The sequence below is a fragment of the Microcoleus sp. C2D2 genome (genome assembly GCF_036702495.1).
Lineage (GTDB): Bacteria > Cyanobacteriota > Cyanobacteriia > Cyanobacteriales > Microcoleaceae > Microcoleus.
Map to the genome: position 1 here is coordinate 50,261 of NZ_JAUBTO010000003.1, position 45,216 is coordinate 95,476.

The window sequence follows — 45,216 nt, forward strand, 5'->3', positions numbered from 1 at the left end:
TTCCACAACAAATTTATTCTTTTATGAACGGGCAAGATGCCCGTTCCACAACAAATTTATTCTTTTATGAACGGGCAAGATGCCCGTTCCACAACAAATTTATTCTTTTATGAACGGGCATCTTGCCCGTTCTTGAAAATGGTACAACATCTCAGTTAACATAAACAAAATACTCCTCGTACTATGCGAATAATTCATACTGCTGACTGGCATTTAGGGCGACGTTTTCGAGGGATCGATCGCACTTTGGAAATTGCGATCGCCCTCGAACAGATTTTGAAGCAAGCAAAAGCCTTGGATGTCGATGCTGTGCTCGTCGCCGGCGACATTTTTGACGTGCCCAACCCCACCGCTTACGCCGAACGCATTGCTTATAACTTTTTCTGCGAACTCCAAGCGGCAGGAATTCCCGCAATTGCGATCGCCGGTAATCACGATTCGGCATCCCGCATCGACAGCATCGCGCAATTGCTTTCCCTCGCCGGTGTGCGCGCTTTAGGCAAACCCAGGCGATCGGCAGACGGCGGCACGATTACTCTTAATACAAAAAGCGGTAAACTTTGTGTGGGAGCGATGCCTTTTGCTTCCGAACAAAGACTGTTAGATGCTAATTCTCTCTGGCAGTCTGGCGATGCCGAACGTCGAAAAGATTATCGCGAAATTGTAGCATATTTACTCGAAGATTTAACCAGGGATTTTAGAGACAATACTGTCAATTTTCTCATGGGACACATGAGCATTGACGGCGCTCGATTGGCAAAATCCGAAGTCGCTTATTACACGCGAGAAAAATACCTGCTGTCCTCGCAAACCCTGCCGCCGGAAGCTCAGTATGTTGCCCTCGGACACATCCACATTCATCAGCGGATTTCTGAGACTTCTCCCGCTTATTATTCGGGTTCTTTGATTCAGTTAGATTTTGGAGAAGCGGAACAGGAAAAAGGATTTTGCTTGATAGAAGTTGAGCCGGGAAGTCAGGCAAAGGTGGAATTTAAGCCTGTGACTTGCCACAAGCCGTTAAAAGTGCTTAAATGTCATCATGACAATCTTGATGAAACTTTACAAGCTCATCAGTATCATCCTGGTTTTTTGAAAGTAATTGTCGAAATGGACAGTCCGCAAATCGGACTTGCCGATCGAGTGCGCCAAATCTGTTCTCAAGCCCTGTTAATTGAACCGCGCTATCCAGATGCAGCGCTAGAACTAACAGAAATAACTAATATCGATCCCAATAATTTCGATCCGGCAGCAGAGTTTTGCAACTATTATCAAAACCGATTGGGAACGACACCGAAACCGGCAGTATTGGAGGAATTTAAAAATTTGTACAAGAAGTTTAAGGAAACAGTTAACAATTAAATCCGTAAAAAGATACACTAACTTCCAGGCTCCGTCTGGAAATATCCAGAGGCTCTGCCTCGCGCTTAAATAGGAAAATTGGAGGCAGAGCCTCCGGGTATGCGTTACCAGGCAAATAGGAAAATTGGAGGCAGAGCCTCCCGATATGCATTACCAGGCTCCGCCTGGTAAAGAGTAATACAATCTAAAACCCCAAATCCTAAAACTAAAATCAGTATGCGTCCACTAGAACTTATTCTCGAAGGATTTACCAGCTTCCGCCAGGAACAGCGTTTAGATTTTTCTCAACTCGATTTGTTTGCAATTACTGGTGCTACAGGTGCGGGCAAATCTTCACTGCTAGATGCGATGACTTACGCTCTTTTTGGCACGACAACTCGCAGCGGAAAACAAGTAGGTGATTTGGTAAGTCAAGGTAGCGAAAATTTAAAAGTGCAGTTGCGTTTTTCTGTGGGTTCGGCACAGTATCGGGTGACGCGAAGGTGGCGTTTTCGTCCGAAAACTCCCGAAAATAAGGTGATTTTGGACAACTGGCAAAATGGCGGATGGGAGACTTTGGGGACGAGTATTGTTGCTGTTCAAAATACGATTGAACAGATTTTAGGAATGGATTTTGATACTTTTACGCGAGCAATTGTTCTGCCTCAAGGCAAGTTTGATGAGTTTATTAAAGGGGATACTTCAAAACGCCGGGAAATTTTGCGGCAGCTAGCGGGATTTGAGATTTTTGAGCAGATGCGGAAGGAAACAAATGAGCTGGCAAAGTTGCTGAAACAGGAACGGGAAATGGTGGAAAGGCAGCTAGCTGAGTTGGGTGCGCCGACGGCGGATGAGGTGGCTCAAGGACGATCGCAACTTTTGATTTTAGAGCAGCAGTTGCCTGAGTTCGATCGCGCTGTTATGAAAGCTCAGAAGGCTCTAGATGAAGAAGAACAGCTATTTTCGCAAATCGCTCGCTGGCAAGAGCTGCAACAAAAACTGGCTCAATTAAATGCTAATTCCGATGAAATGAAAATTTTAGCACAGCGTTTAGAAAAGGCGCAAGCTGCCAATCATTTACAGGGAGATTGGGCTTTAGTGCGATCGGCTCGCAGTCAGTATGAAACTGCCGAAAGTGCCTCGGTGGCAGCGCGAAAGCAGTTAGTTAAAGCTCGCTGTGAGCTGGCAGCACAGCAGCAGCAACTTGACGCGGCCAAAGCCAAAGAAGAGATTCTAGCGCCACAAATTAAGGCTCGCGAAGATGCTCTGGCTGCTGCTAAAGTATATGAAGAACAGCGCGTTCAATTAGAAAAAGAAGTGGCGCTTGCCCAAAAAAATCAACAGGAAAAACTTACCTTTTTTCAAGCAGCAGATAAAGAAGTGGAAGCTGCCAACACTAAAATTAAAGGTGCGGGTTTTCGAGTTACTCAAATAGCGACCCAGCTCGCACAGTCTTCGCCTGGAGGAAAGCGTTTAGAGCAATTGCAGCAAATTGCACCCTTATTGATGGAATTTCAGCTAATTGCCAACCAGGGAAAAACTCAGCAGCAACAGTTGGAGAAATCTCTCGCAGAGAAGGAAAGCGCTCAACAGAGTTATGTGGAGCTGGCGACTAATTTAGAAGCAGCAGAAATCAGGCTAAAAGAGTGCGAGCGCGAGTTAGAAGCGGCCCAAACCGCTAATGCGGAAGCGGCACGTTTAGAGAGTGTTGCTGCTATCAGAATGTCGCTGAATTCTGGCGATACTTGCCCGGTGTGCGGAGGGGTGCATCCTGAGAGCGAGCTCCTCCCTCCTTTGCCGGATTCTAATATTGTCGATGTCGCTGGTTTGCAGCGGAAATTGGCGGCTGCAAATCGGGTTTTTCAAGCTGCTCAAAGCTTGGCGGCTGAGGGAAAAAGTGCAGTTTCAGCCTGCCTGCAAAAAGAGTCGGAAATTGCTCAAATGCTGGAATTAACCGCGAATAGACTTGCTGAATTGCAGCAGCATATCACTCAAGTTCTGGAAGATCCTCAGTGGGAAGTGTTGCAGTTGCAGCAGGATCTGGCAATACTTAAAGAGAGCGACCGCCAATACCGCGAAACCGAGCAGCAGTTCCAACTAGCATCATTGGAGTATGAAAAATTTCAGGAAAGAGTTAATTTTGCTTTGGCGACTCAAGCAGCTAAACAGCAAGAATATCAAGATGCGAGCGCCGAATTAGACCGCAGGCTGCAGCAGTTGCAAAATTGTGTAAATGCGCTTTATGAAATTACCGAATATCAACCTTATCCTAATTTAGTAAAAGCCTTAGAAGAAGACAAGCAAGGCTTGGCAAATCTGCTGAAGGTGGCCGAAAAATCATATCAAACTGCTCAAAATACGGTTATTCAAGCAGCAGAGAGAGAGCAACAAGCTGGAGAGTTTTTTGGAGAAGCCCAGGCCCACAAACACCAGCTAAACCTGGATTGGTTAGCAAAATTAACAGCGGCTGATTTCACAGAAGAGACATTTTTAGCAGCGCTTGCGACATTTAAGCAACAATCGGAATGGGAAAATGCTATTCGCTCTCACCGCGAATCAAAAATTCAGTTAGAGACGCGGGCGAAAGATTTGACCGAGGCGATCGCAGGCAGAACTACCGATGAGAATAATTTAGCACAAGTGCGATCGGCAAAACATACCGCCCAAGAAAACCTCAAACAAGCCAACAACAACCGCGCCGAACTTTTAGCTTGGATTCAAGTAGCAGCGCAAAATCTCGAACAAGCCGAAAGACTGTCACAGCAAATCACAAATTTCACAGAACAAGAGCAAACTTATCACACCTTAGCCCAGAATCTCAAATCCAACGAATTTCAATCCTACATTTTAGAACATTTAGAAGCAGAATTAGTCGGCAGCGCCACATTAATTTTGCAAGAATTAACCGAAAATCGGTACAAACTAAGAAACCAAGACGGCGAATACTGGGTAGCAGATAATTGGAACGGCGGCGAAGCTAGACGAGTGCGCACTCTTTCCGGCGGCGAAACCTTTGCCACTTCCTTATCAATGGCTTTAGCTTTGTCAGAGAAACTGTCTCAAGGAGCTCACTTGGGCAGCTTGTTTCTCGATGAAGGATTTGGTACTTTAGATACCGACACTCTCGAAAGCGTTACTCAAATTTTAGAATCTTTGCGGCAGCGAGAAAGGCTGATTGGAGTGATTACCCACGTTCGAGAATTGGGCGAAAGATTGCCCGCACAAGTTAAAGTGTTTAAGTCGCCGCAAGGTTCTAAAATAGAAGTTGAAAGAGTTTAATTATAATATAATAAGACTTAGGTAAAAAGTAGTGTGACTCGCTTTGTAGCGCTATCGCTGCACAGTCCGCATCCTAACAAATATATGTATGGTGTGCACGGCGCAGTTAACTAAGTTGTTTTTGGATCTAGTAAAACCGTTTTTAAAATCATGTCAGCCAAAGATATCTTTCACAACACAGTACGTTCGGCTTTGGAGAAAGATGGATGGACAATTACTCACGATCCTCTGTTTCTCAAAGTAACTTCTCAAGTAAAAATTAAGATAGATTTGGGAGCAGAAAAATTACTTGCTGCCGAAAAGGGGATTCACAAAATAGCAGTAGAAGTAAAAAGTTTTTTGGGGTTGTCGGCGCTGTCAGAATTCCATACGGCTGTTGGTCAATTTCTTAATTATCGAGTAGCCTTAGAAAATATGGAATCAGAACGAGTGCTGTATTTGGCAGTGCCTACAGATATTTATCAAGATTTTTTTACAGACTCGTTTGTTCAAAATGTGTTAGAACGATATCAAATAAAGCTGCTGGTTTTTCATGTGAAGGGACAGGAGATAACATTATGGAAAGATTAGATTATCGCCAGTTAGTTCAGAAAATCATACATCAACACGCGACAGAGCAGTCTGAGCAAGATGTAGAAACCACTGAAATTGTTTTCGATACGGAACGCGATCGCTATTTATTGTTGTATGTGGGATGGCGGGATGAAGAACGAATTCATGGATGTCCGATTCATGTTGATATCAAAGATGGAAAAATTTGGATTCAGCGCGATTTTACGGAAGCAGGAATCGCCAATCAGTTTCTTGAATTTGGCGTCCCTCAAACAGATATTGTTTTGGGATTTCGAGCGCCTTCTGTGCGGCAATTTACTGGATTTGCGATAGCGTAAATCCTTAAATAATCTCCCAAACAACAAAATACCCAGAACCCTGAATCCTCCAAATCGGGGTTCTAATAGGTAAGTTTTGTCAATCTACTTCATGCCCCACGAAACAAATATTATATGAAAAATCACCCGACTCGAATGCAATCGGTACAGTCGCCAATAATTCCATTAGTTGGCGAACTGATCCTCCAAAATCCGGGAACGATATCCTTAGGACAAGGTGTAGTTTACTACAATCCGCCCCAAGAATCCTTTGAAAAAATCCCCGAATTCTTGGCAACTCCCGACAATCACAAATACAAAGCCGTCGAAGGAATTCCACAATTACATGAGGCTATCGCAGCCAAACTCAAAACAGATAACAACATAGAAATTAACAGCAAAAACTGCATTGTTGTTACCGCCGGCAGCAACATGGGATTTACCAATGCCCTTCTCGCTATTACCTCGGCGGGAGACGAAGTTATTCTCCAAGCACCTTATTACTTCAACCACGAAATGGCGGCAGTTATGGCAAATTGCCGACCAGTGATAGTAGAAACCGAAGCCAACTATCAACTTAATATCGATGCTATAAAAAAAGCAATTAGCGACAAAACGCGAGCCATCGTCACCGTTTCACCCCACAACCCAACAGGCGTGGTTTATCCTTCCGAAGCACTCCGGGAGGTTAACGAAATATGCCGCCAGCACAATATCTATCACATCAGCGATGAAGCATACGAGTATTTTACTTATGACGGCGTCAAACACTGTTCGCCCGCCGCTTTTCCCAACAGCAGCGAACATACAATTTCCCTGTTTACCCTCTCCAAAGCCTACGGTTTTGCGAGTTGGCGGATCGGGTATATGGTAATACCAGAACACTTGCTCGTTTCCGTGAGAAAGATTCAAGATACAATCTTAATTTGTCCGCCGGTAATTTCTCAGTATGCAGCCCTGGGAGCCTTGCAAGTTGGTAGAGGTTACTGCGATAATTATGTAAGGGCGATCGCATCTGTGCGGCAACTCGTATTAGACGAACTCAATACCATCCAAAACTTGTGTACAATTTCCCCGGCCGCCGGAGCATTCTACTTTTTCTTGAAAGTTGATACTGAACTCGATACAATGGAATTAGTGGAACAATTAATTCGCGAATATCACGTAGCAGTCCTTCCCGGTACAACCTTCGGTATGGATAGCGGCTGCTATTTGCGGGTTGGTTACGGTGCTTTGGAGAAAGCAACCGCCACCGCAGGTATTAGGAGATTAGTTAAAGGTTTGAAGACAATTTTAAACAAGTAAAATAGGAAAATTAAAAATGGTTGCCACTAACTTGAAAGCAAATACAAATATTCAAGATACCTCCGCTGCAAAACTGGCAGACTTGCGCGATTTGATGGGAGATTACGACTTAGATTGCTATTTCATCCCAGCGGTTGACGAACACTTAAATTTATCAGTTCCATCAGCCAAGCAACGGCGAGCTTGGATTTGCGGTTTTACGGGTTCCGCCGGCGATTTGTTGGTTGGCAAAAATTCCGCTTGGTTGTTTGTGGATTCCCGCTACTACGAACAAGCAGAATTGCAAGTAGATTCTGGACTCATCGAAATATCGAAACTCGGCTTAGAAGGAAATTTAACTTCGATTGAAACTTTAGCAAAACTGGCTGTAGAAGCGGCACAAAAATCAACTAAAATTCGCCTGGGTTTTGACCCGTTTACCCTAGGGACAGAGCAATATCAAAATTGGGTAAAAAAATTTGCAACGGCGGAGATTGAGCTCATACCAATCCCGGAGAATTTGACAGACAAAGTTCGATCGCAAAATCCTTGGAAAACAGCAGAGACTTTACCCGCGATTGATGCAGAGCCTATATTTAGCTTACCTGTATCCCTGACAGGAGAAACCGCCGCCGAAAAATTAGCCAGAGTCAGGGAAGCGATGCAACTCGCCAATATCGACGTGCTTCCGATTACCAACCTGAATCAAATAGCGTGGCTGTTCAATCTCCGAGGCTCGGATATTCCCTACATTCCCATTTTCATATCCTATGCCATTGTCACCACAGATTCAGCGTTTTTGTTTACAAATACCGAACGAATTCCACTAGAAATCAAGCAAGAATTGCGGGCGGATGTAACTTTGCTTCCCTACGCAGACTATCCGCATACATTAGAAACTTGCGTAAATTTGCCAAATAAAGTTCGGGTACTTTTAGACCCGAAACACAGCACAGCAGGCACGTACCAGTTACTATTAAACCAGCAAGAAGCGCAGTTCTACAACATCGAAATAGTTTTTGATACTCATCCGGTAGAAGGGATGAAAGCTCGCAAAAATCCTGTAGAAATCGAGCAGATGAAATCAGCTAATTTCAAAGCAAGTCGAGCGAAAACTTTGACTTTAAAGTGGTTGACAGAACAGCTAGAAAATGGTAAGGTAGTGACAGAGTTCGATGTCAAAGAAACCATCGAAAAATTTTACCAGCAAGAAACAGATTTTCAGACTTTAACTTTTAGCACGATCGCCGGTGCGGGAGCTAATAGCTCGATCGTACATTACGGAACCCCCAGCCCAGAAATAACGTTAAAACCGGGGGAACTGCTGTTATTGGACTCAGGAGCGCAATATTTAGCAGGTACAACCGACGATACGAGAACAGTAAGTATCGGAGAACCGACGGCGCTACAAATAGAACACTACACAACAGTGTTAATCGCGCACATCAACTGTGCAATTCAGCAATTCCCCAAAGGAACAACGGGAGCGCAATTAGATGCGATCGCCCGTGCGGTATTATGGCAAGAACAGCTAGACTACGGACATGGCACCGGGCACGGAGTGGGCGCGTTTTTAGCCGGTCACGAAGGGCCAAATGGCATCAGCAAATCTGTGCAGTATCCCCTGGAAGCCGGAATGGTAACTAGCATTGAACCGGGATATTACGAACCGGGATGGGGCGGAATTCGCATCGAAAATCTCTATGTTGTCAGGGAAATGCCATCAAAAAACGGTTTGGTTTGGTACGGATTTGAACCGCTGACGTATATTCCGTTTGAGCGCAAATTGATAAATGTCGATCGGCTGTCAAAGACTCAATTAGAATGGTTGAACAACTATCACGCTTCGGTAGTCGAGAAACTGGAACCGGTACTTGATGCACCAACAATTGAATGGTTGACACAAGCCTGCGCTGCGTTAGGTAAAGCCTTGTAATTTGTCGCACATTTAACTTGTGCACCTATTTTTCGGGAAACTATTGTGGGGTGGGCACGCGACCCCGCCCCAAAGGTACAAAATAGCACATATCAGATAGGGACACGGCAGTGCCGTGTCCCTACTGTATTTAATCCGATTGAAAACTGCTATAAAGCTGGTGACAGGATTTGAACCTGCGACAGGCTGATTACAAATCAGCTACTCTACCAACTGAGTTACACCAGCAGTGAAACTTAATATAGCAAACTTATAGTCATTAGCGCAACCCCCCAGCCAATTTTTTTTTCAAATTCGCCCAAAACCCCTCGCGGCAAGGGGAAAACCGGAATTCTCCTCGTCTAGCTAAATCCCGCAGCCCTCTTTTAGAGGAGTTTGGCAGGACTTAGGCACCCCGCTCTGAGAAACCCGGTTTCTTCCTATATTTGTGATTACTAAACCCAAATTTTCGTAGAAACCGGGAATAAGCGCCTCCATCCGTAAGTTTTGTTTAGTTTATCGCTGTGGGGTTGAAACCAGCCAGACTCGCGGCCAAAGCAGATTATCTGATATCTAGTCGCTCGGTGGGGGCGGGTTTATGTAGATTGTTAGTGGGAATTATAGATTGTTGGTAAAACCCGCCCCTACAAGTATTGTGGTTAATTTACCCAACACGATAAGACTACTGACTACTGACTATTGACTGCGGACTAATGACTAATGACTAATGACTAATGACTAATGACTAACTAATCGCAGCGCCAAATCTTAATCGTCTCATCCGCACTACCACTGACAAGTATATTGCCCAAAGGTGCGATCGCCACCGAGTACACCGTACCCGAATGTCCCTTAAGACTCCTCAACAGATCCCCAGTCTGCATATTCCAAATATTAATCGTATTATCATCGCACCCGCTAGCCAAAGTCAAACCGTCCCCACTGATAGCAACCGACTCGCCCCGACTCACATAATTTTTCAAAATATGCAGCGCCTCATTCGTTCCTAAATTCGCTACACCCTTTCCCCTTCCCGAATTAGTATTTAAAATCCGCAACAAACGGCCCGTATGCAAATTCCGCAGCTTAATCGTATAATCATTGCTGACGCTAGCAAGAATCTGACCGTCCGGCGCGATCGCCACAGAATTCACCCCAACATTTAACCCCGAGAGAGTCCGCAGCAACTTGCCGCTTTCCACATCCCAAACCTTGCTCGTCGCATCCGAACTGCCACTCGCCAATATTTTACCGTCCGGGCTAAAAACCACTGAATTCACATTGTCAGAATGACCCTTCAAAGTCCGCAGCAAATCACCAGTCCGCAAATTCCACAGCTTAATCGTATTATCAGCCCCGCCGCAGCTAGCTATTATCTGGTGCTTCGGGTTAATCGCCACCGAATTCACCTCCATAGAATGTCCCGGAAAAGTACACAGCAAATCACCGTTGTGCAAATTCCAAAACTTAATGGTTTCGTCCGAACTGCCGCTGACCAACATTTTTCCGTCATAGCTAATAGCAACCGAATTTACGCGATCGGAATGTCCCGTCAGAGTGCCAAGTAATTCCGTTGTTTCTAAATTCCAAATCTTAATAGTTTTATCCCAACTGCCGCTAGCCAGAATTTTGCCGTCAGGACTAATCGCCAGAGAATTCACAAACGATGAATGTCCCGGCAGCGTAAATACACACCGCCATTTCAGATGTGTTAATTTGTTAGCTAATTCCTTCGCCCGCTTAGATGCCGCCTTAACTTCCTCTCTGCGTTTGAGTTCAGCCTCCTCCAAACGCTGGCGTTCCGCCCTAGCTTTCGCCTCTCGAAGCGCCAGCCGCCGCATCTCTCCCTTATAGACTATTCGCTGCTGCTCCTGAATTTCTTTAAGAGTTTCAATATACGGTAGGGCCCAATCTTTAGAAAACCATTCCTGAGCAAATTCTGCCTCTAAATTAAATAGCTGAGGTTCGTGACCAAAATCGATATTTAAATAATACAAATCAGCTAAAAAAGCCGCCAATAACTTGTGAATTGTCACAATTATTTGCCGAATAATCCGCAGGCTCACCTTTTGATCTTTCCCCTCCGCCTCCAACTGGTGATAAACCTCTTCCCAATTCCAAGGCTGCATCGCCACTAGAGAAACGCTCTGATTTATGACTCCCCAAAAACCGACATGAAAATTAACTTCATAATCGCTGATATCGCTGTACAGTATAGCTGTAGGTACGGGAGACAAAACACTCTGCAACCGCTCCACATCAATATCAGAAATCGCCTTTTTGAAATAGTCTCCGTAAAACTGAACCGGACACAACTCTCCGTGCTGGGGGTAGTACTGGTTCAAAAAAGCTCTCAACTTAGCCGGCAGCTCGATATTCAGATTGTGGCGAAACGAAGACGGGCAATCTTGGCTAATTTTTGCGGGAGCAACTAACAGCAGCAATCGGTGCTGCTGCTGCTGCAAAATCTGTTCAGTTTCCTGCCTGCTCAAATTAGAAAACCAGTTGTCCCTGTCCCAAATAGCTTGAATTTCGGTCAGCTTAACTCGAATTGCTTCTGATTGACACTCCCGCATTAAGTCGCGGCAAAGCCGGCTAATTGCCCGCTTATCTCTCAATTCTTGTGCCTTAATTCGATTAGCGCGTTCTTCCTTTACCCTTTCTTCTGCGTCGGCGATCGCGATTAATTCTTGTTCTCTGGCCTGCTGCCGCTGCAAATATCTCACTTGTGCTTTAATCCAGCGGGGGTCTTTTTTGATTTGCTGGTTCAAAGCACAAGAACCAGACGGCTCAATTTCTGCATAGCGTTCGTTGACAGCGCTTGCTCCCAATCTTTCTCCCAATTCGCAGGCTACAGGCTTCAACAGTTCAATTAGGGTGTCTGAGACGGGGCGGGGTAAGGACATACCAGTTAAAACTTTTTCTTACTTAAGGGCGATCGCGCGAGTCAGGCATAGGCCCTGAGGCTGGCACTCTTGGCAGGTCTATTACATTTGGGCGATCTGCCGATGGTAGTCGTGCAGGCGTATCGTGCAGCCGCGGCAGCTTAGCACCTTAACTCAATAATAGTATGTATATAGATAGTTCACATTTTACCGCCAATCTGACTCGAAAGCACCGAGGGAAAAGACTTTAGGATATTCGATCGCCCCTGAGTTCCCCCCATTCGTTTTTTTTGTTGCCATTTGACTCGCTCTTGTCTATAATCGTACTTCACCACCATAATTACGGTATTCCGACCTAATAACCGTACTTACTCGCTTAGGAACAAATATAATGAGCCCGTGGCAACGCCTAACTCAACACCTTCACTGGCCGCAACAGCCACCAGTCGCTACAAATAAATCATTGACGGCGCTGAAAAGATTTGTGTCGCTATTTTTAGTGGGAATAACTTTAAGTGTAGCCGTTGCATCCTGCGGCCAGGCAACCAGCAACAACAATCCCGCAGCCACTCCAAGCGGTGCTAGTCCAGCAGCCAACACAGGCAACGTAGAATTAACCCTCGTTTCCTTCGCCGTCACCAAAGCCGCCCACGAAGCGATAATTCCCAAATTCGTAGAACAGTGGCAAAAAGAAAAGGGTCAAACCATCACCTTCAACCAAAGCTACGGCGGTTCAGGTTCGCAAACTCGGGCCGTAATTGACGGTTTAGAAGCAGACATCGTACACCTAGCCCTCGCCCTCGACACGACCAAAATCGAAAAAGCCGGACTCATTGAACCCGGGTGGGAAAAAGAAGTCCCCAACGAAGGCATAGTCAGCAAATCCGTAGCAGCAATAGTCACCCGCGAAGGCAATCCCAAAGGCATCACAACCTGGGAAGATTTAAGCAAAGACGGAGTGAAATTGATCACCGCGGATCCTAAAACCTCAGGCGTTGCACGCTGGAATTTCCTCGCACTCTGGGGCTCGGTTGTTAAAACCGGAGGAGACGAAACCAAAGCATTAGACTTGACTACTAAAGTCTACAAAAACGTCCCCATCCTGACTAAAGATGCCCGCGAAGCCACCGATGTATTTTTCAAACAAGGGCAAGGCGACGCCTTAATTAACTACGAAAACGAGATTATTTTGGCTGGTGAGAAAGGCGAAAAACCGACTTATACTATTCCCGAAGTCAATGTTTCGATCGACAATCCAATTGCCGTTGTCGATAAAAACGTTGACAAACACGGTACTCGCGAAGTCGCCGAAGCATTTGTCAAATATCTGTACACCCCAGAAGCTCAGCGAGAATTTGCCAAAGCAGGCTTCCGCCCAGTAGATGCGACAGTAGCCGCGGAACCAGAATTTGTCAAAAAATATGCCCCCGTCAAAACCCTATTTACAGCTCAAGACTTAGGAGGTTGGGCAGATATTCAGCAGAAATTCTTCGATGACGGAGCTGTTTTTGACAAAATCCAAGCTTCAATTAGATAGTAGTGGCCGGGGCGGGTTTACGAGATGATTGGTTTTAGTCGAATACGATCGCTAAAACCCGTATCTGGTAGGGTGCGTCGCTGCTAGATATTCGATCGCGCCTTGCAGTTTGTAGGATGGCGGCGCACCCTACATCTATCTAATAAGCCGGGGCGGGTTTACCAGATAATTGGTTTTAGGCAATTATTTTTGGTAAAACCCGCCCCTACCGCAATTATTCTTTCCAACTCAAAACTATTGACTTATGGCTGGATCATCTGCAATCAGTAATCCTCAATCTCCGGTCGAAAATATCAAAAAGGCGATCGGCAAAATAACATTACCTTGGGGAATCACCCTAGGCTACCTCAGCTTAATGCTATTTCTCCCAGTTACAGCAATGCTGCTGAAAGCCAGCACAGCAAACCCGGTCGAATTTTGGAAAATTGCCACCAGTCCGATCGCCCTTTCCGCCTACGATGTCACCTTCTTTACGGCATTAATTGCGGCATTAATTAACGGAGTCTTCGGCACATTAATTGCCTGGGTATTAGTCCGCTACGACTTTCCCTTTAAACGGATTGTAGATGCAATCGTCGATTTGCCTTTTGCACTGCCCACCTCTGTCGCCGGTTTAACTCTCGCCACAGTTTACAGCGATAACGGCTGGATTGGTTCGCTTTTTGCACCTTTGGGAATCAAGATCTCGTTTACTCGACTGGGCGTAGGTATAGCGATGATATTTATTTCCTTGCCATTTATCGTTAGAACCGTACAGCCAGTTTTAAACGAGATGGAAAGAGATATCGAAGAAGCAGCTTGGTGCTTAGGTGCTTCTCAATTTGAAACCTTCTGGCGAGTAGTTTTGCCACCGCTGTTTCCGTCTATTTTAACCGGAGTAGCACTCGGATTTTCGCGAGCGGTTGGCGAGTACGGCTCTACTGTAATTGTGGCTTCTAACATACCGTTCAAAGATTTAATCGCCCCGGTTTTAATTTTCCAACGGTTGGAACAGTACGACTATGCAGGAGCAACAGTTATCGGCACTTTCATGTTAGCTATTTCCCTGGCGATGCTGTTCGCAATTAATCTCTTACAAGCATGGAGAAGACGCTATGACGGCTAATATCAATTCACCCGCTGGTTACAAATTTCCGCCCGCAGGTTCTAGTCGGAGTCAGGAAAAAGCTTGGGTAAAACCAACTTTAATCGGAATTGCGATCGGCTATCTTGGTCTTGTCTTATTTATCCCCACGCTCAACGTTTTTTACCAAGCTTTCAGAAAGGGATTTGAGCCATTTTTTTCTAACTTAACCTCGCCAGATTTTCAGCACGCAGCGCAACTAACCCTGATAATTTCTCTGATAGTTGTGCCTGTAAATACAGTATTCGGTTTGTGTGCTGCCTGGGTAATTGGTCGCAACAAATTTCGGGGCCGCACGCTATTAATCAGCATTTTAGACGTGCCTTTTGCCATATCTCCCGTAGTTGCAGGTTTAATGATTGTACTGCTTTACGGTCGGCTGGGATGGTTCGGCTCGTGGCTGGAGGGGGCCAATATTAAGGTTATTTTTGCCTTCCCTGGAATGGTGCTGGCTACTGCTTTTGTTACCTTGCCTTTTGTGGCCCGCGAAGTAATTCCTGTGTTGGAAGAAGTGGGAACAGATCAAGAAGAGGCGGCGAAAACTTTGGGAGCAAATGATTGGCAAATTTTCTGGAATGTCACGCTTCCCAGTATTCGCTGGGGATTGCTGTACGGAGTAATTTTGACCAATGCTAGAGCAATGGGAGAATTTGGAGCCGTCTCTGTGGTGTCGGGAAATATTGCTAAAAAAACGCAAACTTTGCCTTTGTTTGTAGAGGATGCTTACAAGCAGTACGCGACGCAAGCCGCATTTTCAGCGGCGGTGATTCTAGGTCTTTTAGCAGTTGTTACCCTCGTGCTAAAGGAGATTTTGGAACGAAAAACTAGCATTAAGGAGGTTGAAGAATAATCATCAGTCATTAGTCATTAGTCATTAGTCATTAGTCATTAGTCATTAGTCATGGGTCATTAGTCAACAGAACTTACGCCCTAATACCAAAAAAACCTAATTTTTAAATGTGGTAAATGACTAAAACAGTGAAACTGAGATATTGCACCATTCTCAAACAACTGTAGGGGCGGGTTAACCAATAGCTTTAAAGGATACTTAAAGAGTAAAAAACCCGCCCCCACACCGCGATAGTCCTGAAGATTGATATTGGTGCAAAATGTAAACTGAAACAAACATTAGGAGGCCCAAATGTTAGCTCACAACACTAACGAATCTGAATTTGAGGCGATCGACGATTTTCACAAAACCCAAGAATCAGATCTTCCCAAATCTGAAATTGGCGACAGCAGACGAACTCAAACCCGCATTCGCATTCGTGTTCCTAAAGAATACCATCAGGAACCTGTCATCTCTAACCTGATTTCTGAATACGGTTTAACGGTTAATTTTAATGCTGCTTTGTTGGGTGTCAAAACTTTAGATGACGGTTGGTTTGATTTGGAACTTAACGGTACAAGTCAACAGATTGAAAGTGCTCTGATTTATCTCAATGATTTAGATGTAGAAGTCTGGAGCAATTCCAATAAGCCCGATGAAGAAACTTGGTAATTAGTCACTCCTGGAGGCAGAAACCGGGAAGAGGAGTTAAGATTCTGAACCCAAACGCAGAATTTTTTTTCCTATTCGCGGTTTATTGAGTCTAATAGTCTCCAGGAATGTTAGTCATGAGTCAGCATTCATCACTCATATATATTCCTGTAAAATAACCGCGATCGCGTTTCTAGTAAGCAATGCAAGTCCTCTAAGTTTTATGAGGACTTGCATTCCTCACTAGAAAGCAATGTGATTGCGGTTGTTCGTAAGCGTTGCCCTCGAAGAGGATCGCACATCCCTATCATTCAGCAGCTAAGCACTACTAAATAATATCAGCTTACAGCTAATAACCGTGACTGATGACTATTGACTAACAAATATCGATCGCCATCGGTTAATTATTTGATTGACAATTTTGATAAAATCTGGTATTGCCTCCATCTCGGGTAGCTCAGAAAATAGCGCCCAAGTCTTCTCCAACTTTTTTGTAACAGCAGGAACAATATCCCCCTTTAAAACTTCTCAACCATCAAACTAACTCCGTTAGGCTAGGTGAGCATAAAAAAACGTTTTTGTCAATATTTAATTTAGGTGTAAGTTAGGTGAGGTGAAAGTTAGGGGCGATCGACTCTCATCCGCACCAGAAAAAGAGCGATCGCTGCTGCGTTTGGTTTGTGCTATGAATTTGATGTGTGTGTACGAGGAGAATTTGATCGTGGAACTCTATAAAGAACCGAAACACCAGATAGTTTTTGCAGATACAAAAGTTAAAGATTGCGAAAGTTTAACAGAAACTGCCAATCCCGATACAGAAATTGTTATTCTCAAAGCCGATCGCGACGGCATCAAGCAAATCGCCGAAACACTTAAACAGCGCAAAAACATTGCAGCCGTCCACATTTTGTCTCACGGCGCAGCAGCCAGCTTGCAACTGGGGGGCACAGAACTAAATCTGTGCAACATAGAAAGCTACCGCAATTATTTAGAAAAATGGTTTGCTTTGCCAGCAGCCGAGGCAAACTCGAACTCTTCAATTACAGCTAAACCGGAAATTCTACTTTACGGTTGCAACGTCGCCGCCACAGAAGCCGGTGTCGCCTTCGTCCAAAGGCTGAGCCAGCTCACCGGGGCAAATATTGCCGCTTCCGATAACTTGACCGGCAGTGCGGCACTGGGTGGAGACTGGGAACTCGAAGTAACTACGGGCAAAATAGAAACACCTTTGGCATTTTCTGCCGAGGCGAGGGAAGCTTACAGCGCAGTTTTAGTCGCCACATTTGGCGAACTGCAAGATGCAATAACTCTGGCTAACGCTTTGCCGAATCCAGACACGATTGCCATCACCGGCAACATCACCTTCGGGACCGGACAGGTTCTGCCCAGGATTTCCACGCCCATAACCTTTACCGGCGGCGGTTTCATCCTAAATTTCGCTAATAACCGGGGCTTTTTTGTAGACAGCGGGACTACCCCAGTCAGCTTTTCCAACCTGACATTGACCGGTGGTGTATCGCAAGGCAATCTCGGTACGGGCGGCGGTGGCGGTGCAGCCGGCATCGGCGGCGCACTATTTATCAACAGCGGCACTGTCACAGTTAACAGCGTGACCTTTACTGGCAACAGCGCTACGGGTGGCGCGGGCAGCGCGCCCCCCGTCGCTGCCGCAGTCGCAGGCCCTGGCGGCAACACCGATTTTGCCAGCCTGTTTCCCTTCGTTTCCGCAGGTGGCCCCGGTCAAACTGGCCTCACCGGGTTGCAAAGCATCGGCGGCGAGGGCGGGCCTGGCGGTACGGGCGGCAACGGTGGCGTTGGCAGTGGCGGATTGCCTGGTACCGGTCTTAACGGCGGCGACGGCGGCGCTGGCGGTACGGGCGGCGCTGGTACGGGCGGGACTAACGGCGGTACGGGCGGCGCTGGCGGCGCTGGCGGCGCTGGCGGCTTTGGAGGAGGAGGAGGCGGCGGCGGCAACGGCGGGGCTGGCGGCGTCGCTGGGACTGGCACAGCAGGTGCAGCCGGCATTGGCGGCATTGGCGGGGCTGGCAACTTCGGAGGAGGAGGCGGCGGCGGCGGTATACCGGGCGGCAACGGCGGGGCTGGCGGCTTCGGAGGAGGAGGCGGCAGCGGTACACCGGGCGGCCTGGGTACGACCGTTGGAGCTTTCACGCCAGGTGGCACTGGTAGCCCAGCCGGTGGCGGCGGCGGTGCTGGTTTGGGAGGCGCAATTTTTGTTAATGCTGGCAGTTTGACCCTGAACAACAGCACTTTGTTCAACAACACAGCAACAGGCGGCGCTGCGGGCGGCGCGGGCGCTACACCGGGCCAGGGCGCGGGGGCCGCGATTTTTGTCAACAGCGGTGCTACTGCAACTCTCACTAACAACACCATCACTGCTAACAATGCTACTGCGACTGCTCCTGCTGTTGCTGTGGGCGGGGGTATTGCTACTAACGGCGGTACTGTGAATGTCATAAATTCGATCGTCGCGGGCAATTTGGGCGGCGCAAGTCCTGAGGTGTTCGGAACCTTCGCTGCCACCAGTATCAACAATTTGATCGGCAACGTTGCTGGCAGCAATTTACCTGTCGCCCAGCAACTGACCGTTCCTGTAGCAAATGTCCTCGCCCCTACCCCAGGATTGAACGGGGCTACAGCCGTTCCTGTTACCTATGCTTTGGCGGACAGCACTGCCACCGTCACTAATCCGGCCATCAACGGCGGCAGCAACGCTGCAGCTGCGGCTGCGGGGGCGACTGACCAGCGAGGTGCTGGGTTTCCTCGGACGCTCGGCACTGCTGTTGATATCGGCGCCTACGAGTACGGCCCGATCGTCACGGGCCTTAAATTCAACGACGTTAACGGTGACGGCGTTCAGCAGGCAACTGAACCAGGTCTAACGGGCTGGGTGATTTCTGTAGGCACCAAGAGCGCTACCACCGCAGCCGACGGCACTTACATCATCCGCGACGTAAAAACAGCTACTCCGATTACAGAAGCGCCGCCCGCTGGAACCCCTGCGACAGCTTGGGTGCAGACTCTCGGCCCGACTCCGGCAAATACGGGTATTGTTAATGTCACCGGTGCCAACTTCGGTAATTTCCAGAAAACATCGATCGCGGGCAAAACCTACAGCGACCTCGCGGGCAACGGCCTCACGCCCGATGACACGGTATTAAACGGCATCACCGTTAACTTATACAAAGACACCAACGCCAACGGCACGCTAGAAGTCGGCACAGATACTGTAGTCGGCACTCCGCAAACGACTGCGGGAGCCGGAGATTACCTCTTCTCCAATATCGCCCCGGGGAATTACCTGATACAAGCCACTCCCCCAGCCAACACCAGTATTTCTTTCCCCGCTGCCCCAATTTTCCTTACCGCCCTAAGCGGTACTGCTGTCACCGCCCAAAACTTCGGCGTTTTCCAAAACATCACCGTCAGCGGCACCCAATTCACCGACCTCACAGGCAACGGCTTCTCTGCTGACGACACCCCCCTCAACGGCATCACCGTTCGCTTGTTCAAAGATACTAACAATAACAGCACTTTAGATAGCGGTGATGCGGAAATCGCCTCTCAAGTTACCGGGACAGCGCCAGCGGCTCCTGGTACTTATAGCTTTACCAACGTCGGATCCGGTCTGCACTTTGTGAGAGAAGACGTGCCTGAGGAATTCTCACAAACCGCGGGCCCGCCTTTTTATGCAATTAACCCGGTCAGCGGCACAAACATTACGGATCAAAACTTCGGCAACTTCCAGCTAGGCAAGATCGGCGGGATCAAATTTAACGATCGCAACAAAAATGGCACCCAAGATTTGCCAGCAGAACCACCCCTAGGAGGCTGGACAATCTACGTGGATGCCAACAATAACGGCACCTTCGATGCTGATGAAGAAAGCGAAATCACCGATGCTACGGGTCAGTATGAGATCGACGACCTTACACCCGGCACTTTTACAGTGCGGGAAGTGCCACAAACTGGCTGGAGGCAAACTGTGCCCCCCGTCAATGCAGCCACGCCTACTCTTTCCGGCGGGTTTACGATCGCCGTCACCAGCGGCCTCGACTCCCAAAACAACAACTTCGGCAACTTCTTTGAGTCCGGCACCATCAGCGGTCAAAAATTCAATGACCTCAACCAAAACACAATCAAGGATGCCGGGGAAGTCGGGCTGCAAAATTGGCAAATCTTCATCGACAGCAACCCACCAAATGGAGTCTTCGATCAGGGCGAACTGACTACCATCACCGACGCCAACGGCAACTACACTATCATCGAGGTACCCGCAGGTACTTACCAGGTAAGGGAAGTCCAGCAAAACGGCTGGACGCAGACGACCCCCAACCCCGCCCCCGTTACGGTTAATCTCTCAGATAACATCACGGGCGTTGACTTCGGCAATTTCCTGCCCCAACCCGGGACGATCCAAGGACTGAAGTTCCGAGACATCAACAACAACGGCATTGTGGATGCTGGAGAACCGGGTTTGCCCAATGTCGAAATTCGGTTAATCAACCTCACGCCCGGAGTAGTGGGTGGTACTCCTATTACTACGACTACAAATAGCAGCGGCAACTATCTGTTCGCGAACCTAGCGCCGGGAACCTACCGCGTCCGGGAGGTCAACCAAACTGGGTTCACCCAAAGCACCCCCGACCCCGCCGACATCGCCCTGGCTTCGGGCGCTATTGTCAGCGACATCAACTTCGGGAACTTCCCGACGCTGACGCCGACGCCGACGCCGACACCCGAACCGACACCCGAACCGACACCCGTACCACCGACACCGCCAACACCTGGACCGACGCCTGGACCGACGCCTGGACCGACGCCGACACCGACGCCGACGCCGACACCGACGCCGACGCCGACGCCGACACCGACGCCGACGCCGACACCGACGCCGACGCCGACACCGACGCCGACGCCGACAGATTTGGTTTGCCCTGAGAACTTCCCCAGGATCGCTACTCCCAATGAGCCCGGCAATCCTTCAGTGGGTAATGTGATCGAGGGCCCTAACGGCGACGATACGATCGTGGGTACTGCCACCACTGACTCTATCTTCGGATTCGGGGGCAACGATTTGATCTTTGGCCGAGCCGGCGGCGACTACATCAATGGCAATACGGCCAACGATACTATCTACGGAGGCGTGGATAACGATACTCTCTTCGGCGGCAAAGGCTTTGACCTGATTTTTGGCGATCGCGCTAACGATACGATTTATGGCAATCGCGGCAACGACTCGATCTCTGGCGACGAAGGCAATGACCTATTGTACGGCGGCAAAGGCGATGACGTAATGTTGGGAGGCGCTGGCGACGACGTGCTAATTGGCGATCGAGGCAATGACACTCTCTGCGGCGGCGACGGTAACAATTCCTTAATTGGCGGCAGTGGCGATGATGTGCTCTTTGGTGGCACTAGCGATGACTTGCTCGTTGGCGGCACGGGCAGCGATACCCTCGTTGGCGACATTGGCCGCAATGGCTTTGTCTTGGCAGCGGGCGGGGGAACCGACACCATTATCAAGTTCACCCAAGGAGTTGATGCGATCGTCTTGGTGGGAGGCTTGGACTTCAATCAACTGTCATTGACCGCAATTAATGGCTCAACTGCGATCGGCATCGCCGGCAGCAACGAGATTTTGGCTAGAGTTGTCGGCGTGCGGCCGACCCAGTTATCGGCGAGCAGTTTTAGGTTGCTCGGTTAGTCCGCCACAAGCAGTAGGGTGCTCCGGGCGCGCACCTTACTCTTGCCTGGACAATCGGGAGAAGGGGAACGAATTCCGTTCCCCTTCTTCGGTCAAATTTGTTCGAGATACTTCAGCAAGTCGGCCATTTCTTGCGGACTCGGCTGAAACTGGGGCATTGGTGGGGTTTGCCCGCTGGTGACTTGCCGGATCAGATCCAATTGGGATTTGCGATCGGACACTCCGTGCAAGTTGGGCCCGACTTGACTGTCTGAAACCGATGTGTGACACCCGGCACAGTTCATTTGAAAGATGGCGGAACCCTGAAACGGGTTGCCCGTGAGTGATAGTACGCTTTTGACGTAAGGATCGGCGACTTGAAACTGACGAATTGTCATACTCGCCAATATGATGGCAAGCAACACCGCTAGCGCAAATATGGCAAGTCGCTCGATCGGGTTTTTAATTTCATTCCTGGCAAGTTGGTGATTCAAAGGAGTTCAATTTAAAAAACTATCTACAAGAAAATTTATTTCTCATAACATAGCTTAATCGTTCGCAGCGGGGAGAGCAAGCTCTGAGACCCCCTCAAGGGCGATTAATGCGAAATTTCATCTGTGTAAGTGCTGGTAATATTAAAAATAGGTTGTTAAATCTTAACGTTAAGGAGATCTCATGGTAGAACCGCTACTTTCAGGTATTGTTCTGGGTCTAATCTTTGTTACTCTGTCGGGGCTGTTTTTTGCTGCTTATCAGCAATACAAGCGCGGCGATCAGTTGGGTATCAACAAGTAAAAGCGCGAATTTTGCCTCCAGGGGCGGGGAGGGCGGGTTGACAACAACCCTGGATCTCAATCGTAGATATTGGCGAACCCGCCCCTACAAAACCCGTCCCACAGCTTAATTGCTGTTAATTCGCCAGACATGAGATCGGGCTTTTAGCTTCTATTTCCCAGATTTCTGCTGACACCGGTGCCGATCGCACCCTAAATGCGATCGCACCCTAAATACGATTCTCTGTACCCTCAGAATAGAAAAATTAGATATATCGATCGAGAATAGCAGCAGTTTGCACCCCTGTTTTTTCCCAGCTAAATTGTTTTGCTCTGGCTAAACCGAGCTCCCGCAAGTGCGATCGAACTTTGCCACCGACTGCAAGCTCTTGCATAGCAGTGGCAATTTCCTCGACGCTGTAGGGATTGACTAATACTGCTGCACCCCCCGCCACTTCTGGCATTGAAGACAGGTTAGAGGTGATGACAGGAGTGCCACAGGCCATTGCTTCGAGCACGGGGAGGCCGAATCCTTCCCAAAGACTCGGAAAAACCAGCGCGATCGCTTGGTTGATGACTTTGGGCAAGTCGCCCGCGGGAATGTAGTCTAAGAATTTTACTCGATCGAACAATCCCAATTCTTGAACCTGCGCTTTCAGCAGCGGCGTATAGCGTTTGTCTTCCGAACCTGCTATCCACAATTCGTACTCGGAATTATGATGCAAAGCAGCAAATGCTGCTACAACTCGCTGCAGGTTTTTATAGGGATTGTGGCGACCGATATAAAGAAAATAATTGCTTGTTGGTAAGTCTAAAAAACGGAAAAAACTGGTATCGTACCCGGGGAAAATTGGCGTAATTAAATTAGGAGGAATCTTGCAAAAATTAGCGATATCTTTGGCAGTTGATTCAGAGTCGCAGATGACGTGTTGAGCCTGGCGCAGCACTTGGGGAATGTAATAGCGGTGGTAAGGTGTCAGAGGATCGAAGCGACGCGGAAATCGCAGCGCTATCAAGTCATGTACTGTAATGATATAGCGGCAGCCTGCAAATAGAGGAGCTTCGGGAATTGGGGAAAATAACAGGTTAGATTTTAGCTGTTTGTAAATTTTGGGGAGTTTAGTTTGTGTCCACAGCAATCGGTTGATGTGTCCTTTGGTTCCTTGTTCGGGCGTTAGGTTTGCGGGGATTTGGTAGCAGTTGCTATTGGTAAATTTTTCGGCTGTTAGTAATGTTGGATTGAGGGATTTTAGGTGGGGAAATAGGTTTTTGGCGTAGATGGCTAAGCCGGTTGGTTTGGAAATTAGGAAGGAGAGGTTGATTAGCAGGTTGGATTGGGGATTGGGCATGGGATAATATGTAGATTGCGGTTTTTGGGTGGGATTTTTTTTATTTAACCTGAGATATTGCACCATTCTCAATTAGCTTTTTAGGAACAGGCAAGATGCCTGTTCCACAAGAAAATTTATCTTTTGTGGAACAGGCATCTTGCCTGTTGCTGACAATGGTGCAAGATGTGAGTTTAACCGCAGAGGGCGCAGAGAGGAAGAGAGGGAAGATTTAAAGGTATTGTTGTAAGATGTTGGCGGTTGCTTTTCCGGTTTTGTGCCAGCTAAATTGAGATGATCTGGCTAAACTAGCAGTTTTTAAGTTCGATCGCACTTTTGAATCTGTGGCTACTGTTTGCATGGCTTCGGCTATTTCTGGGACGCTGTAAGGATTGACTAATAATCCGGCATCTCCGGCTACTTCTGGCATCGATGACAGGTTGGATGTGATGACGGGTGTGCCGCAAGCCATTGCTTCTAAAATTGGTAAGCCGAATCCTTCCCAAAGTGTAGGGAAAACTAGGGCGATCGCCTGATTCATTAGTACGGGCAATTTAGAATAGGGAACGTAACCGAGAAACTTTACCAAAGATTGTAAACCTAATTCTTCAACTTGTGCTGTCAACTGCGGCGTGTAGGCATTGGGAGGCCCTGCTAGCCACAATTCGTAATTTGCGCGATCGGGCAAATTCGCAAATGCAGCAATTAATCTTTCCAAGTTTTTGTAAGGATCGTGTCTGCCGGTATAAAGAAAATAATTTTTGGCTGGCAAGTCGAGATATCTAAAATTAATATTATCGCAAGCTAGGGGAATTGCGGTCATTTTATGACGCGGAATCTGGAAAAAGTTAGCAACATCTGCCGCCGTTGCTTGAGAATCGCAAATAATGTGTTCTGCTTGCCGCAAAACCTGCGGTATGTAGTAGCGGAAATAAGCTGTTAAACGAGAAAACCGTTGGGGAAATCGCAAAGGAATTAAATCGTGAACTGTGACGATGTAGCGACAGCCGGAATACAAAGGTGCTTCTGGGATTGGGGAAAATATCAGGGTTGACTGCAATTTTTTGTAAATTTTTGGCAAGTTGAATTGAGTCCACCGCAGCCTGTTAATTTGTCCTTTCGTCCCTCGGTCCGGTGTCAGAGTGTCGGGAATTTGATAGCAAGTATAATTGTCAATTGGCTGGGAAACAAGTAATGTGGGTTCTAGCGGTTGCAGTTGCGGGAAAATATTAGCTGCATAAGTTCCGATTCCCGTTGGTTCAGGACTTAAAAAGGATAAATTGATTAAAAGTGGGTTAGACATGATGGGATCGAACACAATTTATTTATATTGTAGGGGCGGGTTTTACCAACAATCTACGTCTCAAACCAATCATCTGGTAAACCCGCCCCCATCAAACCAAAATTTATCCCTATTGTAGGGGCGGGTTTTACCAACTATCTACGTCTCAAACCAATTATCTGGTAAACCCGCCCCCACCAAACGAAAAATCAAAATGTACATTTTTCTGGCTGTATAGAAGTCAAGGTTGAAGTAAGTTATTAGTGGTGTGAGGGCTGGCTTATATAAATTGTTTTTCATCATCAAATTTTGTTAAGCTGTTGTGCATTTAAATTGTATATTTCGAGTCCCGATCAAAAATCGTCAAATCCTCTCCCCCTCTCCCCTTCACCCCCTCTCCCTCTCTAATACCATAGGCAATCTAGATGCAACACAGCTTAGTAAACCCGCCCCTACGCAATTTATCGATCGCGATCGCTCTCGACCATTTGAGCTACATCCGCCGGATTTGGCAGCCGAATTGTAGCATATTCTTGGTGAATAATCTCAAAAAAACTCTTGACTTTTTCCTCGAAACGTGCAAGTCTAAAGTTCTGACTGCGCTGCTGTGCACCAGCTTGAAGTTCTGCTAGCAAATCGGGATTAACAATTAGTTGACGTGAATGCTGGCAAAGTTCCTCAACGGTATTGAATAAAAAACCCGATCGCCCATGTTGAACAATTTCCGGTTGGCCGCCGCCGTTGAAAACAATCGGAGCACAACAGTTTTGCATTGCTTCCACAGTCGCCATCCCGAAATGTTCAAATCTTTGAGGATTGACTTCACCCAAACCGCAGCCGTGCCAAAATATGCTCGCTCTAGCATAAAGCGATTTTACCTCATCCAAGTCAGCATTGACTTTTACCTCGATCGCCCTTGAATCTTGCTTCAATAAATTCTGAACAGTCTTTAAATAAGGATTGCGGGGAATACTGCTTCCCACTAAAACAAGCCGCCATCCTTGGAATTCTTCAGGATAACCCGCTAGCAAACTGCGGAAAGCTTGAATTAATTCAATTTGCTTTTTTGTTCCCCCAGCTTCAAACTGTCCCACAGCCAAAATTATGTTTTCTTTCGGCACTTTAACTGTTGCCATTTCCACCGGGGGATAAAGCAGAAAAGTTGGCTTTAGGTTCCAGCGTTTATCCAACCACTTGACAGTAAATTGACTATTGGCAATAATGAAAGTGTAGTCATCGACAGCAAAATGACGGTTGCGAAAAGTATTGGGAAAGTGGCAGAAAAATATTGAGATAGGCGACAGTGGTTTCACTTTTTCCAGTTGGTTTGCGTTGATGAAAATATCGTAGTTTTTGCTTTCTCTGGCAATTTCATCAAAGGGATTGTCCATATCATCCACGATCGTGCTGGAATCGATACACTGCATTCCGCGTTTCTCGTAAAACCCCAAGGGAATAATTTTAATTTTGCATCCTGAAAGGTTGAGTCCGTACCAGGATTCTAAGTCGGAAACAGCAACTGCTTTGTTGGCGATAAAAGTAATGTCAAATTCATTTTGTAGCAGCGAGGCGATGGTAGCGACGTATTTTTGACCGCCACCAATAAAATGCAGTCCGTGATCGTAAATGGCGATCGACATTTTGCGATCGCCCCCAACCACCTGCAATCGAGACAAAATGCGATCGACCTTCAGGCGACTGTAAATCACCGCCAACTTTTCGGACAACTGCGGCAATACAGTGGCGATGATTTCTGGTTTCTGATACTCTCGAAGTTTTTTAATCGCTACAAATAAACTCTCGAACAGCAAATCGTACTGCTTATGGGTAAAAAAATCTGAAGTATGAATTGAAGAGACTAATTGCAAAGGTTCGTGTTTCGCCAAATACAAAAACCGATTGCGATTGCAGAAATACTCGGTAAGTTTGCTTCCTTTACTCGAACCCCGATATTCGTGATGGGCGATAGCTGCGGGAGTATAAAGCATTTTCCAACCGCGTTTGTGGCAGCGTTTGGCAAACTCTACATCCTCAAAATACATCACAAAATCTTCATCAATTGGCCCGACATCTTCCAGACATTCTCTCCGAAAAAGCACCGCCGCCCAACAAAGCCCTTCGACTTCCCGTTCTGTATCGTACTGTCCCGAATCTTTCTCGCCAAAGCCGACATCTCGCCAATAAAAATTAGGTAATTGCTGAATGCCTGCGCTGTTAATTCGCCCGTCTTTAAACAGCAATTTGCCGCTAGTGGCACCGATTTTCTTATTAGTTTCTAGCCGTTTGACAAGAATCTCTAACCAGCGACTGTCAAGGGTAGCATCGTTATTTAGAAAGCCGATATATTGCCCTTTCGCTTCGCTGATGCCGAGGTTGAGGGCTTTAGCAAAGTTGTTGGCAGTATTGACAAAAATGCGAACTTTTGGAAAGAGTTCGCGCAGGGAATTAACGGAATCGTCTTTAGAGCAATTATCAATTACAATTAAATCTAGTTGCTGTTCGGGATACGCAAGTTTTTGTAGAGATTTTAAGCAATCTTTCGTGTGGCGCAGACCGTTATAGTTGACTATAATTAACGAACATATTGGCAGTGCGGTCATTGGATTTTAGATTTTAGATTTTAGATTTTAGATTGAAGAATTGCTCTCGCGAATAAATTTGGGGCCTTGTGACCAAATTATTTTGGGTCATCTTTGATGCTTTATTGTTGTCGATCGAGCACTTGAGCGGTAATCTTCTCTAAAATAGCAGTATGTTGCTGCTGCACTGCTTTAATTTGCTCTATTTCAGACTGAAAAGCTGCGATCGCATTTTGTTGAGTCTCAAGCTGTGCTCTAACTTCGGGAGATCCGCTGCTGAATTCCGATTTAATTTTTTTCTCTAGATTTTGTTGATTTTCTTGCAATTTTTGCAATTGAATGCTCAATGTTTGAACGACGCGGGTATTAGCAAAATTGTAAATTACTTGTCGTTCGAGTACGGGCCTGAGCAATTTTCTGACTATTTTCCTAACTGCAATTACTGCGGAACCAAGCCGCCTTTGGTAAGAGGTAATGGGGATGTTATAAATGTCGAAACCCGCCTTTAACAGGGCGATGTCTTCGTCATCTTCATCTCGGGCGTGAAGCGAAGCTATCCCGAAGGGAATCGCACTATTTTCTCTTCCCGGCAGCGACGGCTCAGCAATACCAATTCGCGGCTCCAAAGTTTGGCGCAATTTATCTATTATCTGTTGAGTTGGTATCTCTTCTGGCTGCAAACTTTCCTCTCCTTTAGGTAACTTAGTATGAATTATTATGGAACAGGCATCTTTGCTGTTTCAATCATTGTAACTAATTGTGAACAGGCCGCTTTGCTGTGTGAATAATTGTAATTAATTGTGGAACAGGCATCTTGCCTGTTCAAGGGCGGGCAGGATGCCCACCCCACAATAAAACTTATCTCTTGTTAAATCAGGATTATTGCTTTCGATATTGGCAAACCTCAATTTAAGCTAACTCAATTTGACTGTCATCACCAATCATAAACCGCAGAGCTTTGGGACGAGCCGGCGCATTTGTGAGTTGAGCTCGTTGCCCGATCACGCTGTCAACAATTCGCTGGTGAATGCCAAGTATTTTCGCCCCTTGTAATATTACACTGTGTTCGATATCAGCATCAATCATCGTCACGCGATCGGCAATACTGCTATAAGGCCCGATAAAGCAATTTTCAATGCGGCAATTTTCCCCAATTAGCACCGGCCCGCGAACTGTAGAATTAATGATTTCCGTTCCTTCGCCTATTTGCACTCGTCCGATAATTTGACTTTTGGCGTCTACTTTTAATTCAGTTGAAGCTACGATACAGCTATCTAAAATGATTTGGTTTGCACTCAGTAAATCGTCTTTTTTTCCCGTATCCAGCCACCAACCCTCTAAATTGCAGGCTTCTACCTGTTTTTCCTGATTCATGAGCTGTTGAATAGCGTCTGTAATTTCGAGTTCGCCACGGGCCGAGGGTTGAATTTGATCGATTGCCTCGTGAATACTAGGAGCAAAAAAATAAATCCCCACCAGTGCTAAATTCGAGGGCGGAACTTGTGGTTTTTCTACTAACTGCAAAACTCTTCCTTTCTCATCAACTTTTGCAACACCAAAAGCAGAGGGATTGGGGACTGGGCGCAGCAAAATTAGAGCGTCTAGTTTCTGCTTCTTAAAAATCTCTAAAAACGGATCTAACTGATTCTGAATTAAGTTATCTCCTAAATACATAATAAACGGAGAATCGCCCAAAAAGGGTCGGGCAACTTTTACCGCGTGAGCGAGTCCCGCCGGCTTGTCTTGCAAAATATAAGTAATTTTTGCACCGAAGCGAGATCCATCTCCTGTTTTCGTTTTCACCTCTTCCCCGGTTTCGGGACTAATAATAATTCCAATATCCGTAATCCCAGCCGCCACAATTCCTTCAATTCCATACCACAGTATCGGCTTATTTGCTACAGGAACCAACTGCTTAGCACCCGTATAGGTGAGGGGGCGCAAGCGTGTTCCTTTGCCGCCAGAGAGGATGAGTGCTTTCATTGGGTGAACTATAAGTTATCCTTTAGGGTTTGCGGTGCTGGCTCGATTTGCCTGCACTTGTTCGCTCTCGTTGATTTTAAACCACTGCTACCCCGCTGGCAATAGTTGCCGTGTATTCTGATACAAATGATTTATTTTGCTCAAACTTTTATATTCCTGGAGGCACAGAGTGTCAGAAACCGGGTTTCTTGCTGGAGGAAGCAGCTAAAAGCTGAGGTTTTTTTGTCAAGAAACCAGGTTTCTCAAGGTCGAGAGTGCGCCTGTTTCGATTTAATGGCGTACCCTTTTAATAGCGACCGTATCGGGCCATAAATTGACTACCACTATTGTTTTGATTTGTCAACCAAGCCCACATCTGATCGCCCAGACAAAAATGCCACCATTCGTTAGGATGCTGCTGAAAGCCCGCAGCTATCATCGCATCTTTTAAGATTTTCCTGTGGCGGTGATATTCCTGTTTTTGCGGCTCCTTGCTCTTACCAAAATAATCGGGATAAGAACGTTCTGATATTTCATCAATCGGAGAACCCATATCAATTAGCCGATTATTTTCATCCACTAAAGTTACATCTAAAGCTGCACCTGTACTGTGAGGGGGAGGCATCGCGCGATCGAGGCTCGGTACTGCCCAAAATTGATATACGTGTTCTATAATCACTTGGCGTTTGTCTTCGGAAACTGGAAATTCGCAGCCTTGAGCTATGGCAATTTGATTAAAAGTATAATCTACCATAAATTGCTGGACTTCGACCGGCCGATAAGCGTCAAATATCAGAATTTTCCAATTTTGATAATTTTGCTGTAGCTCAGTTTGAGCTGCGATTAAACTATCTACAACTCCTTGCCGCAAATAGTAAGGCGAATCTGCTTTGCTGTTGTGATAGGGAGCACCCAACTTTTGATAAGGGTGCGGCATTTGAAAGGCAAAATGTTCGGTGGGAATAGGGACTAAAGGTTCGCCACATTCGTCGATAGATATTTGGTGATATGGTTTCATATCCAGGTTTCACCCTAATTTATTACTGATGAACTACAATTGTATCGCGATTCATTTCTGTCAATGAATGTTCCTGAAAGAGTTTAGCCAACTGCGACAAGTTATTCATAAATAAGTCTATAAGTTGGTTATTATTTATGTTGCCTGTCGTCAACATCAACAGCTTGTAAGGTTGCTGCTGGATCGTAAATGAATCGATAAAATCTCTATATTTGGTGATAACAATTCTGCTTTCTTGGATGGAAAGCCAGTTAATTTCTGAATCCGGAGTTGCATTTCGTCGAGGTAAATCCTTAGTATGAATACTATCGCAACCAGCAGATTGCAGCACGCGCGCAAGACGTAGTGGTAATTGTGCATCTACCAAAAACTTGATTACACTAATACTCGGTATATGCTTTTCACTTGAGTCAGCCGCGCGGCAAATAGCAAAGCAGCTAGAATATCCTCATGTTCTAAATCATCATAGTCCTCTATAATTTCTTTAGCATTCATACCAGAACTTAGTAATTCAAGAATGAACTCTACTGGATATCGGAGACCGCGAATACAGGGTTTTCCGTGGCAGATATTTGGATCGAGTGTGATGCGCTGCAAAAGCTGGTTTTTCATATTTTAGGAGCAAATATTAAATATATCCTAACCTAAAGAGCGTAGCTTTCGATCGCTTTGTAGTAAGGACTTTAGTGCTTTCAATTTCCACCTAAAGTCCTAAAGTCCTTACTGCCAAAAAATCCTAACTTTGGCGGTAAGCAACTACCGCATAAAACGGATCGCCGCTTCCTATTCGCAGCATTTGCATAAAACTCGGCAAGTTAGCCTTGCGAACTATTACTTCGGGCTTGCTAAATCCCGGTATATTAGCTCCTTTGACGGAATCAAAGTAACCCTTGACTAATTCTACCCGATCGCCCTCCGATCCTTCCCGCCAAGCCGCGATCGCCTTTTGATAAAACATCCGGTTGGAAAAGCTGATAATTGCTACGCCGCCCGGCTTCAAAATGCGGTGAATCTCGGCAAAAATTACATCCGGGTGTTGCAAATACTGTACCGAAACGCAGTTGACAACGGCATCAAACTCTGCATCTGGCAGTGGAAATTTGGGATTTGCGTTCAAATTCTGCACGAAATAATGATTCAGCCTGCGATTCTTTGCCAACTCCTCTTGATTCATGCCGTGCCCTTCGACATGGGCAAATTGCATCTCGTCGGGGAAGTGAGAAACCCAACTGCTCATCATATCAAAAATCCGAGTATTCGGCTTCAGCCGTTCCCGATACAAATCGGTTAGTTGCTGAATGAATCCATCGTCTACGTGAGTCACAAACCGGGGATAGGAATAGAACAAATTGTCGTCGGTGTCGTCTAACTTGGTGCGTTTGTCGGCTGGAAGCAACATAAATTCTGATCGCAAACTAGATATACTCTTTCTAGTTTAAGAACAATTAAGAATTGTTAACATATCCGGCAGAGGGCGGATTCCCGATTTTAGCGTCGCATTCGATCGCCAAAAAACCTGCTTGCACCCCCTTGACAGCTCCCAAAAAGCATTTTACGCTAATAATACGAACGCTAAGTAATAAACCGATGGTTACTACATCCACTGTCGATCGCACAAATCTAGCTCAGTGGCACGACGTTCTCGCCCCCCACAGCCTGGGCTACCGTGTCAAACTTTTGGCACAGCTAGGCAGTCGCAGGCTGCAAGAGGTACTTGAACCCTATGGATTGACCGCTTTTCACTGGCTGGTACTGTGCTGCTTGTGGCAAGAAGACGGTTTGCCGACTTCCAGCATTGGCGACAAACTGCAACAGGTAGGCGGGACGCTGACAGGCGTGCTCGATCGCATGGAAGAAAGAGGTCTAGTCCGCCGCGAGAGAGACAAGCGCGATCGCCGCATTTGGCGCATTTGGCTGACAGACTCCGGCAGGGAACTGCAAGAGGTATTGCCCCCGCTGGTAGCTGCAATCCGAGATCGATCTGTCGAGGGCTTTTCAGAGGCCGATCGAGAACTCTTTTCCCAACTGATCGATCGGGCGATCGTGAATCTTTCCTAAACCCACAAATCAATCTTTTGAGTCAAGTGCAGCAGCATCTACCTCCACTACATGACAAATAACCGCCAAATACTACGCACTCTTAAAAAAAGCCGTTTTACTAAATTAAAACTACGCATCCTAAACAAACGACATCTTATTAAAGAATCAGGAGTCAAATAGCATCAAAGGCACAAACAAAAGCAACCCAGAATTCAACGGCAACGGCAAGGGCAAAGCAGTCGCCCTATTAGAAAAGCCGATCGGCGACAACACCCAAGCAAGCTAAAATGGTGCCGGTCATACCAGCCCCAGAAACAGAAATCAGCGCCCCCGCCGAGGTCAAAACAGGCGCGGATGGCAACAGGCGCAAGCTACGGGCGAACAAACTAAAGTCAGTCGATCGCAGTAGGATGCTGCTAAAGCTGCGATCGGGCAATCGGAAGCCTCGGTTAAAGACGCTCAACTGCAACTTTCCTAAACGAATATTACTGCTCCGGCCGCCGGACAAATCGGCCGCAAATCCGTTGAAGTCGGGCAGCGGGTGCAGCCGGGAAATCCGTGAATGGCGATCGTCAGTAACGATTTGTGGGTAGTTGCCAACTTCAAAGAAACGCAACTGGCAAATATGAAACCAGGCCAAAAAGTAGAAATCAAATTAGATGCTTTTGGTTGCCGCAAGTTTGAGGGTCGTCTCGATAGTTTCTCCCCTGCTTCTGGCGCTCAATTCTCCTTATTGCCTCCCGATAATGCTACGGGCAATTTCACCAAAGTTGTGCAGCGAATTCCGGTAAAATTTGTGTTTGATGCCGAAAGCATTAAAGGCTATGAATCGCGAATTGCACCGGGGATGTCTGCTACGGTAAATGTTGAACTGAAATCAGGGAAGAACACGGATGTTGACACGGATATACGGATGAATTTAACTGTGTTTCCTTTAATGTCAGCTACGGTACAATATAGCAATCCTTGCAGGAGTCGTAAATTTTTTACCCCACCCCAACCCTCCCCGCGAGTTCGGGGAGGGAGTAAGAAATTCACAAATGATTTAGGATTGCTATAGTATAAACAGAGTTTCTCTGGCGGTTCCTCCGGTGATTTCCAAGCCTCTGTTGCAAAATTTGCCCAGCACTGCCGACCTGCCCTGTTCGGACGATACGCCCGTGGATAACGAAGACCAGAACCTGTTACCCAATTTGCTGCTGCTGTCATTGATTTACCTTTGGTCAGCGCGGATGGACTGGTACTTCGGCGTCGATATGGCGGTGTATCACACTACTGGCGTGAGTCCGAAAGTGCCCGTGGTTCCTGATGCTTTCCTGAGTCTGGGGGTAGAGCGCAAGAAGGGAGGAAAATCGCGGCGCAGCTATGCCACTTGGGAAGAAAACGAGGTGGTGCCGATTTTTGTGTTGGAGATGGTGTCCCACCGTCCCGGAGGCGAATATGACGAAAAACTGGAGCTCTACGCCGAGTTAGGCGTGCTGTATTACCTAATTTATAACCCCGAATTTTGGCAGCGCGATCGCCATCAACCCTTTGAACTCTACAAACTCGAAAATGGCGTTTATCAACTACAAATTGGCGAACCTTACTGGATGCCGGAGGTGGGGTTGGGAATTGGACGCTATCGGGGTTTGGTAGGTGGCTTGTCCCAGGAGATTTTAACGTGGTACGACGCAGCGGGCGATCGGCAACTAAGCCCTGAAGAGCGGGAAAGACAACGCACAGAGGAAGAGCGACTGGCGAAGGAGCAAGAGCGGCAGGCGAAGGAGCAAGAGCGACTGGCGAAGGAACAAGCCCAGCAACGTGCAGAACGGTTAGAGGCAATGCTTAGAGCGCAAGGTATCGATCCCGATCGATTATTGGATGCATAGGATGATAGCTCTTGTAGACAGGAAAGGGCGGGGGACACATTCATTAAGCAGGATTCGCATAGGCACTCAGCATTTCCTTTGCTAATTCAAGGGCTGCGATTGTCTGTTCCCGACTGACACTAGGGAAATGATCTATAGCCTTTCTCAAAAAGATGAGGTATCATGTTACTGACACTCACTCGTGAGTGTCAAACAGAGAAGATCAGATCAAATGAACTATAATTACATGGTTACGCACAAGCCACGCGAAAGCGATACCACACATAATAGCATTTTTTTGACAGCACGATCTGCTTGACTCACAACACGTTTACTTGTACCAAACTTCATACATTGTTAAAAATGAAAGCTTATTCGATTGATTTTAGGCAAAAAATCCTTGATACTTATCATGCTGAACCCATTTCACAAAAAGCAATAGCTAAGCGTTTTTCTGGAGCCTCGGAGTTGCGGACAAAAATTGCTTAAACAATATCGTTAAACAAAAAACATTACTCCGAGAACTGACCGATGTGGAGTCAAAGGCAAACTGAATGCGGAGCAACTACTCATCTTGGCCCAATTGATTGAAGGAAATAATGATGCAACTCTTGAAGAACTCCGTTATTTACTTTATGGGAGAATTGGATTTTCCGTTAGTAGAGCAACAATAGGAAGAATGATAAAACTCTTAGACATTACTGTAAAAAAAAACTCTCTTCCCTTCAGGTAAAGGCACCGAACGAGTTCAACTCCTGCGATGTGAGTTCTGGAAACAAATTAAAAAGATTAGTTTGAAAGACTTAATATTCATTGACGAATCGGGAGTTAATTTGGCAATGGTTAGGTTATATGCTAGGTCTTTAAAAGGTGAAAGAGCCACGGGACCAAAACCAACTAAACGTGGCAAAAATGTCTCAATAATTGGAGCAATGTCAGTCAAGGAAATTTTGACATCGGTTAATCTAATAGGCGGAACTGATGCAATTACATTTGAAGCTTTTATTATCAGAAAGCTTGTGCCAAAACTATGGAAAGGTGCTTGTGTAGTGATGGATAATTGTCCCATTCACCTGGGAGAAGAAGTGAAAAAAGCTATCGAAAAAAAAGGGGCAAAATTAATATATTTATCACCTTATTCACCAGATTTTTCACCAATTGAAAATCTGTGGTCAAAACTTAAAATTATTCTCCGTTCTCTCAAAACTACTAATTATCAAGAATTAGGAAAAGCCATAGAGTTTGCGTTCGGGCAAGTTACATCGTCAAATATTGTTAACTGGTTTACACACTGCTGTTATTGTACCTCATCTTTTTGAGAAAGGCTATAGAAATACATCTAATGAATCACCAGCCTCAAGATAATCAAGTAGGGTTCTCATTGGCACACGAGTTCCAACAAAAACAGGGGTTCCCCCCAGAATGTCGGGGTCGCTATGAACAACACGGGATATTAATGCCATAACAAATTCAGCCAACTGGCTACCAGCTTTTATCGCAATTGTATCCTAAAGTCATCTGGCGTATCTCATATTAAGTGATATCCAGATATAGCTCGCTTCACTTAAATACTTTACCTACATCTTGCCTCGCACATATCGTGATAATCGGAAATGAAGTTGGCTCATTTTCTTCGCGCATCACCTGTTCCAGAGAGTATTCACCCTTTGCATTACGGTTTGCTGTCAATAATGGAATAGGCTGTTGTCCGCTCATCTTTAGAATCATTTACAGAGTCTGAGCGAAGACTACTGTTATCGCATCGAATCATTTTCCCGATCGCATAGTAAGAGCAGGAATGCAGAAGCACTCCCTAAAGCATTGCGCCACGTATTTTATCCAATTGGTGCAGCACCATCGCCGATATACCAACCTGTTAAAGCAACAGGGTGTTCATTGAATCGATCGCTATGTTGGTTAGGGCAGATGTTCGGAAGAATTTCATTGCTGGAATTGGGCATTTTCGACCAATCTGCCCAAGCATTTTGTTCATGCAGTATTCTGTTCTCTCTCTCTCAACTCTGACCAAAAGTTTAAGAAGTCTTGTTCTACTTTTCCAAGCCGCCTCAAATCTCTCTCTTGGCGTGCAGTTACAATAACAAGCCAGATATTAAAAATAACAACGCTGGCAATACTAATGACACGCCATTGACTGAACGGATTATCTCCGACTAAACTAACCAAAGAAAATATTGTTGCTGCACCTGCAATTAAGTAAATCATAGTTATAATAAACCATTCATTAATCCCAATGAGTGATGACAATGCCTGTCGTACATTTTCGCCTGTTGGCTGTTTGCGAGACCCATCTAATCGGGTTTCCCATTTTATGAACTCAAGATTTGGTTCCAAGAAAGTACGGATGTAGGTGCTAATCCGCCATATCCGACGACGATTTCCTTGTAAAAGTCTATAGCCAGGAATTGTAACAACATATATGCACATAAAAATGAGCGATCTGAGAACAGGATCACTTTGGTTCAGTCCTGCTGTTAGAATAGCCCCTGCTGCACCAACAATTATGCTGATAGTTTGGTAATTCCGAGAATCTGCGTGAGTTATTTCACTCCGCAGACTTTGGTATTCATTCCAGATTTGCACTTCTTTGTCCATTTTTCCAACTCATCAAAATACAACATCTAATCTCTTCGCAACCAAAATATGTCTTTCTAAATCCGATTATAGACACCTATAAAGCCTAACCTGCGTACAGATAGCTCTCAATGTACCGCTTTTAATCTCAGTTTGATTAGGCATGACTAGCGGAGTCTGAGTTCCATCTTCATTATCCCTCACCATATTGCTTCCCGCTGCGCTCTACGTTGCTGAAGTTTGACTCGCACAGCTTCATATTCAGAGCGAGGAGGAGTTGCCGCGATGCGAGCAAAGCGTTCACGATTGCGCTCTTCCCAGTATTGCCGGGTTTCTTCGGCTGATTTCAAAACTTCTTGATACTCAGCTTCTACATCTGTCTGGTGCGCCTCAATGTAGGAGAGGGCAGCGCGTAACTGCTCATCCGTAAGGTTAAATACGTCCCGAATGAATTTAGGGGGATACTGGGCTTTGAGATGATCTATTACATCATAAAGGGTTATGCGTGTCCCCGCGATCGTCAGCCCCCTTTCTGTGCGGACGATCGTCACTTTTCCATTAGGTTGTGGAGTCATATCCCTAACCCTCCAAAAACTACATCCATATTACCTTTTTCTGGGAATTACCCACAGGCTAAGAAACCCGGTTTCTTCGATAATCTTAATTGGGATACGAAATATCTCGAAAGAAACCGGGTTTCTGGGAATTACCCACAAACTAATATCATGAATTTAAAATTATTTGTAAACTCAACAACTCTATGGTATAATAGAAGATTGTGAATATTAATCAAAAGTAAAGTAACAAGCCCGGAGAAATCAAAATGACACAGCAAACCCTGCACGGAACCAGCCGCAAAAGAAAAAGAACATCCGGTTTTCGCGCCAGAATGCGCACCGCAACCGGTCGATTGGTAATCAAAGCCCGCCGCAGCAAAGGTCGCCACCGCCTCGCAGTCTAGCACTGCATCAAGGTTGAGAAGCCTCAACGATCGCCCTACGCCATGTTGCCCGAGACAAACCGACTCAAACACCGAAAAGACTTCAGCGCCGTCTACCGCAAGGGAATTCGCCGCAACTCCGCTCATTTGAGCTTAAGAGCTCTGCGTAAACCCAAAAGCGTCGAATTAAGCAAACCCACAGCCGAAAAATCCTTGCAGCCAACTCGCACAGGCATTTCTATCAGCCTGAAGGTTAGCAAGCGCGCTGTAGTCCGCAACCGGATTAAGCGTCAGATTCGGGCAGCTTTGCGACAGCTATTGCCCCGATTAAAATTCGGGTGGGATTTAGTAATTGTCGTGCGTCCGATCGCACAAGAGTGCAATTATGCAGAAATTCTGCAAGAATTAGAGCAGTTGTTGGTAGAAGCCGAGGTGCTAGATGGGAATTCGAGAGGAAGTATATTATGAAGGCGGCCCCGCGCCGGGAGACTTGATTATCAACTTACTCCTAGGGCTGACAGTCGTCGGCATCCCCCTCGCAGTAGGAGGAATTGTCCGGGCTCTGTGGCTGCGGTATCGGATCACGAATCGCCGAGTGTCCGTAACTAGCGGTTGGATGGGGGGCGATCGCACAGACGTTATCTACTCAGATATAGTCAAAATCGTCACAGTACCTCGAGGTTTCGGGAGTTACGGAGACATGGTACTCACAATGAAAAATGGCAGCCGCTTGGAACTGAGAGCTATGCCGAAATTTCGAGCCATGTATGACTACATTAACGAAAAACTGCCCGCAGCAGCTCAAAAAGCAAATGCGGCCCAAGCTAAATAACCGAACCGCTTCGCCCTCAAATCAGGGTGAAGTGAGTGCGACTATTGGCAAACTAAACAAAAAACCGCTAGCGGGCGGTCGATCGACGGGTAATGTCCTAAGATAGAGACAAAACCCAGACAATTGAGGCGGCTCGCCTTCAGCGGGTAAAAATAGTTCTCAACAGCAAACATAGAGCAGCTAAATTAACTCAAAGCGAATGGATTTTGGTATCTCGTTTCTCTCCAACAACCTAATGCTGCCGATCCTAGATTTTTTCTACGGGATCGTGCCAAGCTACGGTTTAGCGATCGTAGCACTAACGCTCGTGATTCGCTTTGCTCTTTATCCTCTCAACGCAGGCTCTCTTCGCAATATGCGGCGCATGAAAGTAGCGCAGCCGTTGATGAAAGAGCGAGTAGATCAAATTCAAAAACTCTATAAAGAAAATCCTGCAAAACAGCAGGAGGAAATGAGCAAAGTATACAAAGAATTTGGCAATCCTCTAGCAGGATGCTTCCCCTTGCTGCTGCAAATGCCAGTGCTGTTTGCACTGTTTGCAACGCTACGGGGTTCGCCGTTTTCTGACATAAATTACAGCGTCAACGTTCAAGTTTTGCCGAAAGAACAAATCGAAAATGTTCAACCGCAAGCTTTTGCTACACCGCCCCAAAATATTTACGTCACAGGTACTATTCATGCTCCACTTGTGGGCGTAATCCCAGGCGGCGACAAACTCGCAGTCGGCGACACAACCAAGATTGATTTTCAAACCCCAGAGGGCAAACCTCTCAAAGCCTTAGCCGCAGAAAATAAGAGCGAAATCGACTTTGAACCCCGCTGGAAAGTCATCAAAGGCGAAGAAATCGTCAAAGTAGATGAACAGGGCAACATCACGGCATTAGCGCCCGGTGAAGCCACAGTTCAAGGCACAGTCCCCGGATTGGCTACTAACAAAGGCTTCCTGTTTATAGAAGCTCTAGGCCGCGTTGGCGCGATCGACTCAGACGGTACAATCCACTGGGATATTTTGGTGATGATCCTGGGCTTCGGCATCAGTTTGTATATCAACCAAACTCTTTCGGGACAAGCACAAGGACCAAACGACAACCCCCAACAGGCTACAGTTAACAAACTGACGCCAGTCATATTTTCGGGGATGTTTTTGTTCTTCCCACTGCCTGCTGGCGTGTTGATGTATATGCTGATTGCTAACATCTTCCAGACAGTTCAGGCGTTTATTTTGTCGCGAGAACCGCTGCCCGAAAACCTCCAAAAAATAGTAGACGAAGCAGAGGCGAAAACCAAAAAAGACCAGGGATTAGATGCCATGCCCTTTGAGCCCAAGCGTGCCAAGAAAAAGGCTTGATTTTAACAACAATGAAAGACTCTCAAATGCAGCGCGGACAGCAATGGTTAGAAGAATTATTACAACTGTCCGCCCTTCCGTCAAAAGTGGTATGCGAACAACAAAAAGATTGTTATTGGATGACAATAGATGAAAGCAATCTGACTGCCGAACAAGTTGCAATTTTACTCGGGCCTGAGGGTAATGTAATAGATGCCATTCAGTACCTCTGCAACACGGTTCAGAATATAGGTCAGGAAATAGAGGAGTCACTTCCTTATACAGTTGAACTCAATGGCTATCGCATCCGCCGCCAAGCGGAATTGCGATCGATGGCAGAGTACGCAGCAGATCAAGCGCGCTCCACGGGAGTTGAATTTGAACTAAAATCGCTGTCTTCGGCAGAACGCCGTCAAGTCCACAGCTTTTTGAGCGAATGTGAGGACATAGAAACTTACAGTCAAGGACAAGAACCCGATCGGCGTTTGGTAGTTCGCCTGCGCTGACAATAACAAGAGAAAAAAGGAAAAAGGAAAAAGCGAAAAATTAGCTATTCCTTTTGACTTTTGACTTTTGACTTTTGCGTTGAGACAAACATAATAAAACGGCGAGAGATTATTATGGAGACAATTTATATCCCTCATCTCCTCACAAAAACTGAGCGGAAAGAGGTCATTGATTTTGACGAATTTATCCCCGATTTAGAAACTCTTACTCCGGTGCGGGGGCGACTACAAGTGACTCACCAAGGGAATTATCTTGAGGTGAAGGCGAAAGCAGAAACAATTGTTACTCTCACCTGCCACAGATGCTTGAAACAATACAATCACCGTTTGGCACTCAACTCATCTGAACTAATCTGGCTCGAAGAAACAGCAAATCAGACAGATTCAAGTTCAGCAGAAATAGAAGTGGCTTTAGAAGATTTGGTGGAAAATTTGTCGCCTGGCGGCTATTTCTCTCCGGGCGATTGGGTGTACGAGCACATGTGTTTGGAACTGCCCCACAAACAGCTATGCGATGCTCAATGTCCGGGAATAAGTTTAAATGATGCAGAAGAGATAGAAAGGTCAGAAACTGCATCGGACAGTCGCTGGGCTTCTCTGGCAGCACTTAAACGGCAATTGCCTTAGTCAATAGTCAGAAGTCAATAGTCATTAGTCATTAGTCCTTAGTCATTAGTCATTAGTCATTAGTGAGCAGTCAGCAGTCAGCCGTCAGTAGCTAAGAACTAATAACTGTGGAATAAAGAATGAAAAAAAATCACATCGGCTAACATCTAATAACCAATAACTAATAACTAAGGACTAATGACTAAGGACTAATAACCAATGACCAATAACTAATGACTATTTTTAGCGACGAGTTTGAACTGCTGCTGCGATCGCGCTACCCCCTAATTTACATTCCCACACGGGAAGAAGAGCGCGTAGAAGTGGCGATCGCCCAAAGTGCCAAAAAACAAGGTTCTCGCGCCGTCTACATCTGGGATTTTGTTGATGGCTACCAAGGGAATCCCAACGATGCTGGTTTTGGCAAGCGCAACCCGCTGCAAGCTTTGGAATTTCTCGAAAAATTGCCCGCCTCCGCGCCGGCAATTTTTATTCTGCGCGACTTTCAGCGGTTTTTGGAAGATGTCTCAATTTCCCGCAAGCTGCGGAATTTGGCGAGACTCCTCAAATCTGTACCCAAAAATATTGTCATCGTATCTCCTCTAATTTCGATCCCGGAAGACCTCAGCGAAGTGATGACAGTTTTGGAATTTCCCCTGCCTGCGGCGGGGGAAATCAAAATTGAGGTAGAAAGGCTGTTAGGGGCTACCGGACAAGCCATTGAAGGGCGTTTGCTGGACGAAACAGTCCGCTCCTGTCAAGGGCTGTCGATCGAACGAATCCGCCGAGTTTTGGCAAAGGCGATCGCCACCAGAGGCGAACTCCATCCCGACGACGCGGAACTGATTTTAGAAGAAAAGCGCCAAACAATTCGCCAAACTCAAATTCTGGATTTTTACCCAGCCCGCGAAAATATTTCCGATATCGGCGGTTTGGACAATCTCAAAGAATGGCTGCTGCGGCGCGGCGGTGCTTTTACCGAACGAGCCCGCCAATACGGTTTGCCGCATCCCAGAGGTTTGTTGTTAGTCGGAATTCAAGGAACCGGAAAATCATTAACAGCAAAGGCGATCGCCCACCACTGGCATTTGCCTTTGCTGCGGTTGGATGTCGGGCGCTTGTTTGCCGGATTAGTCGGAGAATCGGAATCCCGCACCAGGCAAATGATTCAGCTAGCCGAAGCTTTGGCCCCCTGCGTGCTGTGGATTGACGAGATTGACAAAGCTTTTGGGGGATTGGACGGTAAAGGGGATTCCGGGACAACCAGCCGGGTGTTCGGGACTTTTATTACTTGGTTGGCCGAAAAAACTTCGCCGGTGTTTGTAGTCGCAACCGCCAACAACATCCAGTCTTTGCCCCCAGAAATGCTCAGAAAAGGCAGGTTTGACGAAATATTTTTTGTCGGTTTGCCCAGCCAGGAGGAACGGCGGGCGATTTTTGAGGTACATTTGTTGCGGTTGCGATCGCACAGCATCAAAAATTACGATGTAGAGCGCTTGGCTTACGAAACTCCCGATTTTTCAGGAGCCGAAATCGAGCAAACTTTGATTGAAGCAATGCACATTGGGTTTAGCCAAAATCGAGACTTTACCACAGATGATATTTTAGAATCAGCTAGTCAGATGGTGCCCTTAGCCAGAACGGCTCAAGAACAAATTCAGTTTCTCCAAGATTGGGCCGCTGCGGGGAAAGCTCGCCTTGCTTCTAGATACGGCAGTTTGAGCCGCCGGATTCAAGGTTAAGCTTTTGAAGTCAGTAGTCAGTAGTTAGTAGCCAGTTGTCAGTTGGCAGTTACCAGATTTTACTCAACATTCACCAGTCAACACTCAATAGTCAACTTTCTTCCCTCTCCCTTCTTCCTTCTTCCTTCTTCCTTCTTCCTTCTTCCTTCTTCCTTCTTCCTTCTTCCTTCTTTTGCGGTTTTATGAACAGTCTATATAGCGTTTTCAAATTTTTAGTGGGTTTTCTGCTAGCGATCGTCCTGATGGCAGGTGCTAGCGTGGCGGCTGCACTTTACTTTGCCGCTAAGCTAACGACTGTGCCCGAAAGACCTGTTTTTCCCAACGACAAAACACCTGTTCAGATTGCAGGCGCAGCGCCGAAGTCAACAGCCCAGGCTAGCCCTGTTTCTACATCTAGCGATGCCCCTTCTCCGAAACCGCTGGAACCGGGAGCTTACCGAGCTCTGGTGACTCAGCCGATCGGCTTAATTCTCCGGGATACTGGTAGCCGAGACTCGAACCGCATTGGTGGTGTTGGTTACAAGGAAAAAGTCGTGGTTTTGGAAGAGTCGCCGGATAAAGAGTGGCAGCGAATTCGGGTTGAGGATGGCAATCGCGAAGGTTGGGTCAAAGGCGGCAATACTGAAAAAGTTGAGGGCGAATAGGACTTAGACAAAAAATCTACTCCTCTCATTGTGAAAGCAGCCAAGCAATTGCAGTGTGAAAATTCTTCACCAACGCCGGGTTTTTTCCTGTCTCTTGTTTCCAATAGCTATATATAGCAACCGCGCCCGGCGGTAATAGCATAAACTGGAAGTAGTCCCTCATACTGCTGTGCGATCGCGAACGTACCCAAACCCTACAGTTACGACCTTCGTCAGAAGGCGATCGAAGCCATAGAACTTGATGGCTTGAACATTAGTGAAGCAAGTCTTCTGTTCAAAATTAGTCGCAACACCATCAGTATATGGTTTTCGAGGCAAGCCAAAACTGGGAACGCAATTCGCGTTACCCAATCAACCTCCGGGTAACGGTCATAAAATGACCGCAGGGGGAAAAATTCCGCGAGAACGCCTTGACTCATGGGAATAAAACGAGCGGTGGAGATAGCCTCACTTTGGGACGGGGAAATTAGCGCTCGCACCATCTCACGGGCCTTGAAAAAGATTGGCTTCACTCGAAAAAAAAACTTACGGCATTCCAAGAACGGGATGAAGTTAAACGCAAGGCGTTTATAGCTAATTTGTCCAGTGTAGACCCCGATCTGATTGTTTACCTAGATGAGTCAGCGGATCGATCGACCCAGATCGGTACGATTATGGTTGGAATCAAATAGGCCAGCGCTTCTATGCACTCAAGTCAGGACGGCGTGAGGGGCTAGTGAATGCGATAGCGAATGCGCTCTGTGCCCAAAACCTGATATAGCAATCCTAAATCATTTGTGAATTTCTTACTCCCGAGCGAGCGGGTTCGGGGAGGGTTGGGGTGGGGTAAAAAATTTACGACTCCTGCAAGGATTGCTATCGCTCCGTTTACCCTTGAGGGAGCGTGTAATCGAACAGTATTATTTCTATGAAAGTTCGATCGAGAAATTTCCTGATGGGGGCGATCGCTGCGTTCGACCCAACTCGCGAGAATGTCCCGTATTTACTGCATCTATTTTTAGGAATCATTAACAAACCCCACACTCTTGGCGATCGCATCTCCTAAAACTTCAGGAAACTGTGCCGAAAGAGGTGACTCAGTTGACAGTAAGTTACAACGCCAGAACGGTGAGTACGGTGGAGGAACTGCAACAAGCATATCAGCAAACAACCCGCTCGCGTCAAAAAACCGCACGTCGCCCAGTGGCAAAAAAGCGCGTGAAGCGAAGCTATCCCGTAGGGAATCGCCCGCTCCACTGAGAAGTCTGCTCCTTTTTCAAATAGAACTCAAGTATATAAGATAGAGATTGACTCGCGGACAATGTAACTCAGGGCGAATGATGTGCTAATTGAAACGGGTCCGAGTAATTAACACAACTCAAATCTTATCTCCAACAAACTCAGGGAGTAGAGGGGATAATCAGCTACTATCGCTCTCGCATCGCATCCCACCCCGACCACATAAAACTCTACCATCAGACCTTGACAATTAAGCCAGAGGATGCTGTAAGCTGTTGGCAGTTAGCTAATGCTTTGGTTAGGCAAAATCGCTTTGATGATGCGATCGCGGATTACCAAACCGCACGACCAGATCACCGGGTAAAATGAGCAACTTTACATAAATTTACCCGCTTGGTTTCAACGAGATGGTAAGCTTGAGCTCACTCGCTAAATCAGTCTCTCACCACTACAGGAGGGCATATGCCTTTATCTTCGCAAAACCCCAATTCTCCTGCGGACAAAACCACCCTAATCAATACTCTGTTAACACTTGATAAGTTCGTCAAATTTGCTTTCAGTTT

41 protein-coding genes, 1 tRNA gene and 1 pseudogene are annotated in these 45,216 nt (G+C 46.5%); 27 read left to right on the forward strand and 16 right to left on the reverse strand.

Annotated features, from left to right (window positions below; translation table 11 throughout):
* Positions 1-183 precede the first annotated feature (183 nt).
* From QUB61_RS01855 to QUB61_RS01880, 6 genes are all read left to right on the forward strand, one after another.
* A complete protein-coding gene (locus QUB61_RS01855) occupies positions 184-1,359 on the forward strand; it encodes an exonuclease SbcCD subunit D (RefSeq protein ID WP_333122620.1) in 1,176 nt (391 codons plus the stop codon).
* Positions 1,360-1,575: 216 nt separating this feature from the next.
* On the forward strand, positions 1,576-4,617 hold the full coding sequence (locus QUB61_RS01860; RefSeq protein WP_333122622.1) for an SMC family ATPase: 3,042 nt from the start codon (positions 1,576-1,578) through the stop codon (positions 4,615-4,617).
* A gap of 150 nt (positions 4,618-4,767) precedes the next feature.
* Positions 4,768-5,187, forward strand: coding sequence for a XisH family protein (locus QUB61_RS01865; RefSeq protein WP_333122624.1), 420 nt, complete (start codon positions 4,768-4,770; stop codon positions 5,185-5,187).
* Positions 5,175-5,507 carry a XisI protein gene (locus QUB61_RS01870; RefSeq protein ID WP_333122627.1) on the forward strand — a complete coding sequence of 111 codons (333 nt, stop codon included), beginning with the start codon at positions 5,175-5,177 and terminating at the stop codon, positions 5,505-5,507. The genes QUB61_RS01865 and QUB61_RS01870 overlap by 13 nt, the downstream gene beginning before the upstream one ends.
* 114 nt (positions 5,508-5,621) lie before the next feature.
* Positions 5,622-6,791: a pyridoxal phosphate-dependent aminotransferase gene (locus QUB61_RS01875; protein ID WP_333122630.1), complete on the forward strand. Its 1,170-nt coding sequence runs from the start codon at positions 5,622-5,624 to the stop codon at positions 6,789-6,791.
* A 16-nt stretch (positions 6,792-6,807) separates the two neighbouring features.
* Complete coding sequence (locus QUB61_RS01880; RefSeq protein WP_333122633.1) at positions 6,808-8,706, forward strand: aminopeptidase P family protein; 1,899 nt, start codon at positions 6,808-6,810, stop codon at positions 8,704-8,706.
* 155 nt (positions 8,707-8,861) lie between these two features.
* Here the strand turns inward: QUB61_RS01880 and QUB61_RS01885 are convergent.
* Both QUB61_RS01885 and QUB61_RS01890 read right to left on the reverse strand, forming a co-directional pair.
* Positions 8,862-8,934: transfer RNA gene (locus QUB61_RS01885), tRNA-Thr, on the reverse strand.
* 500 nt (positions 8,935-9,434) lie between these two features.
* Positions 9,435-11,591 carry a WD40 domain-containing protein gene (locus QUB61_RS01890; RefSeq protein WP_333122636.1) on the reverse strand — a complete coding sequence of 719 codons (2,157 nt, stop codon included), beginning with the start codon at positions 11,589-11,591 and terminating at the stop codon, positions 9,435-9,437.
* 370 nt (positions 11,592-11,961) lie between these two features.
* Here QUB61_RS01890 and QUB61_RS01895 point away from each other — a divergent pair, with 370 nt between their 5' ends.
* From QUB61_RS01895 to QUB61_RS01915, 5 genes are all read left to right on the forward strand, one after another.
* Complete coding sequence (locus QUB61_RS01895) at positions 11,962-13,107, forward strand: sulfate ABC transporter substrate-binding protein (protein ID WP_333122638.1); 1,146 nt, start codon at positions 11,962-11,964, stop codon at positions 13,105-13,107.
* Between the two features lie 244 nt (positions 13,108-13,351).
* The gene (gene cysT, locus QUB61_RS01900; protein ID WP_333122640.1) at positions 13,352-14,212 is read left to right on the forward strand and encodes a sulfate ABC transporter permease subunit CysT; all 861 of its coding nucleotides are present in this window, start codon (positions 13,352-13,354) and stop codon (positions 14,210-14,212) included.
* Positions 14,202-15,080, forward strand: a complete 879-nt coding sequence (gene cysW / locus QUB61_RS01905; protein WP_333122644.1) for a sulfate ABC transporter permease subunit CysW — start codon at positions 14,202-14,204, stop codon at positions 15,078-15,080. Before cysT ends, cysW begins: the two co-directional genes overlap by 11 nt.
* Before the next feature lie 291 nt (positions 15,081-15,371).
* Positions 15,372-15,731, forward strand: a complete 360-nt coding sequence (locus QUB61_RS01910) for an NIL domain-containing protein (protein ID WP_333122647.1) — start codon at positions 15,372-15,374, stop codon at positions 15,729-15,731.
* Positions 15,732-16,323: 592 nt separating this feature from the next.
* Positions 16,324-21,435, forward strand: coding sequence for a DUF4347 domain-containing protein (locus QUB61_RS01915; protein WP_333122651.1), 5,112 nt, complete (start codon positions 16,324-16,326; stop codon positions 21,433-21,435).
* Between the two features lie 92 nt (positions 21,436-21,527).
* Here the strand turns inward: QUB61_RS01915 and QUB61_RS01920 are convergent, their stop codons facing one another.
* Entirely contained in the window at positions 21,528-21,908 is a 381-nt protein-coding gene (locus QUB61_RS01920; protein ID WP_333122654.1) for a cytochrome c, read from the reverse strand.
* A gap of 181 nt (positions 21,909-22,089) precedes the next feature.
* Between QUB61_RS01920 and petG the strand changes: the two genes are divergently transcribed.
* Positions 22,090-22,209, forward strand: coding sequence for a cytochrome b6-f complex subunit V (gene petG, locus QUB61_RS01925; RefSeq protein WP_015174208.1), 120 nt, complete (start codon positions 22,090-22,092; stop codon positions 22,207-22,209).
* Between the two features lie 244 nt (positions 22,210-22,453).
* Here the strand turns inward: petG and QUB61_RS01930 are convergent, their stop codons facing one another.
* The 9 genes from QUB61_RS01930 to QUB61_RS01970 all read right to left on the reverse strand — a co-directional run bounded on the left by QUB61_RS01930 (position 22,454) and on the right by QUB61_RS01970 (position 31,755).
* Complete coding sequence (locus QUB61_RS01930) at positions 22,454-23,536, reverse strand: glycosyltransferase family 1 protein (RefSeq protein ID WP_333123004.1); 1,083 nt, start codon at positions 23,534-23,536, stop codon at positions 22,454-22,456.
* Between the two features lie 211 nt (positions 23,537-23,747).
* The gene (locus QUB61_RS01935) at positions 23,748-24,818 is read right to left on the reverse strand and encodes a glycosyltransferase family 1 protein (protein ID WP_333122658.1); all 1,071 of its coding nucleotides are present in this window, start codon (positions 24,816-24,818) and stop codon (positions 23,748-23,750) included.
* A 440-nt stretch (positions 24,819-25,258) separates the two neighbouring features.
* A complete protein-coding gene (locus tag QUB61_RS01940; RefSeq protein WP_333122661.1) occupies positions 25,259-27,397 on the reverse strand; it encodes a glycosyltransferase in 2,139 nt (712 codons plus the stop codon).
* 101 nt (positions 27,398-27,498) lie between these two features.
* On the reverse strand, positions 27,499-28,056 hold the full coding sequence (locus QUB61_RS01945) for a hypothetical protein (protein ID WP_333122664.1): 558 nt from the start codon (positions 28,054-28,056) through the stop codon (positions 27,499-27,501).
* Positions 28,057-28,285: 229 nt separating this feature from the next.
* Positions 28,286-29,359, reverse strand: a complete 1,074-nt coding sequence (locus QUB61_RS01950) for a glucose-1-phosphate thymidylyltransferase (protein ID WP_333122667.1) — start codon at positions 29,357-29,359, stop codon at positions 28,286-28,288.
* 286 nt (positions 29,360-29,645) lie between these two features.
* Positions 29,646-30,356, reverse strand: a complete 711-nt coding sequence (locus QUB61_RS01955; protein ID WP_333122670.1) for a M15 family metallopeptidase — start codon at positions 30,354-30,356, stop codon at positions 29,646-29,648.
* A gap of 22 nt (positions 30,357-30,378) precedes the next feature.
* Positions 30,379-30,723, reverse strand: coding sequence for a DUF5615 family PIN-like protein (locus QUB61_RS01960; protein WP_333122673.1), 345 nt, complete (start codon positions 30,721-30,723; stop codon positions 30,379-30,381).
* An 8-nt stretch (positions 30,724-30,731) separates the two neighbouring features.
* Positions 30,732-30,968 carry a DUF433 domain-containing protein gene (locus tag QUB61_RS01965; RefSeq protein ID WP_333122676.1) on the reverse strand — a complete coding sequence of 79 codons (237 nt, stop codon included), beginning with the start codon at positions 30,966-30,968 and terminating at the stop codon, positions 30,732-30,734.
* Between the two features lie 124 nt (positions 30,969-31,092).
* A complete protein-coding gene (locus QUB61_RS01970) occupies positions 31,093-31,755 on the reverse strand; it encodes a class I SAM-dependent methyltransferase (protein WP_333122678.1) in 663 nt (220 codons plus the stop codon).
* Positions 31,756-31,943: 188 nt separating this feature from the next.
* On the opposite strand from QUB61_RS01970, the gene QUB61_RS01975 reads away from it, so the two are divergent.
* Positions 31,944-32,414, forward strand: a complete 471-nt coding sequence (locus QUB61_RS01975; RefSeq protein ID WP_333122680.1) for a MarR family transcriptional regulator — start codon at positions 31,944-31,946, stop codon at positions 32,412-32,414.
* A gap of 229 nt (positions 32,415-32,643) precedes the next feature.
* Here the strand turns inward: QUB61_RS01975 and QUB61_RS01980 are convergent, their stop codons facing one another.
* Positions 32,644-33,012, reverse strand: a complete 369-nt coding sequence (locus tag QUB61_RS01980; protein WP_333122682.1) for a hypothetical protein — start codon at positions 33,010-33,012, stop codon at positions 32,644-32,646.
* Positions 33,013-33,021: 9 nt separating this feature from the next.
* On the opposite strand from QUB61_RS01980, the gene QUB61_RS01985 reads away from it, so the two are divergent.
* From QUB61_RS01985 to QUB61_RS01995, 3 genes and pseudogenes are all read left to right on the forward strand, one after another.
* Complete coding sequence (locus QUB61_RS01985) at positions 33,022-33,456, forward strand: HlyD family secretion protein (protein ID WP_333122685.1); 435 nt, start codon at positions 33,022-33,024, stop codon at positions 33,454-33,456.
* Positions 33,457-33,487: 31 nt separating this feature from the next.
* Positions 33,488-34,267: a Uma2 family endonuclease gene (locus QUB61_RS01990; protein WP_333122687.1), complete on the forward strand. Its 780-nt coding sequence runs from the start codon at positions 33,488-33,490 to the stop codon at positions 34,265-34,267.
* Positions 34,268-34,609: 342 nt separating this feature from the next.
* A pseudogene (locus tag QUB61_RS01995) lies at positions 34,610-35,565 on the forward strand (IS630 family transposase).
* Positions 35,566-35,571: 6 nt separating this feature from the next.
* On the opposite strand, the gene QUB61_RS02000 reads toward QUB61_RS01995, so the two are convergent.
* The 3 genes from QUB61_RS02000 to QUB61_RS02010 form a co-directional block, all read right to left on the reverse strand.
* Complete coding sequence (locus tag QUB61_RS02000) at positions 35,572-35,709, reverse strand: DUF433 domain-containing protein (RefSeq protein WP_333123007.1); 138 nt, start codon at positions 35,707-35,709, stop codon at positions 35,572-35,574.
* A 526-nt stretch (positions 35,710-36,235) separates the two neighbouring features.
* The gene (locus QUB61_RS02005; protein ID WP_333122696.1) at positions 36,236-36,859 is read right to left on the reverse strand and encodes a hypothetical protein; all 624 of its coding nucleotides are present in this window, start codon (positions 36,857-36,859) and stop codon (positions 36,236-36,238) included.
* A 179-nt stretch (positions 36,860-37,038) separates the two neighbouring features.
* Entirely contained in the window at positions 37,039-37,413 is a 375-nt protein-coding gene (locus tag QUB61_RS02010) for a DUF433 domain-containing protein (RefSeq protein WP_333122698.1), read from the reverse strand.
* Positions 37,414-37,661: 248 nt separating this feature from the next.
* Between QUB61_RS02010 and rpmH the strand changes: the two genes are divergently transcribed.
* The 11 genes from rpmH (at position 37,662) to QUB61_RS02065 (ending at position 44,674) form a co-directional block, all read left to right on the forward strand.
* Positions 37,662-37,799 carry a 50S ribosomal protein L34 gene (rpmH, locus tag QUB61_RS02015; protein ID WP_006632320.1) on the forward strand — a complete coding sequence of 46 codons (138 nt, stop codon included), beginning with the start codon at positions 37,662-37,664 and terminating at the stop codon, positions 37,797-37,799.
* Positions 37,800-37,841: 42 nt separating this feature from the next.
* Entirely contained in the window at positions 37,842-38,246 is a 405-nt protein-coding gene (rnpA, locus tag QUB61_RS02020) for a ribonuclease P protein component (RefSeq protein ID WP_333122700.1), read from the forward strand.
* Positions 38,218-38,610: a PH domain-containing protein gene (locus QUB61_RS02025; protein WP_333122702.1), complete on the forward strand. Its 393-nt coding sequence runs from the start codon at positions 38,218-38,220 to the stop codon at positions 38,608-38,610. Before rnpA ends, QUB61_RS02025 begins: the two co-directional genes overlap by 29 nt.
* Positions 38,611-38,809: 199 nt before the next feature.
* Positions 38,810-39,958, forward strand: coding sequence for a membrane protein insertase YidC (gene yidC / locus QUB61_RS02030; protein WP_333122705.1), 1,149 nt, complete (start codon positions 38,810-38,812; stop codon positions 39,956-39,958).
* An 11-nt stretch (positions 39,959-39,969) separates the two neighbouring features.
* Positions 39,970-40,443, forward strand: coding sequence for a R3H domain-containing nucleic acid-binding protein (locus tag QUB61_RS02035; protein WP_333122708.1), 474 nt, complete (start codon positions 39,970-39,972; stop codon positions 40,441-40,443).
* Between the two features lie 114 nt (positions 40,444-40,557).
* Positions 40,558-41,070, forward strand: coding sequence for a YceD family protein (locus QUB61_RS02040; protein ID WP_333122711.1), 513 nt, complete (start codon positions 40,558-40,560; stop codon positions 41,068-41,070).
* Between the two features lie 212 nt (positions 41,071-41,282).
* Positions 41,283-42,791: an AAA family ATPase gene (locus tag QUB61_RS02045; RefSeq protein ID WP_333122714.1), complete on the forward strand. Its 1,509-nt coding sequence runs from the start codon at positions 41,283-41,285 to the stop codon at positions 42,789-42,791.
* Between the two features lie 182 nt (positions 42,792-42,973).
* Entirely contained in the window at positions 42,974-43,435 is a 462-nt protein-coding gene (locus tag QUB61_RS02050) for an SH3 domain-containing protein (protein WP_333122717.1), read from the forward strand.
* Positions 43,436-43,681: 246 nt separating this feature from the next.
* On the forward strand, positions 43,682-43,801 hold the full coding sequence (locus QUB61_RS39715; protein WP_445300160.1) for a hypothetical protein: 120 nt from the start codon (positions 43,682-43,684) through the stop codon (positions 43,799-43,801).
* Positions 43,802-44,342: 541 nt separating this feature from the next.
* A complete protein-coding gene (locus QUB61_RS02060) occupies positions 44,343-44,480 on the forward strand; it encodes a hypothetical protein (RefSeq protein WP_333122722.1) in 138 nt (45 codons plus the stop codon).
* Between the two features lie 14 nt (positions 44,481-44,494).
* On the forward strand, positions 44,495-44,674 hold the full coding sequence (locus QUB61_RS02065) for a hypothetical protein (protein ID WP_333122724.1): 180 nt from the start codon (positions 44,495-44,497) through the stop codon (positions 44,672-44,674).
* The last annotated feature ends 542 nt before the right edge of the window (positions 44,675-45,216 follow it).

Excerpts from the sequence above, each read along its gene's own strand:
- QUB61_RS01940 (WP_333122661.1), bottom strand. The coding sequence starts at position 27,397 with ATGACCGCACTGCCAATATGTTCGTTAATTATAGTCAACTATAACGGT.
- QUB61_RS01875 (WP_333122630.1), top strand. The coding sequence starts at position 5,622 with ATGAAAAATCACCCGACTCGAATGCAATCGGTACAGTCGCCAATAATT.
- yidC (WP_333122705.1), top strand. The coding sequence starts at position 38,810 with ATGGATTTTGGTATCTCGTTTCTCTCCAACAACCTAATGCTGCCGATC.
- rpmH (WP_006632320.1), top strand. The coding sequence starts at position 37,662 with ATGACACAGCAAACCCTGCACGGAACCAGCCGCAAAAGAAAAAGAACA.
- QUB61_RS01970 (WP_333122678.1), bottom strand. The coding sequence starts at position 31,755 with ATGTTGCTTCCAGCCGACAAACGCACCAAGTTAGACGACACCGACGAC.
- QUB61_RS02035 (WP_333122708.1), top strand. The coding sequence starts at position 39,970 with ATGAAAGACTCTCAAATGCAGCGCGGACAGCAATGGTTAGAAGAATTA.
- QUB61_RS01890 (WP_333122636.1), bottom strand. The coding sequence starts at position 11,591 with ATGTCCTTACCCCGCCCCGTCTCAGACACCCTAATTGAACTGTTGAAG.
- QUB61_RS01855 (WP_333122620.1), top strand. The coding sequence starts at position 184 with ATGCGAATAATTCATACTGCTGACTGGCATTTAGGGCGACGTTTTCGA.
- QUB61_RS02025 (WP_333122702.1), top strand. The coding sequence starts at position 38,218 with ATGGGAATTCGAGAGGAAGTATATTATGAAGGCGGCCCCGCGCCGGGA.
- QUB61_RS01880 (WP_333122633.1), top strand. The coding sequence starts at position 6,808 with ATGGTTGCCACTAACTTGAAAGCAAATACAAATATTCAAGATACCTCC.
- QUB61_RS01910 (WP_333122647.1), top strand. The coding sequence starts at position 15,372 with ATGTTAGCTCACAACACTAACGAATCTGAATTTGAGGCGATCGACGAT.
- QUB61_RS02040 (WP_333122711.1), top strand. The coding sequence starts at position 40,558 with ATGGAGACAATTTATATCCCTCATCTCCTCACAAAAACTGAGCGGAAA.
- QUB61_RS02050 (WP_333122717.1), top strand. The coding sequence starts at position 42,974 with ATGAACAGTCTATATAGCGTTTTCAAATTTTTAGTGGGTTTTCTGCTA.
- QUB61_RS01860 (WP_333122622.1), top strand. The coding sequence starts at position 1,576 with ATGCGTCCACTAGAACTTATTCTCGAAGGATTTACCAGCTTCCGCCAG.
- QUB61_RS02060 (WP_333122722.1), top strand. The coding sequence starts at position 44,343 with ATGAAAGTTCGATCGAGAAATTTCCTGATGGGGGCGATCGCTGCGTTC.
- QUB61_RS01935 (WP_333122658.1), bottom strand. The coding sequence starts at position 24,818 with ATGTCTAACCCACTTTTAATCAATTTATCCTTTTTAAGTCCTGAACCA.
- cysW (WP_333122644.1), top strand. The coding sequence starts at position 14,202 with ATGACGGCTAATATCAATTCACCCGCTGGTTACAAATTTCCGCCCGCA.
- QUB61_RS01895 (WP_333122638.1), top strand. The coding sequence starts at position 11,962 with ATGAGCCCGTGGCAACGCCTAACTCAACACCTTCACTGGCCGCAACAG.
- QUB61_RS01865 (WP_333122624.1), top strand. The coding sequence starts at position 4,768 with ATGTCAGCCAAAGATATCTTTCACAACACAGTACGTTCGGCTTTGGAG.
- QUB61_RS02000 (WP_333123007.1), bottom strand. The coding sequence starts at position 35,709 with ATGGCATTAATATCCCGTGTTGTTCATAGCGACCCCGACATTCTGGGG.
- cysT (WP_333122640.1), top strand. The coding sequence starts at position 13,352 with ATGGCTGGATCATCTGCAATCAGTAATCCTCAATCTCCGGTCGAAAAT.
- QUB61_RS01870 (WP_333122627.1), top strand. The coding sequence starts at position 5,175 with ATGGAAAGATTAGATTATCGCCAGTTAGTTCAGAAAATCATACATCAA.
- QUB61_RS01985 (WP_333122685.1), top strand. The coding sequence starts at position 33,022 with ATGAAACCAGGCCAAAAAGTAGAAATCAAATTAGATGCTTTTGGTTGC.
- QUB61_RS01950 (WP_333122667.1), bottom strand. The coding sequence starts at position 29,359 with ATGAAAGCACTCATCCTCTCTGGCGGCAAAGGAACACGCTTGCGCCCC.
- QUB61_RS02005 (WP_333122696.1), bottom strand. The coding sequence starts at position 36,859 with ATGGACAAAGAAGTGCAAATCTGGAATGAATACCAAAGTCTGCGGAGT.
- petG (WP_015174208.1), top strand. The coding sequence starts at position 22,090 with ATGGTAGAACCGCTACTTTCAGGTATTGTTCTGGGTCTAATCTTTGTT.
- QUB61_RS01965 (WP_333122676.1), bottom strand. The coding sequence starts at position 30,968 with ATGAAAAACCAGCTTTTGCAGCGCATCACACTCGATCCAAATATCTGC.
- QUB61_RS01955 (WP_333122670.1), bottom strand. The coding sequence starts at position 30,356 with ATGAAACCATATCACCAAATATCTATCGACGAATGTGGCGAACCTTTA.
- rnpA (WP_333122700.1), top strand. The coding sequence starts at position 37,842 with ATGTTGCCCGAGACAAACCGACTCAAACACCGAAAAGACTTCAGCGCC.
- QUB61_RS02045 (WP_333122714.1), top strand. The coding sequence starts at position 41,283 with ATGACTATTTTTAGCGACGAGTTTGAACTGCTGCTGCGATCGCGCTAC.
- QUB61_RS01975 (WP_333122680.1), top strand. The coding sequence starts at position 31,944 with ATGGTTACTACATCCACTGTCGATCGCACAAATCTAGCTCAGTGGCAC.
- QUB61_RS02010 (WP_333122698.1), bottom strand. The coding sequence starts at position 37,413 with ATGACTCCACAACCTAATGGAAAAGTGACGATCGTCCGCACAGAAAGG.
- QUB61_RS01930 (WP_333123004.1), bottom strand. The coding sequence starts at position 23,536 with ATGCCCAATCCCCAATCCAACCTGCTAATCAACCTCTCCTTCCTAATT.